Genomic DNA, 54,732 nt, shown 5'->3' with positions numbered 1-54,732 from the left:
CAGCAAATTAAACTAAGCGATAAACAAAGCCACAAACTTTACGGTAACAGCCTATTATTTTTTGCAGTTGATTAGTCTTTCTTAATATATGTCCAGCCCTCTTCCTGATAAATCCTGCCTTCCTTCATAAGCCGGCCCAAAGCCCTTTTAAAGGAAGCTTTGCTTAACTGAAAACGCTCCTGGATATCTTCCGGGGCACTTTTATCGCCATATGGCATCGCACCGCTTCGGCTTTCAAGATATGAGATGATTTTTTCGGAATCATCGTCAAGTGCTTCATGCTTTCTTGGAATAAGAGAAACATTCACTGTCCCATCTTCTTTCACATCAACTATGCGGCCTTCCACTTTCTCTCCAAGACGGGGCTCTCTTTTTCGCTGGGATTCATGGATAAAGCCTTTAAAGCCCTCATCTGTATAAATCCAGCTTCCAACCTTTGCGGTTCTATAAATATGTCCGTGAATATTCTTATTAAAGTCACTTTTGGTTGCTTTATTTGAAATATCAGTAATGACAGGATCAGTAGCCATTTTCACATAAATTCGGTTATTCTTATTTACCCGGAGTGTAATGTATAATCTATCTCCTTCAATCGGCCACACAGCTTCGTGGACAGGAAGATCCTCCTCCCCAAGGAGCATGTCCTTCTGAATGCCAATATTGATAAATACACCGATGCCGGGTTTTACATCGCTTACATGCGCCCATCCATATGTACCAGCCTGAACCTCTGGAATGACAGTTGTTGCTGCGATTCTTCCCTGTGAGTCCATATAAAGGAAAGCCTCAACCTCCTGCCCTTCTTCGAACTTTTCATCCGTCTCATTCTGATGAAGAAGAACATCCTCCTCTCCATCCGTTAAAAAATAGCCAAATGCCGCTTCCCTTGAAACGATCAGCTTAACAGCACGGCCCAAATTCTCTTCTATAGCCATCTTTTTTCCTCCTTCTCAGCAATAAACAGCAAATATTCATTATATTAAATCTTTCCCTAAAAAGATCACATAACTCCTAAAGTTGTTTGAACTGCTATATTTTACTATAATAAGGACTAGAAGTGAAACTTAAATTGTTATCGCCAAGGAGGCTGTCATGTCTAAAGAAAGCTCATTTGATATTGTATCCAAAGTCGACTTTTCTGAAGTAACCAATGCCATTAATATTGCCATGAAGGAAATTTCCACCCGCTATGACTTTAAAGGCAGCAAAAGTGATATAAAGCTGGATAAAGAGGAGCTTGTGCTTCTATCTGATGATGAATTTAAGCTTGACCAGCTTAAGGATGTTTTATTAGGCAAGTTAATCAAACGGGGCATTCCTGTAAAAAATCTTGATTACAGCAAGATTGAGGGAGCATCAGGCGGAACGGTCCGCCAAAGAGCAAAGCTTGTCCAGGGCATTGATAAAGAAAATGCAAAGAAGATTAATACCCTGATTAAAAACAGCGGATTGAAAGTGAAGAGCCAGGTTCAGGATGATCAGGTACGTGTAACCGGCAAAAACCGCGATGACCTGCAGAAGATTATTGCTGCTGTTAAAGAGGCAGATTTGACAGTTGATGTTCAATTCGTTAACTATCGCTAAAAAAAGCAAACGGAAAACTCCGTTTGCTTTTTTGTTTAGTTTATCCATTCATGCTACAGCTATTTAACAAATTTATACATCATTAGTTCATCTGCATAGGTCCCGTCTTTTCTTTTTATATGTCTGACTTTACGGCCTTCCTCCTGAAATCCGAATTGCCTGTACAGGTGGATAGCCCTCTGATTATACGCAAAAACCTCAAGGCATATTTTTTCCAGGCCAGGTTCTTCTTCCGCCCATTTCAGGAATTGTTTCATCATTTTTCTTCCCAGCCCCTGGTTGCAATGCTTCTCCTGTATGGTGATGCCGAAATAACCCAGATGGTTCACTTTTTTGCTTTTTGAACGCCGAAAGTTCAGCATTCCAACCACTTCGTTGTCAACTTCCGCTACTAAAGTAAGATCCCCAGATCTAATACTCCGTTCAATCCACGCTTCTTCTTCTTCAATTGATAAATTAAACTCATCCGCCTCGGTCATTAAAAAATCTGTTTCTCCAAAAGCCTTCCGGCAATGAGAGAGAATGGCTTCCGCATCACTTTTGGCAGCTGATCGAATGTGCAATTCATATTCCCCCACTCTTTTTAAATCCATTATATAAGAGCGATGCAAATAATTTCCATGTTTTTTTATCATAATAAAATGGAATTAAAAGAGTATTAATGATTTGGAGGGATTTAGTAATGTCTAATACTCAAAACAATCCACAGGAATTTCCGCCTCAGCATCAGGACCATCAGCCCGGGACAGAGGCGCCAATGCAGCCTGAGCCCCAAACGGTTGATCCAAATTATAAAGGGTCTGATAAGTTAAAAGGAAAAGTTGTATTAATAACAGGCGGAGACAGCGGCATCGGTAAATCAGCCGCCATTTATTTTGCCAAAGAGGGAGCCAGTGTCGCGATTGTCTACCTGGAAGAACATGAAGACGCAGAAAAGACTAAAGAGGCCATCCAGGCTGAGGGACAGGAATGCCTGCTGATCTCCGGTGATATCGGAAGCGAAACATTCTGTAAGGATGCAGTCAGCAAAACACTTGATAAATTTGGTCAAATCGATGTACTGGTGAATAATGCAGCCGAGCAGCATCCTCAAAAAAGCCTGCTTGATATCACTGCTGAACAGCTTGAAAAAACATTCCGAACCAACATCTTTTCATTTTTCCATCTGACAAAGGCAGTACTGCCACACCTGAAAAAAGGAAGCTCCATCATCAATACTGCATCAATAACCGCTTATGAAGGAAACGAACAGCTAATCGACTACTCTTCTACAAAAGGTGCGATAGTCTCCTTCACACGCTCATTGGCCAAATCGCTGGCTGGACAGGGAATTCGCGTAAATGGAGTGGCTCCGGGACCTATTTGGACACCGCTTATTCCATCTACATTCACTGCGGATAAGGTATCAAAATTCGGATCAAATACCCCAATAGGCAGAGCAGGACAGCCTTATGAATTGGCTCCTGCCTACGTCTATCTTGCCAGTGATGATTCTTCTTATGTGAGCGGCCAGATGATCCATGTCAACGGCGGAACAATTGTTAATGGGTAAGCAAAATGAAAGGGAAGCCTGCCGCAGGCTTCCCTATTTTATGATACTATCTCTGGATCTTCAGTTAGCGGACTGCTGCATGAACAGCGTTTTACAATTTTATGTGGAATAATAATCCGCTTTACAGGCTCCCTGGGATTTTCAATTCTGTATATGAGGCTTCTGGCAGATTCAAATCCCAAATCGAAAATGTTGATATCGACAGAAGTCAGCGGCGGTCTGGACATTTCAGCTAACAGCACGTTATTAAAGCTGATGATTGACATATCTTCCGGAACTTTAATTCCCAATTCATCCAATGTATTCAGGACGCCTAATGCCATTAAGTCGTCGGCAACCACAAGGGCGGTTGGAGGTTTATTAAGGGAGATGAGGCCTCTCACAGCCTCCTGGCCTCCTTCTTTTAAGAACTCCTCATGAACAATATATTCATTTACAAGTTCAATGCCAGCGTCCCTTAATGCTTTTTCATAGCCAAGCAGGCGTTCAACTGTAACGGTTAAATTCAAATTCCCTCCGACAAATGCAATTTGCTTATGGCCGAGCTTTATCAAGTATTCCGTTACTTCTTTGGCAGCGCGGAAATTATTATTATCCACGTAAGTGACTTCTTCTTCATCTGTAAAAGGCTTGCCTATAACCACAAACGGGAAATCTCTTTCCTTTAAAAAGGCGAGGACTTTATCCTCCACTTTTGAATAAAGCAAAATTACTCCATCTACCCGGCCGCCCTGTACCATCTGGATCACGCCTTCATAGATTTCATCATCCGTTTTTCCGGTTGTCATATGGAGGGCATAATGCCTTTCATGTGCACCCTCACTCAGACCTCTAAGGACAGTTGGAAAGAATGGGTTCTGAAATACAACATCTGTGGAGCTTGGCATTATCAGTCCAATTGCGCGGGTTGACTGACTTGCAAGACTGCGGGCAATAAAATTCGGATGGTAGCCTAATTGTTTCATGGCCTCTCTGACTTTTTGCTTGGTTTTCTCGCTGATGCGAGGATTGTTGGCAATAACCCTTGAAACAGTAGAAGGCGCAACTTTTGCCATCTTTGCTACATCTTTAATTGTGACTGCCAATAGAATCACCCTCTCCTTGAGGTCTCTGTTATTATTATTATAATCAAGCAGGTTTGATTTCTCTCCATTTTCAAACAGTAAACAGGATTAGGATGAAGGGGAGGCAATTAAAATTATTCGGTTATCTTCTTTTTTGACCGCTTCCATAAAAGATATAGAAAAATCATAAAAGCTGAATAAACTGCTGCAAGGGCTCCAATCAGCGGAATATTCAATCCTGATTTTTCTTCCAGAACGTATACTTCAGCTTCTTCCCGATCAATAATTAACTCATAATTATCGTCTTTGCTGCGGATGAGATCATCAGAAATCATGCCGCGCAGCTCTCTTCCTTCTTCCAGTTGAGAGGAATCAAGTACCGCTTTCTGTGTTTTTGATGAATTATTGATCGCAATCACTGTTGTTTCATCTTCGTAAGTCCGTTTATAAACGGCAAAACCATCCTTTTCCTCCAGCAGTTCCATATCGCCCCTGGTTAAGGATGGAAGCAATTGCCTAACTTCTCCAAGTTTTGCGATATAATCTATCAATTCTTTGTCTGTACGGAAATCCATTTGCCTTCGGTTGTCAGGATCCTCACCGCCATCCATAGCTATTTCACTTCCATAATAAACAATCGGAATCCCAGGTGAGGTATACATGTATGTTAATGCAAGTTTCCATCTTGGACCCGGATGATGATTTTTTGTGATAGCATCACGGGTGAACCTGACTGTATCGTGATTATCCATGAAGCTTCCCATTAGATAGGGGTTTTCATAAAAAGCTTTATTTCGGTCCCAGTTTGTAAAAAGCCAGCTTAACGGTTTATCAGGTTCTGCAAAGGCTGTTCTCAGATGATCATTTAAAGGATAATCGACAAAACCGTCAATTCCCGTTTTTTCATATTGGGCAATATATTTGGGATCATCCGACCATACTTCCCCAAGCAAATAAAAGTCTTCTTTGACTGATTTGACATTATTGGAGAAGTCGGTCCAGAAAGATTTTGGAACATGCTTAACGGTATCAAGGCGATAACCGTCAATATCCGTTTCTTCAATCCACCACTTAGCTGCATCCATTAAATAGTTTTTCACATCAGGGTTTTCCTGGTTTAAATCAGGGAGCCCATATATCCAGCCATTTTCAATTTCAGTCTGATTCGACCAGTTCGCGATATCCTTTTTTTCATGGAACCAATCTTTTTTTCCAGGGTCATTAACCCACTCGTGATTGTAGCCTACATGGTTCACTACGAAGTCCAATATCACTTTCATATCTCTTTTGTGGGCTTCCTTGACTAACTCTTTGAACTCATCCATTGTGCCAAAGTGTTCTTCCGTATTATAAAAATCTTTTATCCAGTAACCGTGATAGCCCTTCTCTTCATTATCAAAAACCGGAGTCAGCCAAATTGCTGTAAACCCCATATCCTTAATATAATCAAGGCGTTCTGTAATTCCCTTAAAATCTCCGCCATGATAAGCTTTTGGATCCTGAACATCAACTTTATAATCATTGTTTGGATCTCCATTGTTAAACCGGTCTACCATTAAAAAATAAATTGATTCATCTTGCCATTTACGCTCTTCTTTTTCAGCTGCTCCTGCCGGCAGGGCATAAAAAAGAAGAAACGGGATTAAGATGAAGGTTATGATTCCTTTTTTCATCGCCGCTCCTCCTTCATTTTTCAAGCCGCTGCGAAACTGCAATCAAGTTCGCAGCCTGCAGCGGCAAGTAAAGTTTCAGCCCTTTAAGATTAGCCTTTTGTTCCCCCTGCCGTCAAACCTGATACAAAGTATTTTTGGAACATAAGGAAAAGTGCAGCAATCGGAATTGCTATTAAGACCGAGCCGGCTGCAAACTTTGTAAATTCATTTCCGAATTGCTTGGCTACCATTTCATACAACCCTACTGCCATTGTGAACTTTTCATCTGTTCTTAATAGAATTCTGGCAAGGATGAAATCGCCAAAAGGTGCAATGAATGAAAATAGCGCAACTACTGCAATAATTGGTTTTGCAAGAGGCATAACAATTTGCCAGAATACACGCAGATGGCTTGCACCATCCATTTTCGCAGATTCATCAAGCTCTTTCGGAATCGTGTCGAGATAGCCTTTCATCAGCCATGTATTCATTGGGATCTGACCGCCGACATAAACCAGGATCAATCCAAGATGTGTATCAATTAAACCAGTTCTTGTCGCTAATACAAAAATGGCGATCAGTGCTGCAAAGTTAGGTATCATTTGCAGGATCAGGAAGGTTAATAAACCATTTTTCCTTCCGATGAAGCGGTAGCGTGAAAACGAATAGGCAGTCAAGGATACTGTAATAACCGTAAGTATCATTGTCAGCGTACTTATTTTCAATGAATTCCAGTACCATTTAACATAATTGGACTTCTCTAAATCGAATAGATATTTGTAATGTGCCAAGGTTGGATTTTCAGGAAACATGGTTGAACCAGACAAACTCTGGCCCGGATTTAATGATGAGCCAACTACCCACAAAAGCGGATAAATGACAATAAAGCTCATTAAGGCAATGATTAAATATGAAAGTGTCAGCCGGATCATTTTATTTTTCTTCATGCTCATATCTACATCAAATCCTCTTCTTGGAATGATTTTGTTCTTCTAAACTGCCATAATGCTACAGTGATGACGATAAGTGACAGAATCATAGTAACTGCAGCCGCTTTGCCATATTGGGCAGAAGTCATAGTCAGCTTATAAATCCAGGATATAAGAATATCCGAACCCCCGGCATTTTGACCTGGAAGAGCCGGTCCGCCGCCATTGAACAAGAAGATAACATTAAAGTTATTGAAGTTGAACGTATACTGAGTAATGATAATTGGTGCAGTGGCAAACAGAACCAACGGCAGAGTAATCTTTGTGAATTTCTGCAGGATCGTTGCACCATCAACTGTTGCAGCTTCATAAAGCTCATCCGGAATAGACTGCAGCACACCGGTTGTCATGGCAAAAATGAACGGGAATCCAAGCCAGGACTGGATGAAAATTAAAGCTAAACGTGTCCAATTTTCCTCAGTCATCCATGGAACGGCACCGATGCCAATTGCATCCAGGATCGTATTATTAACCACACCGAAAGTCTCATTGAACATGCCGGAGAAAATCAGGATTGATATAAATGACGGCACAGCCCATGGAAGAATGAAGACTGTTCGGATTAATGCTTTCCCTTTAAGATCCTTTTGGTTTACGAGAATTGCCAGGAAAATACCCAAGGCTACCTGCAAGGTGGTAGCAACGAAAGTCCAGACGATTGTCCAGCCCAGTACTCCAAAGAACGTTTTTCTCCACAAATCAAGCTTGAAGATATCGATAAAGTTCTGAATGCCTACCCAATCTACCAGCTTTGCAGGCGGAGAATGATATAAATCATAGTTAGTAAATGCAAGAAGAGCTACGAATAAGATGGGAAATATAACAACGAAAACCAAGAGAAAAAAACCTGGTGAGATCATTAAGTATGGGAAACCATTATCAAGTAGATTGTGGTACTGCTCTCTGACACTGTTTAATGCCAATCCCAAATCACGTTTTTTCCCGTTATTATAAGCATCATATATATTGAAGGCATAAATAATCAGCCCCAATGCTGTAACGATCAATGCAATAATTCCGTCGATCAGAAGAAAGATCGAATGGTCCAGAACTGGAATTTCCCCTAATGTGAAAAGTCCCCAGAATCCCCAATTCAGTGTGTCAAAGAATGCTGCAAAGAACGAAATGGTAAGAATTAAAAATATGGCACCTTTAAGGAACTGTTTATTATAAAACTGTCCAAATCCAGGCAGGATGGATAATAGAGCAGCGTTTCTTCCATGGTTGGATGTCATTTTTTTTGCGTCCATATGGCTATTGCCTCCCCTTTCTTATAGGAGAAAGTATTTTTCTATTATTATAATTCATTTATAAGAATATTAGCGATTGTTTTTGTGCAAACGGTTGCTCTTAAGAGGAACATGAAAGCGGCTTTCTGCCGCTTCTGCTTAAAGGTTCGAAAGTATTCATTTGAAGCAGAAGTCTGTCTGCTCAGGCACCTTGCTTTTTTTATCATTACATAAAAGTATGGGCAATACCTCCTCGGAGGTACCGCCCTTTTGTCTGTCAAGCTTTACTTGGCAGGGTGATTTGTTTCAATATTTGTTTTGATCGTTTTAACTGCATCATCAAGCGCTGCTTTTGGCTCCGCTTTACCTGTTGCAATTGTTTGAAGTGCAGAGGCCATTGGTCCCCAAACTTCAGCCATTTCAGGAATATTTGGCATTGGAACCGCGTATTGAGACTGCTCAGCAACAGCTTTTGCAGCTTCATTGTCTGCGATTACCGGATCTTCAATAAGAGATTTTACAGGAGGGATTTCCTGAGTTGTCTCAAAACGGATTTTTGCGTTTTCTTCATTTGTAATATGTTCAACTAACTTGGTTGCCCAGTAAGGGTTTTTAGTGAATGCAGTTACATTCCATCCCTTAACACCCATGAATGTTTTAACATGCTCACCGTTTGGAAGCTTAGGCATTACAGATACACCAACATCGATCCCTGCATCCTTCATTCCTTGAAGTGCCCATGGACCATTCATTACAGAAACAGCTTTTCCTTCATTGAATAGGCCATCCATTGCAGCTCCTCCGCTTTCCCCGATAATTCCTTTAGGGAATAAGCCTTCGCTGTACCATTTTTGAATAAATTCAGCACCTTCAACAGCGCCTTCGTTATTCAAACCAACATCTTCACGGTCTAATGCTCCGTCATTTTCATTGAAAACATATCCACCCATGCCAGCGATAGGGCCGTGAGCGAAATAGAAGTTATCGAATAAAGCCAGGAATCCATACTGTCCGCCAGTTGTTAATTCTTTAGCTTGAGTATAAAGCTCATCCATTGTTTCAGGAGCTTTATCCATTAATGCTTTATTATAGATGAAAACTGGTGTTTCAGTTGCTTTTGGAAGACCATATAGTTTTCCGTCATACATTTGAGCACTGATGGATGATTCTGTGAAAGTATCAAGAACGCTGTCATCAACTTTGATTTCCTGAAGAAGACCTTCTGTTACAACCTGGCCAATTTGGTCATGAGGAAGTGTAACAACGTCAGGTGCATTTCCTGCAGGTCCATCAAGTCTTAATTGGTCACGGATTTTATCAGCCATGCCTAATTCTTTGAATTCAACTTTAATTCCATATTCTTTTTCAAAAGACTCAATGGCAGGCTTTAATGCTACGCCTTTATCTGTGTCTTCCCAAACTACTAATTTTTCCGGTTTCGGCTCTTCAGCCTGGTTTTCACCTGTGCCGTTATCTTTATCTGTTTTTTCCGGCTGTGCCTCACGCTGAGGACCGCAAGCTGCCAGCATTCCTATTACCAATACCAGCATCATAAAGAAAGATAGTGACTTTTTCATGATATTGCCCCCTTAAATAGATCTGTTGCTTAATGTAAATAGTACAACCGTTTGCACAAATTTGTAAACGCTTTAGTCTATTTCTAAAAACAGCGTTCACTTAAACTATAATTCAATGAAACCGCTTAATGAAAACGATTGCACAATTTCTAATTTTTATTATACAAGGTTTTTGGGCTTTTACAACTACTTTTTTCTAAATTATTTTTGTTTGAAAAGATATATTTACAAACACTCGGATTTATACTATACATTTCACCTCCATTCCTATGGTATAATGCAAGCGATTGCACTTTGAAAGGGGAATTTTTAATGGAAAAGGCAGCCATCATACACTACCCTGCTGATCATTTTGTTTATCCTATCAGCAGGGAAACCTTACATATTAGACTGCAAACAAAGAAAGATGATATTTCTAAAGTTACTTTACTGCACGGTGATCAGTACTTATGGGCAGATGGTAAATGGCAGTATGAAAAAACAGATATGCAGAAATCAGGTTCTGATGGGATTCATGACTATTGGCATGCCTATATTAACCCGCCATTTAGAAGATCCCGGTACGGATTTCACTTAAAGTCCGGTGAAGAAGAATTAATTTTGACTGAAAAAGGCTTTTACGAGGAGGCTCCTGCTGATTCAGGTTATTATTTCAACTTTCCCTACCTGCACCCTGAAGAAGTATTTCAAGCCCCATCCTGGGTGAAGGATACGGTCTGGTATCAGATTTTCCCGGAAAGATTTGCTAACGGAAATCCTGACAATGACCCTAAAGGTGTTCTTCCCTGGGGAAGTGAGGAGCCTTCTACGAATAACTTTTTTGGCGGAGATTTTGAAGGTGTTATTGAACATCTGGACTATCTCGTGGAACTCGGCATTACCGGCATCTATTTCACACCTGTTTTTAAGGCATTTTCCAACCATAAATATGATACAATTGACTATCTGGAAATTGATCCCCAGTTTGGTTCGAAGGATACTTTAAAGAGACTTGTAAAAGAATGCCATGATCGGGATATTAAAGTCATGCTGGATGCCGTTTTCAACCATAGCGGATACTACTTCCCCCCATTTCAGGATGTGCTTGAGAAGGGAGAAGAATCACCTTATAAGGACTGGTTCCATCCGCATAGTTTCCCTCTGAGAGGCGGGGAGCACCCTAATTATGAGACCTTCGCTTTTGTAGAGCAGATGCCAAAACTGAATACAAAAAATCCAGATGTGAAAAAATATTTGCTCAAAGTAGCCAGATACTGGATTGAAGAGTTTGATATAGACGGCTGGCGGCTGGATGTGGCAAATGAAGTTGACCATCAGTTCTGGCGTGAATTCAGGCAGACTGTAAAAAACATCAAACCAGACCTCTATATATTAGGTGAAATCTGGCACAACTCTATGCCATGGCTGCGCGGAGACCAATTTGATGCTGTCATGAATTATCCTTTTACCACGAACCTGCTAAATTTAATTGCGAAGAAATCCATAAACGGCAGTGAGTTCGCCAATAATATGACCGCTGAAATTAACAGCTATCCTGCCAATGTCTATGAATCTGCATTCAATCTGGTTGGAAGCCATGATACACCGAGGATCTTAACGGAATGTGAAGTAAACAAAGACAGGGTAAAGCTAATTTACACACTATTATTCACCTTTATGGGTTCACCATGCCTATATTATGGAGATGAAATTGGACTAAGTGGTGTAATGGATCCCGGATGCAGAAAATGCATGGAATGGGATGTGGCAAAACAGGACCGTGAATTGTTTTCTCATATTCAAAAGCTTATCAAGGTTCGGAAGGAAGAAAAGCTGCTCGCAAATGAAGGTCATTTTGAATTTATCCAGACAGATCCTAATATAGTTGCATACCGAAAATACGATGATGAAAAAACCATTATAGTACTCGCCAACCCTGCGGATGAAAGTGCGGAATTTGTATTGCCTTATCCGCTTAAGGGTGTTAAGGTAACGAATATGCTTACAGACAAAGAATTTGCAGCTGAAGCGGAAAACCTTAAAGTTCAGCTTGATGGCTGGGGGTTTGAAATCCTGTCCTTCCCTGCAAGCTTCACTAAATAGGAAACCTGATTGAAATAAGGAAAAGTTTTTAAGGGCAAGACCTTAAGGCTTTTCTTTTTTCGTTTATATATTGTCGTGGGTCCCTCCTATTTACATGAGATTATTTACAAATAGGGAGAAAAACCATGACTAAGAACCAGAAAAAAATGACATTATTTGCTCTAACCTGGCCGATTTTCATTGAAATATTGCTTCATATGCTCATGGGGAATGCCGATACGCTTATGCTTTCGCAATATTCGGATGAATCTGTGGCTGCCGTCGGGGTGTCAAATCAGATCCTTTCGCTTGTAATCGTCATGTTTGGATTTGTAGCGACCGGGACATCCATCCTTATTGCCCAAAATCTTGGCGCGAAAAATGATAAAACGGCTGCTGAAATTTCGATTGTCTCCCTGGGGGCAAACCTGGTATTTGGGGTATTCCTCAGTATTATTTTATTCGTCTCAGGCAAACCGCTGCTCCGCATGATGGATTTGCCTGAGGAGCTATTGAGCCAGGCAAACGCCTACTTAGTCATTGTTGGCGGCTTTTCCTTTGTTCAGGCATTAATTATGACAATTGGAGCCATCATCAGAAGTTACGGATTTACAAGAGATGTTATGTACATTACTATCGGCATGAACATTTTAAATGTTATTGGCAATTACTTTTTTATTTTCGGCCCATTCGGTTTTCCTGTATTGGGTGTAGAAGGAGTGGCCATCTCTACTGTCGTCAGCAGATTGATTGGATTGGCAGCTGCAGTCGCCGTCCTGCTTAAAAGAACGGAAAAAGCACTTCCGTTCCGATTACTTTTCCGCTTTCCAAAGGAACATATCAAAGACCTTTTAAAAATCGGTATCCCTTCAGCGGGGGAGCATTTATCCTATAATGGATCGCAAATGGTGATTACTATATTCATCGCTGCTCTCGGAACAGAGGCATTAACTGCAAAGGTGTATACTCAGAATATCATGATGTTCATATTCCTTTTCAGTGTCGCCATCAGCCAGGGCACACAAATCCTGATAGGCCATATGGTAGGCGGTAGGGATTATGAGGCAGCCTATAAAAGATGTATGAAAAGCCTGCGCCTAGCCATCATTATTTCATTCGGGACTGCGGTTCTTTTCTCCCTGTTCTCAGAAAAATTGATGGGCATATTCACTTCTAATCCAGATATCATAAAGGTTGGCAGTGTTCTCATTCTTTTGACCATCCTCCTGGAGCCAGGCAGATCGTTTAATTTAGTCGTCATCAACTCCCTGCGTGCAGCCGGGGATGTAAAATTCCCCGTTTATATGGGGATCCTTTCCATGTGGGGCGTAAGCGTTACCCTTTCCTATGTTCTGGGAATTTATTTTGGACTGGGTCTTGCCGGCATTTGGATTGCCTTTATTGCCGATGAATGGCTTAGAGGATTGCTCATGTTATGGCGATGGAGATCCAGAGTATGGGTGAATAAGTCGTTCGTGTCTTCAAAAGCGGTGTAAATAAGAAAAGCGGCAGTCACGGTGCCGCTTCATTTTTCATTCTGCAATATTTATATTATAATCCTTGAACCACACATGAATCTGAGCAAGATGTGCTAACAGCTGGGGACCAGTCATGAGCTGCCCAAACCATGGTTCCCGGAATGAGTCACCTCCCGACTCAATAATATCCCTCAGCTGGCCGCTGTCAAAGAATTCATACAGTGCTGATGAGCGGTCCTCGAGGTATCCATTGAGCATTTTCTGGACTGCAGCTGTATATTCTGGATTATGCGTTTTGGGATAAGGGCTTTTCTTTCTGTATAACACTTCATTCGGCAGTATACCTTCAAGTGCTTTGCGAAGGATTCCTTTTTCGCGGTTTCCATGCATTTTGATCTCCCACGGAATATTCCACACATACTCCACAAGCCGATGATCGGCAAAAGGCACCCGTACTTCAAGGCTGGCCCCCATGCTCATTCTGTCTTTACGGTCCAATAAGGTCGTCATAAAGTAAATCATATTAATATAGAAAAGCTCTCTCCTGCTTGCGTCCTCCCTGTTCTCCCCGTCTAACGCAGGAGTTTCGGAGATTGCCTGAAGATACTTTTCCATAGCATAATCCTGAAGGTTCAGTTTCTTCCTCCAATTTTCTTTCAATAGGCCCTGCCTGGCTTCGAGTGACCTCATCCATGGGAATCCCTTCCTCTTTAAGTCTTCCTCTCTATGGAACCATGGATAGCCGCCAAATATTTCATCAGCACATTCCCCCGACAGACTGACAACAAAGTCCTTTTTTATTTCCCTGCAAAACCATAGCAGGGAGGAATCGACATCAGCCATACCCGGAAGATCCCTTACATGCACAGATTCGATTAAATCCTCTGCCAGCTGCTTCTGGGTGATTATACTGCTGTTATGTTTCGTATTAAAGGTCTGGGACATCTTCTGTATAAATGCTCCATCAGAATTAGGCTGAAACTCATTAGCCTTGAAAAACTCATCATTTCCCTCATAATCTATCGAATAAGTGGTGAGTTGGCCCTTACCGTCTTTTTCGTAAGCTTTTGCAGCGATAGCTGTAATCGCACTGGAATCCACTCCGCCGGAAAGGAACGTGCATAACGGTACATCCGAAACCAGCTGCCTTGTCACAGCATCCGTAAATAGTTCCCTGACTCGCTCAGCCGTCTCTTCAACATTATCCTCATGAGGGGCACTTTTCACATTCCAATAACGCCATGCCTTCAGCCCATTTCTCGAAAAGATCAGCGCATGAGCAGGCCTTAATTCATCAATGCCTCTGAAAACACCCGATCCCGGAGATCGTGATGGCCCCAGTCCAAAGATTTCAGCTAAACCTTCCCTGCCGACTTCCGCCTTAACTTCAGGGTGGGCTAAAATAGCTTTTAATTCAGATCCAAATAATATGCCATGTTTCGTTTCTTTATAAAATAATGGTTTTACCCCTAAACGATCCCTGCCAATAAATAATTGTTCTTTCTTTTCATCCCAAACTGCGAATGCATAGATGCCATTAAAATATTGAAGGCAATTTTCTCCCCATTCTATATAAGAAGTCAGCAAAACCTCAGTGTCAGAATGGCCTTCAAACGAATATCCTTTTATAAGGAGTTCTTTACGGAGATCTTCCGTATTATAAAGCTCTCCATTATAGCAAATCGTATAGCGGTTTTGATGTTTTTCCCTAGTCATTGGCTGTTTTCCGCCTGCCGGGTCTACAACGATTAACCTTTTATGGCCGAATCCAGCATGAACATCTGTCCATATGTTTGTTTCATCTGGACCCCGCTTTGCCAGTGTATCCGCCATTTTGCCAACTGCTGCAGATTCTTTTCTCAAATCCTTTTGGAAGTCAATCCAGCCGGTAATTCCACACACATTACATCATCCTTTCAAAGCGGAATCGCATGGGCACATTTTTCATGATGCTATTGTATGCTGGGCCTTAAAAAAAGTTAATTGTCCACATTCAAGCGGTTATAAAAATCGCCAAAACTGTCTAAAAAGAAGTTGAGGAAGTTAATGGAGGTTTTATATGAATAGACAGCAGCGAACAAAGCTTATCGAATATCAATCCCGTGCTTTTACAGAAGGCACTGTAGAGTATATCAATGATCAATGGGTATTTTTTGACCATGAAACAGATGAAGCATCCATACTGGACGAATTCCTCCATCAGGAAATGGAGGTGTTCCGCTTTAAACGCTGGAAGAAAGGCACTTTATTCGAGGATGGCAAGGTGGCTTTTGATGATGAAACATTTCACTTGAAGAACCAGGATTCGATTCGCATTCGTAAGCATCTGGTTTTCTCTCTCGAAAGATTATTGGAGGAAATGAATGATGACGCCTTCTACCAGTTCGTAACCACTCTAAATTCCATGCAATTTTCGGTCTATGACTGCATTTATTGCTATAACCAGCTCGCATTTTTTAATGATAAAGACAGGAAAAGCGGTGTTAACTTCATCGTTTTTGATAACCAGGATCATATTTGCAATGTGCAGCATCATTTTTGCTATTATGAAAAAATGAGTGACCGGTTTGAATTTACCTTAAACAGCGGAAAAAGAATGGTAATTGAGAAGATTTCTTCATAAAAAAAAGCGGAAAAGCGTCTGGGGCTGGACAATAATCTAACTTCAGAATGAATATAAAGAAACAGCAGCCTGCCTTTGGTGGCAGTGCTGCTGTTTCTTTATGGCGCTAGCTGTGCGTTTGAACGTATTTTGATAGACCTTCCTCAAAATCTCTGGTCATAAGCGGCTTATGTATATAAAAGCCCTGTGCATAATGGCATTTCAATTCCTTTAAAAGCTCAATCTGCTCCAGTGTTTCCACCCCTTCAGCCACCACCTTAACGGAGAGCCCATGTCCCATGGTGATGATGGCTTTTACAATGGCAACATCAGATGTATTTAGTCGAAGGTTATTGATAAACGACCGGTCGATTTTTAATGTATTGATTGGAAGGTCCTTTAAATAACTTAATGAAGAATATCCGGTTCCAAAATCATCAATGGATACCTTGACACCGATATCCTGCAGAGACTGCATAACTTGTATACTGTACTCAACATTTCTCAGCATCGTACTTTCCGTCAGCTCCAATGTTAAATATTGCGGCTCCATACCTGAAAGCTCCAATGCCGTCTTAACTTCCTGAAGAAAACCCGGCTGCTGGAATTGATAGGCTGACACATTCACAGAAATGGAAAGAGATTCATAGCCGAGCATTTGCCAGCGCCTATTTTGCTGGCAGGCCGACCTCAACACCCAGCCGCCAATATCCCCAATGAGACCAGTTTCTTCTGCAAGAGGAATAAATTCACCTGGTGAAACAAGTCCAAGTTTTGGATGATTCCAGCGGATCAGGGCTTCGCTTCCATATAAATTGCCAGTTTCAAGGTCGATTAATGGCTGATAGCATAAATAAAACTCATTTTTCTGCAATGCTTTTCTTAAGTAGCTTTCAAGCTCAAGTCTGACCATTGCCTGCTGATTCATTTCCATCGAGAAAAACGTGACCCTGTTTCCTCCCTGCAGCTTGGAGCGGTTCGTGGCAATATCCGCATTTTTCAGGAGTATGTGCTCGTCAGATCCATCGTCCGGATATAGGCTTACACCAATACTCGCAGTAACAATAAACTCCTGCTCCGACTGAAATAAAGGATGGGATATTTCATCTAATATCTTTTTGGAGGCTTTCATAACTTTTTCAATGGTTGCTTCTCTCGATAGTACCAGGGTAAACTTATCCCCGCTGAATCTTCCCAAATAAGAACCGGAAGGCAAAACCCTCTCAATTCTTTCGGAAATTTCCTTTAACACCATATCCCCTGCAAAGTGCCCAAGACTGTCATTTATGACTTTAAAGCGGTCAATATCAATAGAAAGAACGGCAATTTTCTTCTGTTTCTTCCTGGCTCTCTTTAATTGCATTTGCAATTGTTCTGTAAACTTCATTCTGTTTGGCAGCCCTGTATCCCGGTCAAAAAAAGCCAGTTCTGTTATCTTCTCTTCAATTTTTTTTTGTTCAGTAATATTTCTGCCGATTCCATAAATGCCTACACATTCCCCATTAACCGTAATCGGAATATTTTTCAGCTGAAAGAGATTCTTCTCGCCGGTTTTTGAATCAATATATACATTATAATATTGCTCTTTTCCTCTTAATGCCCGATAAAAGTGCATCCGGACCCTTTGTACATCCATATCGCTCACATAGGAAAGAGCTGTTTTTCCGATTATTTCTTCCCGGCTATACCCGAAGGTTTTCTCAAATGCCGGGTTGACACTTGTGAAATTCCCCTTCAGATCAGTTGAATAAACAAAGTCTGCATTATTATCAAATAGAGATTTATAATATTGTTCTGACATTTTAAGGCTGCTGTTTAATGATTTAATATCATCCTGAGAAGCGTGCATTAAATGAGTTAATGAAGTAATCGTATTAAATTGGGCGGTTTTTTCATAAACAAATTCATTCTGCTGTTCCTTCTTTGATTCAGCACTATTTTCTGATAGAGCAAGGTATGTAAGAGAATGTCCGACCATCTGCGGATGTCCGCCTTTACGGCAGGATATTTCTCCATAAGAGAAAAAGCCGTTAGACGGAGCTATTTTCTGAAACATTGCCAGTTCTTTTTCCGTAAAGTCTCTTGCAAATTGCTTCCTGGCCATGCAATTGTATATAAATATGCTTTCAGGAGAAACCTGGTCAAGCTGTTTTAATTCCTTTAAAGACCGGTCAATAATGTCCTCCAGATTTGCATAAGCAAACGTAAGTGTGTCTCCTGCCTCAACCCTTCTGTTTACTTTAATTGCACCATTTTCAAGTAATTTTATAATAAAAACAGATACTTTTTCTCCACGGTACTGTAAAAGGAACGGGAATTCAGTACCTGATTTGGGCAGTTCCTTAATAAAAGCCTCTCCCAAATAGCGCTTTAAAATAGTTAAAGGCCTCTTATCGTCCAGGGAGTAGATGATAGATCCTTCTGCCTTTGTGACAGTAAAGCTTTTTCCAATCTCCTGCCACTGATAATTTTCAAAATGACGCACTGACAAATGGCCGCTTTGAAGGGCAACTGCCGCAAGCCCATCGCTGGTGATTCCCTCTTGAGTAAAAGAAAAACCCTCCTGGAATAAACCATTATCTCCGGCAAGGCCGCCGGAAATCACCATGTTCGGCTGGGTTTCATTTATCCCTTCCAGGAGGTCAGTGGAATCAACATCAAATCCTGCAGGAAAGATAATTACAGCTTCGGTATTAAAGATAGCAAGTTCCCGTGCCAGGGCTTTGCCCATTTCATAACTGTCTTTAAAATCGCTCCTGTTTAACAGGAAAGATTTTAATTCCGTTTTTTCAAAAGTAGTAAAGCAAATGATTGTTTGTTTTTCCGTAATGCGCCCATCATGAATTTCACCGGAAGTTGAACAGCCTGCTATATGTGCAAAGGGAAGATTATTTTTCAGTTCCTTTTGAATTTCTGCGATAAATAGGCTTTCAGGAGTCCCTGTAAAGACCTGCACAAGCAGATTCGGGTATTCAGTCAATTCATTCAAGTCTATAAAACTATTAAGCCCGCTAATATTCTTATATAAACATGTAATCGTCTGTGCCATAAAAAACCCACCATCATAGTAAGATCATTAGACCCGCTGATAGGATTGCTCCCTTGTACAGCTGAGACTGCAGATTCAAATTTTTATCCTATAGTTAGCTATAGTTTTAAATTACCATATTTAGTGAAGTCATGACATGACAAAATTAGAAAAAGCTGCCTTTTTGGCAGCCTTTTCTATAAATATCCATATTTACGTCATAAAGTGAAACTTCAATAAGTGGGGTGTGCTTTTCTCCCCACTTATTGTTAGTTGAACCAATCGGGCCTTTACGGGCAGTTTGACTTCCACTTGTCCTCCTTTGATTTCTCGGAGTCTTGAAGTGGGGTCTTACTGCCCGTTAGACTGCGATAAAAGTTAATGGCAATTTAACAAATCCTAAATATAGAACCAGGATTAGAGCGACAATGAACTGTCCCCATAAAATAGAAGTCTTTTTCCCTTTGACAGTACGGATGATAATCATTTCAAACATAGCAATTACCCAAATGCCTACTAATGACTTCAACACATAAAGAAGGTCGATGCTGTTAAGGCTGCTTAAAATCCAAACTCCTGTTCCAATGATTAGCAGATAAAATAATCTCAAAATCATGTGAACCACTTTTAAACCTTTTTGTTTGCCGCTTTTATGCAGTATAAGGGCAATAATAAATAGAACAAGTGCTAATAACCATGTTGTTATATGGGCATGTATCATTCCAGTGCCTCCTAATGTAAATTCGATATCATCATACCATATTGACTTTGAAATTCCTAAAGTTAAGATGCAGAAAAAGATTATCTAAAGGCAAATTTGTGAACTATTTATGACAAAGTGTGATATATATCATTGACACTCTGAAATTATAAAATAAATTCTTAAAAGCCTGTGTTTTTACACAGGCCATCTTTCTTTTTATTTCTCTATAAAATTCGTCAGAGTTCCTATATTTTCCACTGTAATTTCCACTTTATCTCCCGGCTTAAGAAAGCGAGGAGGCTTAAAGCCCTTGCCTACCCCTGCGGGTGTTCCTGTTGCAATAATATCTCCAGGCTCAAGTGTCATGCCCTTTGACAGGACCGAAATGATTTCCTCGATTGGAAAGATAAAGTTTTCAGTATTTGAACTTTGTCGGAGCTCTCCGTTTACCTTTGTTTGAATGTCAAGCTGATTCGGGTTTTCAACAGCTGATTTATGGACAATCCATGGACCCATCGGGCATGTGGCATCCAGGCTTTTACCGATAAAAAATTGCTTATGGCGGGACTGCAGATCCCTTGCTGTCACATCATTAATGATCGTATAGCCAAAAATGTGTTCCAATGCTTTTTCCTTTGGAATCGCTCGTCCTTTTTTTCCGATTACTACGGCAAGCTCTCCCTCATAATCCAGCTCTGCAGTGACATTATTGTGATTCAAGACTGTTGCATCAGGTCCTATGACCGTTGTTGGCGATTTCGTAAAGACCATTATGTGCTCTGGAATATCTTCTTTGCTTCCCATCTCAATGGCATGCTCGGCATAATTCTTGCCTACACAAAAAATATTCTTATCCGGACGGGGAATCGGCGCTTCCAATGCATCGGAAGCTAGCGGGTGAAAGAGTTCTTCCCTTGCAGGATTATTGCTTAGCCAATCTGTTAAACTATGTACTTTATCAATGAACTTATCCCCTAAAGCAATACATTCCTTCAAAGTCGCCGGCAACTCACTTTTGCCTTCCATTTTTTCTAAAGCTGCTTTTAGCGGAAGCACCTTAGTCCCGGTCTCGTCCAGTAAACCAGTGCCGCTTCCTGTGCTATCCTTAAAAGTAACAAATTTCAATCCTATCACCTCATTCTATTTTTCACTTTTTTAGTATAATATAAATTTTCAGTTTTTTGGACAATTTTAACCTTTTCTCTTCCAATTAGGGATCTTCAAATAAGTGAAGCTCCTCCAGAGCCATTCGACCGGTCCATAATAATAGCGAGCAATCCAAAAGCGGCTGATGATGACCTGCATAGCGAAGATGATCATAACTAACAGTGTTCCTCCAAATGCAGAGACCTTCCCATAGAAGCCTAAACCATAACTGTAAAAAATAAAAGTCGAGATAATGGACTGGAAAAGATAATTTGAGAGCGACAGTTTCCCAACATACGAGAGCGACAGCAGGAATCCTGGTCCATGATTATTGTTTATCATCACTGCTATCCCTAAACCATAAGCAATAGCCAGCAGCGGACCTCCGAATATGTCCTGCATGTAATCCAGTCCCAGGTTGCTTTCCGTTATGTAAGGCAGTAATTTGAACAATAGCCCTGCAGCCAAAGAAATCAGCGTAATTCTCATGAGGAATGCCCGGTTTTTTACTGGCTCCTCAAGCCATCGCAGCTTGGCAGCACCTCCCCCTATTAAAAACAAAGGAAAAATAGATGCCAGCATGATAGGCAGTGAGGCAAGTTTATTAACACCTGACCAATCCTGGATACGCTGTGAGGTAACCTCGGAAAAGCTTCCATTTTGATAGGCCTGTAAAGAAGCTAATGCGGCTTCTTTGTCATAGATTGACAGATCTTCAGGCGGAACAAACAAAACTGTTGCAAATAACAATAGAACAAATAGCAGATTGGGAATGATATAAAGCAATATTCCGGTTAAAAGCATATTTTTTCCGGACATTTTTACAAACATTAAAAAGATAAAACCAAAGATTGCATAGTTTATTAAAATGTCCCCATGCCAAATAAGAAAAGCGTGAATGATGCCTATCAGCAGCAAAAGCGAAAATCTCCTTGCAGCCATTCCTCCGAAACCAAGGCCTTTGGCCATTGCCCTCTCCCTCAGAATGACTAACCCATAACCGAACAGCATAGAAAACAAAGGATAGAAGCTTGCCTGCACAAAGATATCGATAAACGCATAAGCCCCTTTATCTGCCGGACTGTCCCACCATTCAAAAGGATCAATGTACAGATATGGTGAATGGAAGGAAAGCATATTTACTAAAAAAATACCGAGAATGGCAAATCCTCTCATAATATCCAGCGAAATGATCCGATCCTTCTCCACAACCGGGCTGACTTGCCTGTCCATAAAGTGCCTCCTTTTTTGTAAAGAAAATCTACCTTAATGATAGAGAGCTGTATTCTGCTTGTCCAGAAAAGAAATGCTCCAGCGCATGCAACTAGGCGCTGGAGCTGGACACTTTGAAAAAATCCCACTTTTCATTTAATTAACATAACGGTCTGTTTTCCCTTTTGACTCCCAGTAGCTGTTCCGAAGGTGGATTTTTTGGATTTTCCCTGAAGCCGTTTTCGGCAGCTCATCGACAAAAGTCACTCCTGTTACAGCTTTGAAGTGGGCCAGCTTCTCCCTGGTAAAACTGATAATCTCCTGCTCAGTCAGTGTATTCCCATGTCGCACGACTATAAAGGCATGAGGTGTTTCCCCCCACTTTTCGTGGGGCACTGCTATGACAGCTGCTTCTGAGATGGCGGGGTGCTCGTATAAAACCCCTTCTACTTCGATGGATGAGATGTTTTCCCCGCCGCTGATAATAATATCTTTTTTCCGGTCAACAATTTCTAAATTGCCATTTTCATCTACATTTCCCATATCACCTGTGTAAAGCCAGCCGTCCCGAATAGCTTCCATTGTTGCCTCTTCGTTTTTCCAATAGCCTTTCATGACCCCGTTGCTGCGGACAACTACCTCACCGATTTCTTTGCCATTATGGGCAACTTCTTCACCGTGTTCATTGATTACCCGGACTTCACAGCCAATCATCTGATGTCCTGCCTTCGCTTTCATCCGGTACTGCTGGTTAAGCGGAAGTTCCTGAAGGTGAGAACGAATCGTCGATACTGTGCTTAGCGGAGATGATTCGGTCATGCCATATACCTGTATGAACTCCCACCCAAGCTCCTTTTCCACTCTTGTTACAAAAGCTGGCGGAGGGGCCGATCCAGCTATAACCACCCTGACATCCTGTTCAACAGAAGGAGCAAATTGTTCATAATGCTGCATCAGCGAATTCAGTACCGTGGGAGCCATATGCATGATTGATACTTTATGCTCCTGCAGGGTGTCAAATATCTTTTCCGGCGTGGCTTTTCTCATACACACCTGAGAAGCGCCATTTGCCGTGTAATAAAAAGGAGAACCCCATCCATTCACATGAAACATCGGCAGGACATGCAGCAATACATCCTGATCGCTGACTCTCAAATGATGCATAGTTGACAATGCATGCAGGTAATTATTGCGGTGGGTCAGCATGACACCTTTAGGATTGCCTGTTGTACCGCTTGTATATAAAAGGCTGCAAACGTCATTTTCGTCGAGGATCTCTCTTTGAAAAGGACTGCTGTCCTGGCTGCCTAGCCATAAATCATAATCGGTTTCTTCTGTATCTTCTTCTTTATAATGCACGATGATTTTTTCCACAGTTTTCAGCTGATCTTTTACAGGAAGTATTAGATGGTAAAGGTCCTGATCTACAAACAGAATTTTGGATTCGCTGTGATTCAATATAAACAGATAGTCTTCCGGCTTCAGCCTGATATTTAGCGGAACCATTATTCCACCCAGCTGAAAAACTCCATAAAACCCCTCCAGCATTTCAACTGAATTGGGTGCCAGGTAAGCAATACGGTCCCCTTTTTGAATACCTGAAGCTTCTAAACCATGAGAGAGCTGATTAACCCTTGTGTTCAATTCCTCATATGTAAAAGTTCGATCATCTGCAAAAATGGCTTTCTTGGAACCGTAAAGGGACACAGCACGGTCTAAAAACTGCGTAAGTATTAATGGAACATTCATTTTACGACACCTCACAGAAAATTTTGTTAATTTTATATTATCACAAAAATAAAAACAGTTTCAGCCTGTTTTTGTCTGTTATATAACATTTTAGCGTCGCCTTGAATTAACGTACCACTGAGATATTATTGGGCTGATTAATCACATTCAGCAATTAGGCACATACGATATACAAGAAATCATTTTAAAGGGTGTTATGTATGCCAGCTATTGTGGGAGTCGCACAGGTCATATCGATCGGGAGCAGTTCTGTCTTCAATATTGGGGACGTATATAAAATCATGCCAGTTTCTAACGCCAAGACCTTTTCAGGTGCCGGATCGTTTAACACTGGGAATGGCCTGAATGTTTATAATCACCGGAGCACAACAAACACTTATGATTGTGATGGCGTGGATCAGGGCAATTATTTCAATGCTTAAAATGGGTGATACTATGAATTTTTATATACAGCAATCCATTCATATTCAATTCATAAAGATCGGCGGGATCACAAACTCTTCCGTCATGCAGATTGGAAGTGCAGGCATTATAAAGCCGGCGTCTTATTTGTATAACACTGGCGGCTTTACCGAGCCAGCACCTGAAGCAGAAGGTCCGGCGCCTGCGGGACCAGCTGGGGGGAGTGTTTTTCTGTCACCTTCTGTACCTCTGACTGGTGCTCAGAAACGATAATATCATTTTTTTATAAGCGAGGTGGTGCGCTTGAATCAGCAATTAAATACCTATCTTCAGCAATTGCATGCTTTTGTAGAAGCACAGGAAAAGCAAATAAGGAGACTTGAAGCTGCGGTTAAAAAACTTCAGGAAGAAACTGAAGTTCTGAAAAGCCGTCCGCCAATGCAGGTCGATCGGATTGAGTATAAATTTGACCAGCTTAAGGTAGAGTCTCTTGAAGGTACTTTAAATATTGGCTTAAACCCTTCTGAGCTGCAGAACATTGAAGATTTTGCCGTAGACAACAAAAACATTAAAGCACCTGTTTCGCCTAAAACCCAGATGAAGAGAACGATGGAAATTGAAGACGCCATTTATCAGTATTTAGAACGGGAACTTCCAGAAATTACAGCTTCTGCCCAGAAAAAATTAAATGTCAATGTGGATGATTCGTATATTGCGTTTATCAAAGAAGATATCAAAAAGCAGCTGCCTAACCGGATTGACTTCTATATCCAGCAGCAGGCATCGAATCGCTCCGGGCAGGAAAATAACGAAGAGATTATCGAGCTGATAAAGAAGGAGATTCACAATGGGGTCTATGCCTTTATCTCGCATTTGCCGGAAAATATGAAGGGAATGAATAAAGAATGAATTATCAGGTATATAACAGAGATCTGTGCGTTGGCAGTATAAAAGTACTGGGTGTATCCAGTTCATCTGTTTTGATGGTGGGGGATACGCAAACGATCCAGCTGGCAGCCACTTTTGATACACCTCCTGAGTCACTTCTGGTAGGGCCATTTGTGCCTCTGACACCGGAGTAAGCTGCCTATGCTGCAAAGAACTTCATCTGTTGATAAAATCCATATTGACACCATCGCCTTTTCTTCTGTTTTTGAAATTGGTGACTCATGCTTTATTAAAGGATTCTCAAGGGCGATTGCTAACCAGCGTGAAGCTGAGTATTTTAATGCGAAGGAAGGGAATTTTTCAGTCTATCCTGTATTCAGTGAACCTATTCCTTTGATCCCTATTGAAGAAAACATAACGATGCAGACAACACAGCTCAATCCGATCATTCGGGTGCAGAACATTGATATTATCGGAGTTTCCTCCTCCTCTGTCATCCATATCGGGAACAGTGGAAACATTTCAATGGAAGCCCGGGTCAAGCATATCCGTCAGATTTATCCCAAAACAGCGGAACGCAAGGATGAAAATTTTTCATAAAGGATGTTTTACATGCCAGCTATAATCGGACCGGTACAAATTATTAATGTCAGCGGTGGAATAGTTCAATTCGGAGACTCCCTTTATATTTCTCCGAAAAACAATTCCAAATCAACAACCGGACAGGGTGCCGCTAACACAGGCGGCTTTATCATTACAAACAATGGCCTTAGCGCCAGTAACGTACTTGATACCAGTCTGGTTGATCAGCCAAATGTTGGCAATAACTAATCGAAAGAGAGTATTATGGACGATAGCACTTTCGTTATCGTCCTTTTGATTTCCGTTCATGACCCTTTTCAGCTGATGTTCATTATAAATACATCTCCTGCACATACTCAAAAGCCGGCAAGTCTCCTTGCCGGCTTTTCCTATAACTTAATTGTATGAGCACCATCAAAGAAAAACAGGTATCTTTCATTGACTTCCCGTTTTAAAATCTGTTCCAATGCTCTGGTGTACATATCAATTTGTACTTTGTACCTGTTTTCAAGAACGGGTTTGGCTTCAGCAAACCCTCCCTTATAACGGCCGCTGATTCCATCCGTTTTATAATCCAGGAGCACCAAACCTTGCTCATCTTCGAATACACAGTCCACAATCCCCTGGATGAGAACAGGTTCATCTTCACCCTGCCAATCTGAATAAATTTCCCGGGCAGGGAAAGATAAACTGAATGGGATTTCTCGGCGTACCGATATAGCCTGAATCATTCTTTGACCCAGTTCAGTTTCGAAAAATTGCAAGATCAGCTGCGGCTCAATGCTGGCACGCTGCTCTTCCGTGAGCAATTCTTTCCTGACCATCTCATCCATTTTGGAGGATATCGTTTCCACTGTTGCAGGCCGGCTGAAATCAATATGCTGCATGACAGCATGCATAGCAGTACCCCGTTCAGCTGGAGAAAGTGATTTTTCCTGCATAAAGCGAGGCCGGCTGAGCATCGGTTTACTGATTTTACGAATTAATTCAGTACCGCTGTCTTCTTCAGAAAAAATCTCCCGCTGCCTTTTCACTTCCGAAACCGATTGTTTAGATCTGGCTTGAGCTGCCTGCTTATAGGTATATTTCCAGGAAAGCTGTTCCTCAACTTTATCCTTAAAAGCCGATTCTGCCGGAACAGTTTTTCCTTCATAAACCAATTTCAGCAAATCCGTTTCGCCCTCATTGGCTTCTTCCGGAAGAACAGCAGCTTCTTCACTTTTAATTATGGTTATATTCCAGCAGGAAGGGTGTTCAAGTATATCACCCGGGACAAGAGGATCCACCTGAACTTCCGCTCTCAATGCCTCGCACTCCCGATGCCGGACAAGAGCCGGGCCAATCCAGTCCAGATAACTGTTTGCAGAAGCCCTGTCATACTCATTCAGGAGCCAGTCTTTATGTTCGGATACCTGCAGCCACTTATTTAATTTTTTATCTGCACTTTTGACAGACGATATCAGGTACAGCTTTTCCTTCGCCCTCGTTAAAGCAACATATAGAACCCGCATTTCTTCAGCCAGCATTTCCATTTTCTTTTTTCGTTTAAAAGCAATTTGCGGCAGAGAGGGGTACGAAATTCTCTTCTCGGCATTTACATATTTTGCAGCAAATCCAAATTCCTTATCAAGCATATATGGCTTTTTCAAGTCCATCGTATTAAAGTTGCGGGCAAGCCCTGCAATAAAAACAAAGGGAAATTCAAGACCTTTGCTGCTGTGGATCGTCATAAGACGGACAACATCTTCCTGCTCACCTAAAGCGCGGGCAGCACCAAGATCATCGCCTCTGTCACGCATTCGTTCAATAAACCTTAAAAAGCGGAATAATCCTCTGAATGAGGTTGCTTCATACTGTCTGGCTCTGTCGTACAATGCGCGAAGATTTGCCTGCCTCTGTTTTCCGCCTGGCATACCGCCGACAAAATCATAAAATCTGGTTTGTCTATAGAGATTCCAGATCAGCTCTGAAAGGGAACCCTGCCGCGCCATTACACGCCATTCTTCAAGAGCATCGAAAAATGGCCGGACCTTTTCATATAATTCTCCCGTTTCAAGGGTTGGGTGATTCCGGCAAAAAGAAGTTAATGCTTCATAGAATGAGCCCCTTTTATTCTGGATTCTTATATGTGCAAGCTCTTCTTCGGTCAGACCCAAAATAGGAGATCTCAGCACCGATGCCAGCGGAATATCCTGGTACGGATTATCTATCACTTTTAGAAGTGACATCATAATCGCTACTTCTGTTGCTTCAAAATAACCGCTGGAAAGATTGGCATAGACAGGGATTCCCTGCTGTTTGAATTCCTCCATAATCTGAGGAGCCCATGTCATGGAACGAAGCAGGATGACAATATCCCTGTACTTGGCAGGCCGTCCGGAATGAGTCTTTGTGTTGTAAACTTCTTTCCGATTCCCAATGATTTCTTTAATTTTAGAAGCCATATATCTGGCTTCGAGCTGTGACTGTGCTAAATCTTCGCTGTCAAAACCCTCATCCATGGATTCAGGGTCCGGTTCACTCTTTTCACTTCCTTCAAGGTCAATAATAGCAAGCTCAACAGGCTGCTCCTGATCCTCTGAATAGGGAGCTCCTTTAATAAGTTCAGCTGCCTGGTCATACTCTATTTCACCGACAGACGTCCCCATAATCTGCTTAAAGATATAGTTGGTCCCTTGCAGAACTTCTTTACGGCTTCTGAAATTTCGCGCCAGATCAATTCTGAGTCCTGCTCTTTCTCCATCCCGGTCAAACCGCGTGTACTTGCCCAGAAACAGATTAGGCTCTGCAAGGCGGAAACGGTAGATTGACTGCTTAACATCCCCTACCATGAATAAATTTCCGTTCTCTTCTGAATCTGCCGTTACCAGCTGCAAAATAGCTTCCTGAACCATGTTGGTATCCTGATACTCATCAACCAGAACTTCTTTGAACTGATTTCTGCAGACAAGAGCCGCTTCTGAAGGCAAAAGCCGTCCCTCCTCATCTGTTGATGAAAGAATGTCAAGGCAATAATGCTCAAGATCCGCAAAGTCAACAAGCCCTTTTTCAGTTTTAACCTGATCAAAGCGGATGGAAAATGCTTTAACCAACCTGACAAGCTCTTCAATATGGGGCTTCATTTCCGCCATATCACGCATGAAGCTCTCCTGTCTGCGGAAAAACAGTTCTTCCTGCAGGCCGGTTATGATTTTCTTGGCCTGATCCCTGAGTTTTTTTGCTTTTTCGACCAGTCCTTCATCATATTCATCGCCCTTACACGTTTTGGCTCTGCCAAAAGACCATGATTGCATCGCTTCATAGAGCATCGTCCATGAATCATTTTTCGCTTCAATTAGTGTATTTACAACATGCAGATCTGCGATAAAGTTCTCTGCTCTCGGAGCCGGTCCCCCTGGAAGCTTGGTCAGCTCAAGCCCATATTCAAGCAGCTGCTTGGCTCCTTTCAGCTGAAGATCAATATCCTCCAAAAGCGAACGGACAAATGGAAGCTGCTCGAGACTGCTGACGCCGTTCACATTGTACATCTCAACAATTGAATCAAGATATTGATCAGGCGAAGGGTTGGAACGGGCAAAATCGTATAAGTCCCTTATTATATCCTGAAGGGCAGTGTCACTTCTGTCATTTGTAAAAGTGTCAACAAGTGCAAAGAATCCTTCATTTCCCTCTTTGCCGTATTCATCTTCAAAAAGCTCTTCGAGTACTTCATCCCTCAAAAGCTGTGCTTCAGTTTCATCCGCAATCCGAAACGCCGGATCAATATCGGTCATGTAGTAATATTTGCGTATCATCTCTAAGCAAAATGAGTGCAAAGTCGAGATGGATGCCCTGTTTAGTAAGCTTACCTGCTTTCTGAGGTGAGCAGATCGCGGATTATCATTAATAGCTTTTTCAAGAGCCTCGCCGATTCTGTGCCTCATTTCTGCTGCGGAGGCATTTGTAAAGGTCACAACAAGCAGTTCATCGACATTAATAGGATCTTCATCTGCGATAATCTTATTGATAATCCTTTCAACCAAAACAGCGGTCTTCCCTGATCCGGCTGCTGCAGCCACCAGGATATCCTGACCCTTGGCCATGATCGCTTTCCATTGGTCATCGGTCCAGGTTGTACCTTCCGGCTTAGGAGGTATGGTCACTTTCATCTCCCTCCACCTCCTTCTTGATGATTTCAATCATGTCTTCTTTTGGTTTAGGGGTAAATAATCTGTAATCATTTGTTTCAAGAGATTCATCAAATTGGCATACAGATTTGTAGGCACAAAATGCACACGGTGTTTTTTCCTTCATTTTATATGGGGCAATTTCAACATTGCCCTCAGTAATTTTATTGCCTGTATTCCTATACATTTTTCTTACATAGCTGCGCAAATAATCGAACTCCTGCTTGCTTGCTACTTTAGACCTCTTAGAAAGGGTGCCGTCCTTTTTGAATCCCGCTGAGATAATGGATGAGTCGCCTGTCTCAATAGTCTGGTCCATTAACCTGATTACATTTTCTTCTCCGAGCAGGAGGCCATTCATTTTGAATTTCTTATAAAGTTCCTGCTCTATATCCTCCAATGTCAGCATTTTTGAAGTGCTGACGATCGGATTATGGACATGGAAGTAAAGAACTCCTGCCGGATCGGCTTTTGTTCCAATTAAAGAGCTGGAATGGGCAATTATGATGTCCAGATATGTCAGCATCTGCAGAGCAATGCCGTAGTAAACCTCACTTACATTCAGATCCTTGGAGCTGGATTTATAGTCAATTACCCGTAAAAATGTCCCGTTGGCATCCTGAGCCTTGTCTACTCTGTCAATTCTTCCGACAAGCTCCATTTTAGCCCCGTTTTTAAGAGGAAAAGCAAGCGAAGGAAGCTCTCCTTTAGGACCAAACCCCAGTTCAAGGCCCACCGGCGAGAATCCGCTTGATTTGGCATGCTCGCTGATGACATAGGAAGCTCTGCTGATAATTTGCTCAAGCTTTCTCTTAATATAGTGATGCCTGTTCGAGCTTAAGAGAATTTCATTTTGAAGTTTAGGAGCAAGCATTTCAACCGCTTCTTTTGCAAGGATCTCACACTGTTCCCTCGTCATATCTGTCCATGAAAGTTTCTGAGTCATAACTGTTTCTGCAATAAATTTTAAAGCAGCATGGAAAAGATCCCCGATATCCGGTGCCTCCAGGCGGTATACCTGTCTTTCCCGCAGCCTTAGTCCATGCTGTGCAAAATGGGAAAATGGACAGCTATGGAATAATTCCATTCTCGAAACACTCGCCTGAATATGGTCGCCATACAATTCCTTACTGACGTCTTCACCAAGCTGAAGTGTCCTGTTTTCATAATTAAGGCTGGAAAGCACTTTCAATGCAGGCCTTCTCCACTGCTCATTTTTAAGGTAATAGTTATAAACATCCCACCAGAGGTCATAGATTGGATAGCTGCGTTTTTTGAGCTGAAGCTGTGAAGTCAAATACGATAATGCTGTATTAAGGTTATCAGCATACTCCAGCTGCTCCGTTTCCTTAAGCTCTGCCGGATCAGACATGAAGGAATGATGCCTGCAATCAGGAAATAAATCTCCCAATCTCTTAATCAAAGGAGACGGCATAAGTGCTTTACCTTCTTCATTTGCCAATGGATAGCTTATAAATAGTTTTTCTGATGGAGTAACAAATGCTTTATAAGCTATAAATTCCTCATCAAGCAGACGTGTGCGGCTTCCAGGCGCCAGTTTCATTCCGTTCGTGTTCAGGGTTTCCCTGTCGTCATCCGCCAGCACACCATCCTCTGAGAATTTGGCAGGAAGTACTCCTTCATTCAGCCCAATAACAAAGGCAGCTTTAATATCAGTTAGCCTCGATCTTTCCAAATCGGCCGCCATAACCTGATCAATGGCAGGCGGAACAAGCGTAAAGCGAAGCGACTCCAGTCCGGCATCAAGAATGGATGCAAAACGCTTAAGGCTCACTTCTTCTTCACCAAGCATTTCCACATATTGATCCAGAAGCTCCATAATGGCATTCCATGCTTGTCCATGTTCCCTTGACTTAACAAGGTTCCCTTTATCCTCCTGAGCAGTTTTCCACTTCTCAATCTTCAGAGGAACATCCAATTCTTCCATGTATAGAAATAAAGCTTCACACAAGCTGCGGCCATCAGCAGCCTTTCTCAAGCGCCTGTGCAGCCTTAATATTGGGCCTGTAATCATTTCGCGCAGATCATTTAACTCATCTTCTACTTTTTTCTCGGCATCAGTCTGGGCAACTGCTTCAAACTCCAGCCCTCTGATTCTTCTGTATGTCCATCTCTTCTTTTTCGTCCATTTGTCTCCTTGAATGCCATAAGCAAGAACATAGTTCTCAAGTCTGTCCATTTGCTCACGAAGCTTTCCGGGGTTTAGCCTGGACGGAAAAATCAGCTCTGTTTTTATAGCTCTGAAAATCGGTTCATAGCGCCAATTCCCATTGATTATCTCAAGTGTTGACCGGATTAACTCAACGAGCGGGTGATTCAGCATTGTTCTTTTCTGATCAATAAAAAATGGGATGTCATAGTCACGGAACACTGTTTCAATCATGTCATGATAATCCTGGCCGTTTCTTGCCAGTACGGCAATATCACGGTAGCGATACCCATCAGTGCGAACAAGCTTATTAATTTCCCTGGCAACGCCCTCAATTTCGGCCCTCCTGCTGACAGCCTGTCCAATGTGAATGTCCGCTTCTCCTGTAAATGCCTCTGCAGGCCTGCTGTCAAAATGAGCCTCAAGATGCTTAAGTGAAGGCTTGATCCACCTTTTTTGCTCGGAAAGGAGCATCTCTTCCACATCCAGCCTGTTGCGGGAAGCCAATTCTTTGATTGTCTGATAGTTCTCTCCAGGCATTCTGAATAAATGAAGCTCATCAGAAGCATTATTCTTAAACGGCTGGTCAAGCGTTAGTGTGATGGTAACGTTTTTACACTGCTTCATCAGCTGTTCAACAATTGCATATTCCTGTGGTGTAAAGCTGTAAAAGCCATCTATATAAACCTCAGCATTTTTTAGATACTCTGAATGGGAGGCTTTTTCCGCAAGCAGGCGGAAATAATCCTCTGAATCTGTATATTTGCCAGAAAGGGATTCCTCGAAATTTTTATAGATTATCTCAAGATCATGCAGCTTGTCCTGGAGTGCCTTATTTGACTTCCCGCTTGCCGAGAGCTGATTTTGCCTTTCCGCCAGTTCGTCGGGAGCTACACAATATCGTTTGAATTCGGTCATTATTTGTTCTACTTGCTGAATAAAGCCATTTTTGTCTGCAGCCCTTTGAAAAAGCTTAAGATCATCCTTTTTATCTTCAATGATTTTGCGGATCAGCATGCTGATGCCTACACTATTAAGATGGTATCTGCTCATGCCTCCCGTTTCCTGAAGAATTCTCCATGCGAGACGCGTGAAAGAGTATACCTGGCTGCGGATCATTCCGCCCAGGCCAGGTGTTGTTATTAATTTATATTCTGAAAGGAACGTCATTTGTTCCGGCACTAAATAAATGATTGGATCTCCATCCGGATTAAACCGCAGTTCATCACGGATTTGGTTAAGGCAGTATTCCGTTTTACCACTCCCGGAACGGCCTATCAATAAACGTACGGTCATAATTTTCCTCCTTAAAAAAGCTCTCTCTCTATCATTATTTTATCATATAAGCTGTTCAAATTTTTGTATGGGGTTCTTCAAAATTGTGGAAATGACAACTTTCCTATTCGAGGTTTCGTGCATAAAGTATATCGGCAGGTGATAAGGATGATTTCAAAACAGGTCCTGATTGCAACTTCAGTCATTTTGACAGTCACAGGCATTTTTGTCGCCAGCAATATTTATACACTGATCCCAATTTACGGGGAAATCGCAGACTCATTTAAAGTAAATGAAAATCATATTGTGGCCGGGGGAAGTCTTTTTGCATTTTTTTATGCTGCTGGCCTGTTATTCTTTGGACCTGCTTCCGATACATTTGGCCGACGCAGAATTATTATTTCAGGTTTGTTTGCTTCTGCTTTGTCCACTTGTGCCGTCGGGCTCTCCCCTAATGTAGAAGCTCTCTATATAACCAGGTCGATTCAGGGGTTGACTCTTGGGAGCTTTGCTCCTGTTGCCTTCGCTTATTCCTTTGATCTTTTTCAGCCGAGGAGCCGCACCCTGCTGCTTGTTTTTATCAATACAGGATTCCTTGTCGCCGGCATCCTTGGACAGCTGATCAGTTCGACAATTACTTTTTATTTTAAATGGAACTATGCTTTTTATTTCTTTGCGTCTTGTTATTTAATTCTTTTCCTAGTATCGTATAAAATACTTCCAGGCACTTCTCCTCCTTCCAAATCAGGGGTTTCCGTTATTTCTATTATGAAAAAACTATTAATGAACGGAAGCCTGCTCCAAAGCTATGCTATTACCTTTACTTTGCTGTTTACCTTTGTAGCTTTTTACGATGCAATAGGAAGGAATTTCGAGGGAACCATGGAGGAGCTGTTCACATTAAGAGCTGTGGGACTAATCGGGGCGCTGCTGTCGCTCTTTACGGGAAAATTAATTGAGCGGATTGGTGCCCATTTGACATTAAAGCTTGGTTTACTTATAGGAATCTTCAGCATCATTAATATGTTTTTCTTCAGCAGCACCATTGCATTAATGGCTATTTCAATAATGTTCGTGGCCTCTATATCTCTTCTTGTACCCACAGTTATCACACTGATTGGCATGATTGCAGGAGCTGATCGTGCAAAAGCGCTTTCTCTCTATTCTTTTTTTCTATTAACCGGTGCAAGCCTTGCGCCGCCGGCGGTTATGATTCTGGAATATCATGATGTACTGTTTCTGCTTCTTGCCTTTTTTCTTACGAATATCGTTCTAAGCTATTTCTTGTCAAAAGAAATTACTTTTGTCAGTCAACCAGAATAAATCTTGTAAAGCGCGGAATCATTCCGCGCTTCTTCACTCTTTCCACTCCTTTCTCAGCAGCCCGTATAAATACATATCATGCCGTTTTCCATCGCGTTCCAGAAACTCTCTGTAGCAGCCTTCTATTCGAAATCCAAGGCTTTCATAAAGAGTCTTGGCTCTGGTATTATACGAAAATACTGTAAGCTGCAGCCTATACAGATTCAGTTCCCTGAAAGCATAGCGGATCAGGCATTGCATTGCTTCTTTTCCATATCCCTTTCCCCATTTGGTTTCATCTGCTATGGCTATGGTAACCCAGCCTGTTCTGTGCGGCCATAAAATACCGTTTATCTCTGCATAGCCAATTATTTCATTTCCTTCTTTTAACCTGAGCGAAAACCTGAAGGTGTCTTGCGGGCACTCATCAAGCCACTTCTTAATTTCTGTTTCCTTTTTAGGTTTTACCGGAAGAGCATCCAGATTTCTCATGATTTTTTCGTGCGCATGCCACTCGGTTATTTTTCTGATATCTTCGTCAATAAATGACCCGAGAATAATATTTTCCCCTGATAATACCGTTTTGCTTAACACTTTATTCACTCCCTTTAAAGAAATTATTCAGGAGATGGAATCCACTGGATAAATAAAGAGCTCCCGAAGGAACTCTTTATTCGTACGTTTCCACAAATACTGTGGCTCCCATTCCGCCTCCGACACATAAAGAAGCTATTCCTTTATGGCCTCCTCTTCTCTTTAACTCATGAACAAGACTCACGACAAGACGGGCACCTGTACATCCAATAGGGTGTCCAAGGCTGATTCCGCTTCCATTAACATTTACTTTTTCCCGGTTTAAGCCAAGTTCTCGCTCAACCGCCAAATATTGGGCCGCAAAGGCCTCATTAACTTCAATCAAATCAGCTTCTTCAAGCGACCAATTAACACTGGCAAGAGCATTTTTAACTGCCGGAACAGGTCCTCTTCCCATTAATTTCGGATCCACTCCCGCAACAGAGAAGCCAGCAATCTTTGCCAGCGGCTTCAGTCCTCTTTCGAGAGCCAGCTCTTCCGGCATGAGGACCAGTGCTGCTCCGCCGTCATTCAGGCTGGATGAGTTTCCTGCCGTTACCGTTCCGCCCTTTCTAAAGACCGGCTTCAAGCTGCTCAGCTTTTCAGCTGTTAAGTCCGCACGCGGGTTTTCATCTTTTGCCACGGTTACTTCTCCTTTCCGGGTCTTCACAGTAATGGGAACGATCTGCGAATCAAAGTAACCGTTTTCAATTGCATGCAGGGCTCTATTATGGCTAAGCAATGCCACTTCATCTTGCTCTTCTCTTGTGATCGAATGAATTTCTGCCAGGTTTTCTGCTGTTTCCCCCATCATGATATGATGGATTGGATCTTCGAGAATCTCCCATACTGTGTCGGTTACCTGTCCATGCTGCATGCGGGCGCCCCAGCGATGCTGTTTTAATACATAAGGACTGGAGCTCATGGCTTCTACTCCTCCGGCAATCACGATATCTGACATGCCTGATGCAATCTGCAGGGCAGCGGAAATAATGGCCTGCATACCGGATGCACACTGTCTCTGGACTGTGAACCCTGTTGTTGTATCGTCAAAGCCTGCAAGCAATGCTGCAGTCCTTGCTGTGTTCGGTTCATCTGTACGCTGAATGCAGTGTCCCAAAATTACTTCATTCACGTCACTGCTCTTTAAGGCGCTTCTTCGGCAGCCTCTTTTAGTACTGGAACAATCAAATCTGTCGGCAGAAGATTCTTAAAGGCTCCTCCAAAGGTCCCGACTGGTGTTCTTACTGCTGATGTTATTACAACATTTCTCATACTTTCCCACCCCTTTTACTATTAATATCTGATAAATGAGCACTCGCTCGGAATCAGGTTATTACATCATAATACCGCCATCTACATGCAGGACCGTGCCGTTCACATAATCAGATTCATCCGAAGCCAGAAACAGATATGCATTCGCAATATCTTCCGGTTTTCCCAGCCTGCCCAGCGGAACCATGCCCTGCATTTGGTCTATCACCTTTTCCGGCACTTTTGCGGTCATGCCTGTAGAGATAAATCCTGGGGCCACGGCATTAACGTTAATTCCTTTTCGGCCGAGTTCTTTTGCCCATGTTTTGGTCATTCCCACCACACCCGCTTTGGCTGCAGCGTAGTTTGTCTGTCCGACATTCCCATAAATTCCGGAAACAGAAGATGTATTGATAATTTTTCCCCTTCCCTGCTCCAGCATGAATGGAAGCACTGCTTGTGTACAATGGAAAACACCTGACAGATTCACATCCATAACGGCCTGAAAATCATCCGGGGATAACTTTGAAAGCATCCCGTCCCTGGTTATTCCGGCATTATTGATAAGGATGTCAATTTTCCCAAATTCCGCTTTTACAGCTTCCGCCATACTGTCTATGCTTTGCCTGTCAGCCACATTAACCTGAAAGAACTGTACATTTAATCCTTTTTCCTTGAGCTCTTGAGCCCTGGTTATTCCCATGTCCGCGTCATAATCTGCCATGGCTACTGCAGCTCCTTCACCTGCAAACCTTTCTGCTGCAGCGAGACCAATCCCATTGGCTGCACCTGTAATAATGGCGACTTTATCCTTAAGTCTCATTAATCGCACCCCCACAATATGTTCGAAAATTCCGACATTAAAAACTAAAATAATTCGGTAAGATGTACACCAGCTTTTATTCGACAAAGCCCGCAGATTCTCCTGTATCCCCTGCAATTATTCTTAAACGACGATTCCAGTCTTTCAAGGGAACTGTTGGGAATTACTTGAATCGGTTTAACCGCAGCCAAAAAAGGCTAAGAAATATAAAACAATAGACAGCAAATTGGAAAGGGGCATTTATCATGAAAGTTGTTTATGGATTGATGGCACAAAACGGAGACGCCCAGGAGCTGTTGTGGGACTTGGGATTTTGGGAAAGTGAAGAATCCGCAAAGGAATACTTAAAAGCCGAAATGGCCAATTCACGCGGAATTACCGTAGAGCCTATCAATATCAATGACGCTATCCCCGTTCACCCGGAAGAACTGGAAGAAGAAAGTATGGTTACCTGTTCTCTTTGCGGAATTGAATATAATCGTGAAGATGTGAATATGACTGATTATGATGAAAACGTGTGTGTAAACTGCGAACCTGAATATAGGGATAATCCTAATTTGCATGTTATTTAAGATTAGCTCTTTCTGCAAAAATAAGGGACTCGAATATTCGAGTCCCTTATACTATAAGATCTGTTAGAATGACGCATCCATTTCATCAAGCGGCCAATAGCGCAGGTTTACTTTTCCTACAACCTGGCCGGCTGAAATAAAACCAAAATGCCTGCTGTCCCAGCTTCCGAGGCGATTATCTCCCATAACAAAAAGTTTGCCCTCCGGGACAGTTTCTGTGCCCGTCATCTCCAGCAGTGTAAAGTCACCTGTCAATTTGCCTCCTGAGATTTCTTTCCGGTACTTATCCAAATAAGGCTCATCCACTTTCCTGCCATTAATAAATAATTCATCATTACGGTATGCAATTTCATCCCCAGGCATTCCAATTATTCTTTTTACAAAATCCTCTTCATCATTATGATGGAAAACAATTACGTCAAAGCGTTCTAAATCGCTGACCTGATAGCCGATTTTATTGACAATCAGCTTATTTCCATCCTGAAGGGTAGGCATCATGGATTCACCTTCGACAACGTAATTGGAGAAGAAAAAAGTCCGTATAAAAGCAAAGATGATAATGCCTATTGCAAAAGCCTTCAGCCATTCCGCTCCTTCTTTTCTCAATCCTTCCTTCACCATTCATCTCCCCTAGTACTTATGCATTCAATGCTTTTTATTCCCGCGTTCTTTTTCTACGCTCATATTCATCTTTATTTCAATAATTTTGCCGACATACCAAAGAATGAAAATGACCAGGGCAACAATAGCAGTCCGAATTGGCTGTGTTATTAATGATCTGATATCATATCCGACAAAGCTTATTGTAAAAATCATCACTATTTTTCCGGTCAGGACTGCCAGCATATATTGAGCGATACTGATATTCGAAAGACCAGCTACAATATTGACAACCGCTGAAGGTGTAAACGGAAAACAAAGCAGGATGAACAATGGTCCAAACCCATGCTTTTCAACCCATTTCATAAGCTTCTGTACCTGCTTATTTTTTTTCAAAAAACGGAGTATTCGTTTCTGGCCATATTTTCTGACCAGCAGGAAAACAATCAGTGCTCCTGCGACCGCTCCGACCCAGGAGTATAAAAATCCCAGCCAGAGACCAAATGCACTCGCATTTGCCATAACAAACAAAAACAAAGGCAGAAAGGGCAAAAATGCTTCTAGCATTGGAAGCAGAATACCCGGAAGAGGTCCAAATGAACGATACTCCCGGATTAAATCCATTATATTCTCTAATGTAAACCAATCTTTGAGCAGTTCAAAATCCATTAGTATCTCCTTGTCCACTATGCAGCAATACCTTAGTCGACTCGTTTTGGTAAATAAGTTTCCCCTAGTTTTACCATTTCCCTTTTTATTGTACACCTAATCCGGCAAAAACAGTGTTTCTAACTTTTTTATTTAGAAAGAAATTCATGGATTGCCGCTTTATTCGCCTCTTTATCTATGCCCAGAACCGCAGCACCATTAATTCTCTCGTTCTCAAATGTTCCATCAACAGGAACACGAAGAGTCTCTACATTCCTGTTATCCTTTGATAAGAAATCTTTTCCGATATACAGAATATCTCCCGTGTTCATATTGGTATTTACAAAAGGAGTTACCACCCCGATGAGTTTTGGAAGCTTCGTAATCGTCTGAAGGCTTGTAAACTGGCTTGCTACTTCTTTCATTACCTTCTGCTGGCGTTCTACTCTTCCAAAGTCCCCTACTGCATCTTGCCTGAACCTGACGTACCCAAGGAGATGCTCTCCATCAAGCCGCTGCAGGCCAGGTTCGAGTGTTACACCGATATTGGCAGACATTCTTTTTTCCACATCAATTTCTACTCCTCTGGGAAAAGCTTCATCAATTAAATGTACAAAGCCTTCAAAGTCAACAATGGAGTAATATTTGATATCTATATCGAAATTCTCTTTGAGCGTCTGCCTCAATAACTCAGGGCCTCCATAAGCAAGAGCAGAATTTATTCTGTTTTGCCCATGGCCAGGTATGTCCACATACATGTCTCTCATAAAAGAAATCAGCTTATATGTGCCCTTTTCAGGATGATACTGTGCAACCATTATGGTATCAGCCCTTGATTTCTCCTCTCCCCTTGCATCACTTCCAAGAATCAGGATATTTGTTCCGCCATATTTATCTTTTTCGCCGTTGAATTCAAACTCTTCTGTCTGTATGTTTGCTTCTCCTTCTGTCTGGGAAACACCTTGCTTAAACTGAAAATACGAATAGCCAAGGGTTCCTGCAATCAAGAGTAGCAGAATTAGGAGGACAGATCTCCACTTTCCTTTCTTTTTCTTCTTTTCATATCTATCTGATCTCATAAGTATAAGTCCTTTCTTTAAAGCTAATTATGGAGGGGTGTTAACACCTTCACCTATATTTGACTGCATAGTTCATTAAAAAGTTTCGATAGTTATGCTGGTATATCCTGTATACCTTATATTTTGCAGATGAATTGGATTCTTTGCAATTTATTTTAAATAGTTTCTTGCATAAAAAATGACATCATTGTTATATCGGCAAATTTTGTGTCCCTTTACAGCCTTATGAAAAAACCGCAAACCCGAAGGTCTGCGGTTTTACCTCAAAGATATTCATCAAACCAGCCGGCTATATAGTTTAGGCGGCTGATTCGCAAATTTGGTTTTCCGCTTCTTGAAAGCTCATGATTGGCTTCAGGGAACCGGACAAATTTTGCTGTTTTCTTCCTATGCTTTAAAGAAATGAATAGTTGCTCTGCCTGTTCGATTGGACAGCGATAGTCTTTTTCACTGTGCAGAATCAGGAGTGGTGTATTTATGTCATTCACATAAGCAAGCGGAGAGTGTTTCCATAGTTTTTCTATATCATTCATGTCACTCTTGATTTGCCAATCAGTAAAATAGTAGCCGATATCACTTACTCCATAAAAGCTGATCCAGTTGGAAATGGAGCGCTGAGTGACAGCTGCCTTGAACCTGCTGGTGTGTCCAATAATCCAGTTGGTCATAAAGCCTCCATAGCTTCCTCCCGTTACGCCCAGCCGTTCTTTATCGATGAAATCGAAGTTTTCGAGCGCGTAATCGACCGCATCCATAATATCCTCATAATCCTTGCCTCCGTAATCTCCTCTGACAGCGTCTACAAAATGCTGGCCGTATCCATGGCTTCCCCGTGGATTGATAAACAGAACCGCATAGCCTTTTGCGGCGAGGCATTGGAATTCATGGAAATAAGAATTGGCATACATAGCATGAGGTCCGCCATGGATCTCAAGCACAAGCGGTGCTTTTTGGCCTTCTTTCAAATGGACTGGTTTCATGATCCAGCCATGGAGGTCCCACTCATCCGAAGATTTAAACTGAATGGGCTCTGCATCTGCCAGCTCCACTCCGCTCAGGAACTCTTCATTGACTTTTGTCAGCTGTTTTAATTCTCCTGTCGGAACATCAAGTAAAAATAATTCCCCTGGAGATGACGGCCTGCTGATGGCTACAACCGCTTTATTGATAGTTCCACCCGTGGTCAGTCCATATACATGCTGCTGATCCAGCAGGGCAGGATACAATTCCCCATCTAAAGAGCCATAATAAACAACTGTATTCCCATGATCAGTTGCCAGGAAATAAAAGCTTCTGCTGTCCTCTGCCCAAAGAACTCCCGGTGTTACTGCACCCTGCTGGAAATCTCCAATGGCATAATCACCAGCCAATATGTCCAATTCTGCAGTCAGGCACTGCAAATGCTCAGATTTGAGGTTATACACCCATACTTTGGTATGCGTAGCATTTTCGTATTCCCTTTCATGCCCGAACAATCCTATGTGTTTTCCGTCAGGGGACCATGCAGCGCTTCCGAAATATCCATTACCATTTGTAATCTTTTTCATGTCTTTTGTTTCAAGATGGATGATATACACATCGCTTAGAAAAGAAAAATCCTTATCTTCACTCAAATCTGCCGTAACAGCAACCCATTCCCCATCTGGGGACCAGTCCTGCAATTGGAAATCATGTTCTCCGGTTGTCAGCTGCTCCATCTCGCCAGTTTCTATATCTATTAAGGCAACCTGGCTGTACCTTCCGTTCCAAAAACCCTGAGCGTCAGATTTGTGCTTCATTTTATCTATCTCAATCGGTACTGGCTTTTCTTCCCTTTTTTCCTGATTTTCCAGTGTTTCTGCGGCTTCACCCTGTTTTAATGAAAGATTGAAGGCAAGTTTCTTTCCATCAGGGGACCAGACAGGATTTGAAGCACCATTTGCACAATGTGTCACCTGTCTGGCTTCTCCGCCTGCTTTGCTCATTATATAAATCTGTGACTTCCCGCCTCTGTCTGATACAAATGCAATTAACTCCCCATCTGGAGACCAGCGGGGTGAATGATTGCGGTGTTTGCCGTAAGTCCACTGAACAGGCTTATTGCTTTTTGCAGTATTTATGTAAAAAACATTTGAACTATATGTATTTTCTTCTTCAAGCATTCTGGTCTCGACAAAAGCCAAATCATATCCATTCCTGGAAAGCTGCGGATCAGCTGCAGATTTTAAATGATAAAGGTCTTCTGGTTTAATTGGTCTTTTTTTCGTCATTTATTTCATCCTTCCTAACTGTGTGTTCTACTTATTTCGACATCAGAAATAAAATCCCTTCCCAATTAGCTTTAGGCTGAAACTTTTTTTCATTATTGGAAATGATGAAGTATAACAGTATTTCGACAAATATAGGCTCTTGCAAGATAAAACATTCCTTTGTAAAATTGGATAAGAACATATGTTCTTTAACAAGGCAGGATACTATTATTTAAGGGGAGCAGAACAATATGACCAGAATTCCTGAGGAAGACCGTAATATCATGGAACAGGCTATTTATCTGCCAATGGTGCTGACGGTTTTAAATCGTGACTCCATTGTCATTAATAAAAGCCCGTTTAAACTAAAACAGCCTTATCTTGATTTGGTTGAAGAAACAATGAAGGTCATTCAAAGTGAACTCTCTGAGGTAAAACGCTATATGAATAAAAACCAGCTAAAGGTACAGGAAGTAAAGAGGGATGAGGCATTTACTATGTTTATGTTCCTGTATAAGGGATATGAGGAACACCATAATTACTTTAATCCCCGAATCCGCAATAAAGTTCAGGAGCTAATGACCTATTATCTTATTAAAAAACCTTTGCCGGGACCAGGGAAAAGCCGGAAAGCCAATTAAAATTTGCAATAAGAAAGCCTGCAGCTAATAAGGCAATATACTACGGAAAATAGAAGCATGAAACTCCGCATGCTTCTTGGTTGTCCTTCAATTCCAGCCCTTCTCTATTGGTAGGCTCCTTTTCTCTCCGAAGCATTCATTATTTTGGAACCATTCGCATAGTAATGTGACTTTCTCTCTGAATCTTCTATCCTTTTTGTCAATGTCGTTTTCAGCAGTGCTGTTCTGAGCACCTGGTTATTAAGGGTTGTATACGAGGCTGGAATTATAAAGCTTTGCTTGTTCTTAAACACTACTTGGGTTTGTGCATTCTCCGCCCGCTTGAAGTAATTGATGTGATCCAATGCAATCCACATACATTCCGGATTGCTTGGAGAAGCTGTCGGGAAAAAATAAATGAAATTCGTGGGGTCAATCGTTATCGGAGCTTTATGGGTGAAGCCGGTTAATTGGCGTGTACCCTCTTTTCTTCCTTCATAGCTTGAACCAAAATATTTGCAGCTGCTTTTAATTATTTCAATCGGCTTAAAGGGAGAAGTTACTTCATCATCAAGCTCCCAGATTTGCGAATAAACTTTTATCCCATAAGAGAGAGGTTTAATAATCATCGTATTTGGATTGATTTCATATTCTTCGATTATTTGAATATTTTGGGTCATACGTTTTCATCTCCTTTTCTTTTTCGTTCTCACTTTTTCCATATTAACACCAATTTATCAAAAAATTACAAATTTGTTCAATAGTTTTGAAATTGTTCACATTTTCGACATTCCGAAAATATTTTCTAAAAATTTAAAAAATTTAGTTGAATATTCAAAGGTAATTCCATATAATATTAAAAAGCTCAGGGGTGATTTCCATGAAGGAAAAATCATACACCGACTTAATGAAAACGAGTGGATCGAAGCGGAAAAACCTTAAGGAATCTTTTGTACTGGATCTTTACCTTGAAATGCTTATTTCAGAGATCCTGCTCAATAATGAAAGAGAAAAGCTGATGAAAAAAGTAGACGCGGCGATTGATGAAGGAAATAAACCGGCATTTATGCATTTTTCGAAGCAATACAAAGAACTTTCCAAGCGTTTTGGCACTTAAAAATCAGTTTGCCCCCGCCAACCAGCGGGGTATTTTATTTTTAGTCAGGAAGGCGGGGAATAATGAACAGCAGGCATTTATTTTTAATGGGCGGAAGCCCTCCATTCGGGCAAAGGTTAGGAAAAATGTTTACAGAGCTTGCCTGCGGCTCGGATGGCAAAATAGCAATACTCTTTTTGGAAAGGGATGGCTGGGAGATGTATATGAATAAGTATACTTCTGCCTTAGTTCCTAATGGAGCCAGGAATTTCTGCTATCTCCCGCTTTCCTCTGGCCCAGCAGAATCTTATCTTCAAGAATTAATGTCCTGTTCCGGCATCATTATTGGAGGCGGTGACACAGAAAATTACAGAAAATTCATTGTGGATAGTGAAACCGGAGAATGCATTAGAAAGATGTATATGAATGGTATTCCAGTAGCAGGCTTTTCGGCAGGCGCCCTGATCATTCCGGAACATTGCATCATTCCCCCTATTGATAACCTTAAAAGACAGCACCTCTTTTTGAAAGGGCTCGGGTTAATCAGGAATTGCGCCATCAGTGTCCATTTTACCAAGTGGAATGAACGGGAAAATCTCAAGGCAGCGGCAGGAAAAGTCAATGCAGCGATCGGTTATGGAATTGACGATGATGCAGGCGTCTATTTTCACAATGAAATTCAGGCTGACGATGAAGGAAACATACATATTTATAAAAATGAAACTTAAAAAAGCAAGCCGTTTGGCCTGCTTTTTTAGTTATAATGAGCAAATCATTCCTCTGCCTGCTTCCGTTCTTTCTGCCTCTGTTCCATTTCAAATTCTTCCAGCATGGAAATCCGCTCAAGCATCGTTGGATGCCCATACCGGAATACTTTCACAAAAAGCGGCGGATTTACCTGGCTTAAGCCAGCCCGGGTCAGCTCCTGAAATGTTTCTATTGCGGCTTTTGAATCCTTTGTCATTTCAATGGCATAGCGGTCTGCTCTTGTTTCCTGATACCGTGAAACAAGATTGGAAAGAGGGCTTGAAATAAAGAGCAGCATGGAAAGGATCATCAAAAACAGCGGGAGGGAACGTATATCATTTACTGCAGGAATTTTTAGCGCCCTTCCCCATTTATCTACTGCTTTTTCCATTAGTTTAGCTGTCAAATACAGCCCCAGCAGAGAAAGCAGCAAGTATCCTCCAATTCCGATGTAAATATGCTTCTCCACATAGTGGGCCATTTCATGTGCCATTATAAACAGAATTTGATCTTCAGTTAATTTATTCAGAGTTGTGTCCCAAAGAACAATTCTTGAATTTGAGCCGATCCCTGTTACATATGCATTCAACGCATTCGTTTTCTCGGCCATATCGACCTCAAAGACATGTTCAGCCGGTATTTTAGCCTGATTGGCCAAATTAAGAATTTTCGTTTCAAGTTCCTTATCTTTTAAAGGATAAAAATCATTATAAAGAGGGTCAATGACAACCGGCTGCAGAAACATCATAAATAAGGTAAATGGAACTGATAATAGCCATGCGTAAAGCCACCATCTTTTCCTGCTCTTATTAATCAACCAGTAAAGAACAGACACGATAAGAAGCATCATTCCATAATTAACCCAAAAATCAATGAGTTCATCCTTCATCCACCCACTGAAGCTCTGAGTGGAGATATTATACGTTTTTGAAAGCGAAAAGCTGATATAGCTTAATGGCATCGTGGCAATAAAGGCGAAAAAAGAAAGCCAAATCAAATAGATTGCCGTTTGCAGGAATTTAAATGGCGCAGTCTGTTCCGCCCACTTTTTGAAAGCCTTTGATAAGCCAAATAAAAGAATAAATAAATAAAATATCCATTCAAAAGGTGTAGAAATAAAAAACAGCAGGTTTCTTATTTTAGAATATTCCTCACTGAGCATCAGTTCCCTGCCGTTCAGGAAAGTTGCCGGATCTGCCCGTGACCCTTCATACTCAAAGGGCAGACTGGTGTCAGCAAAATAGAATAGATACCAATAAAAAAATAAACCGTATACGAAAAAGGCCAGGGCCCCATAAAAACCTAATTTCCGCGCCATCCAATTCCCCTCCTATGGTACAACCTTTCTATATTTAGTTTAGTATAAAAATCTGTAAATAGAACTCATTTGATGGGACAATCATTTCTTTCTATTCCAGCAGTTCTATTGAAAAAGCCGGTTCAAGAAGGAACCGGCTAAAGAACATCCATCATTATCTTTTCTAAAACAAGAAAGAATATACAGATAACACAGCGATCGATCCCAGCACAACGACAATTACATTTGCTCCTAAAAAGGCTGCCAGAAAAGCAGCAGCTGCACCGAGCAGACCAAACCAAATATCTTCATTTATAAACAGAATACCCGGAAAAATGAGTGCCCCTAATGTCGCATAAGGCACATTCTTTAATATCCCCTGAACAAAGCCGGGAAGCTCCTTCCCTTTAAAAAGCACAAAAGGCAGCAGCCTTGGGATATAAGTAACTGCTGCCATTCCAACAATCATCCACACAATATGGCTACTCATGCTCCTGCCCCCTGCTCCTGTTTTTTACACTTTCAATCCATTCCACTATTACAGCCGATAAAAGCGTGGCCACTACAATTGCCCAGCCTGTCGATAGCGTATTAGTCAAAGTGAAAATTGTGTTAAAACACGCTGCAAGTGCGGCAAGAAAAACAACTTTTAAACTCTTTTTCATAGACGGAACGAGAAGGCCGACAAACATGGCATAAAGAGCAACAGACATGCTTTCCTGCAAGGTCTGTGGAAGGCTCGCCCCAATAAGATGCCCAAGCCCCGAACAAATGACCCAGCTTGCATAGGAAACTGATATGAGCCCAAGCATATACCCGCTTGTTACCTTTTCTTCACGCACAGCGGCAACTGAAAAGGTTTCATCTGTAATCCCAAATGCTAAAATCACCTTGTTGGCTGCCTGTTCATCTTCCCACTTTTCATTAAGAGAGGTAGACATCAAAAAGTGCCTGATATTCACTATAAAAGTTGTTAGGACAATTTCAAATATGCCTGTCCCAAGTGTAAGCAGGCTCAGGGATATGTACTGTGCTGCCCCGGCAAATACCAGTAAACTCATTAAAACTGTTTCCCCTATTGTAAGGCCGGTTGTTTTGGCAAGCAGCCCAAATGTTAAAGCAATGGGTGCATATCCTATCGCGATACTGATTCCCGCCTGCACCCCTTTTCTAATTTCACCGGAAGGCTTGCCGACTGCAAGTTCTGCCATGATGCTCACCGCCTAAAAAATATAATAAAAGGTTCTAAAAATTATACTATAATAGACTTAAAATTAGAAGAATATGTTATTGGATTAATGCCGCTTGAACAAAAAATCCGAACAAGGCAAAAACCTTGTCCGGTCCACACGTCTAAATAAGAATCGCCTTGTCGCTGTTCATTTTCTCTCCGCGGATTTTCTGGAATTCCTCCAGCAGTTTTTCCACTGTCAAATCTTTCTTCTCTTCCTCATTTGTTTCAAAAATGATCTGGCCTTTATCCATCATGATCAGCCTATTTCCCAGGTCAAGAGCCTGCTGCATATTGTGGGTTACCATTAATGTGGTAAGATTATATTTTTCCACAATCTCTTTCGTGAGGCTGGTAATTAATTCTGCACGAGCCGGGTCCAAGGCAGCGGTATGTTCGTCCAAAAGTAATATTTTAGGCTCTGTGAATGTCGCCATCAGAAGGGAGAGCGCCTGCCGTTCTCCACCTGACAGCAATCCAACTTTTGCTGAAAGTCTATTTTCCAATCCCAGATGAAGCATTTCCAGATGACTCTGGAAAAAGTCACGCCGTTTCCTGGAAACCCCTTTGCGAAGTCCGCGCGCCGCAGTTCTCGCATAAGCAATGGCCAGATTTTCCTCTATCGTCATAGCAGGGGCTGTTCCAGCCATCGGATCCTGGAAAACACGTCCAATCAGCCTGGATCTTTTATGTTCCTTAACGAGAGTGACATCCTTTCCATCAACCAGCACTTCTCCCATATCAGGAACCAATTTGCCAGAAATCATATTCATAAGAGTGGATTTTCCCGCTCCATTACTGCCGATAACCGTCATGAAGTCCCCTGGTTTCAGGTGAAGATGGATTTTGTGGAGAGCTGTTTTTTCATCTGGTGTTCCTTCATTAAACACTTTATGAATCTGATTTAATTGCAGCAAATTGTTCACCACTTTTCCCATAAGCATTCGTTTTTTTCGCTTCTGCCAATCTCCTGCGCTTTCTCTGCTTCTCCTTCTGCTGCTGAAAAAGCTTGGGCAGAATCAGCGCACCAATCACGATTACTGCAGTGATCAGCTTCATATCTCCTGTTTCAAGGAATTCCACTCTCAATGCAAGAGTTACGATAATCCGATATAGAATGGCTCCTCCGATGACAGCCAGTGTAGCTCTGACAATTGTTTTTGCACCGAAAATTGCTTCTCCGATGATTACGGATGCAAGCCCGATGATGATCATCCCGATTCCCATTCCGACATCACTGAATCCGTTATACTGTGCCACTAAGGCTCCTGAAAATGCCACCAGTGCGTTTGAAATACCCAAGCCGGCTATCTTCAGGAGGTCTGTGTCAGCAGAAAAGCTGCGGATCATCGTCTCATTGTCTCCTGTCGCCCGTATAGCCAATCCAATATCTGTCTTTAAAAACAGATCAATCAGTACCTTAACAGCAAATGCCAAAACCAGCATAAGAAATAGAATCCCCCAGGTTTTAGGAACAAAACTCATTCCCAGTGCCCCAAACAGGCTTTGGATAGCCTGATCAATCCCAAGCCCCTGCCAGAATGCTGTAAGCTTTGTGATGGCCGTTTCCTCAGACAGCAGAGGAACATTTGACTTGCCCATAATCCGGAGATTGATAGAATATAATGCAATCATCATTAAAATACCTGACAGCAGGGCATTTATCTTGCCTTTTGTATGGAGCAGCCCAGTGAAGCAGCCGGCGACAAAGCCTGCAAGCATAGCTGCCATTGTTGCCAAAAAAGGATTGTATCCTCCTACTATCATGACAGCTGCTACAGATGCGCCCGTTACAAAGCTTCCATCCACCGTCAGATCGGGGAAATCTAAAATTCTGAATGAGAGGTAAACGCCCAGCGCCATTAAGGCATATATCGCACCTGCTTCAATGGAGCCAAAGATGGCAGTTGGCATAGTAATCTTCCTTTCTTTTAGAAAAAGCTCTAATAATTTACTGACACTACTCCACAAACTCAGCTAGCCCGTTCCAACCCTCTTTTAAGTCAATACCCATTTCTTCTGCAGCCTTTTTATTGATTACCAGCTTTAGATTCTGAGGATATTGGACAGGCAGTTCGGATGGCTTCTTGCCTTCTTTTAGGATTTTTGCCGCCATTTCCCCGGCTTCATATCCAATATCTTCATAGTCAAATCCGTAAGCAGCAAAGCCCCCGCGTTTAACAGAATCCAGCTCTCCCACGAAAAGCGGGATATCATTGTCGTTTGAAACCTGAATAACGGATTCCAAAGCGGAAACGACTGTATTATCCGTAATAATATAGATGGCATCTGCTTTTCCGACAAGTGATTCAGCAGCCTGCTTCACTTCGGAAGAATTAGATACGGTAGCTTCGGCCAATTTCATATCTGTACCTGACAGGGCTTCCTTCACCTTTTCAATCTGCACCTCTGAATTTTGTTCTCCGGAATTGTAAATAACACCCACCGTTTCGGCCTCAAACTGTTCATCTATAAATTTAACCATGTTGGGTATCGCATCAGGATGCGCATCTGTTGTTCCAGTTATATTTCCTTCTGGAGATTCTATTGATTTTACTAATTGTGCTCCCACTGGATCAGTTACTGAAGTAAATACAATTGGTATATCCTTCGTTGCATTGAGTGCACTTAATGCACTGGGGGTAGAGTTGGCAAAGATCAGGTCTACTCCATCTCCGGCAAAATTATTGGCAATGGATTGATTATTATTCTGGTCCCCCTGCGCAATCTGGACATCATAGCTTGCTTCAATGCCTGAATCCTCTAATGCCTTTTTAAAACCTTCCAGTGCCGCATCTAACGAAGGATGCTCGACAATCTGAGTAACTCCTATATTGATTGACTCTCCCTTTTCTTTATCCGCAGAGCCGTCTTCCCCATTTGTACTTTCACTTCCGCAGCCGCTTAGCAGTAAAGTTCCTATAAGACCTGCCGCAGCTATAGCTTTAAATGTTTTTACTCTCTCTAACATACTGGTTGAGCCCCCTTTTATCTCTATCCTTTCACTTTATTACTTTTATGCTTTTATGCTTTTATTCACTAAATTATATAGTCAATAGCTGTACGATTCAAGAGATTTTTTAACAATTTTCAAAAAATTAATTATATTAATAAAAAAACACCGCCAAAAATGCTGCGGTGTCTCATAATGCTTATTTATTTTATTTCCCTTTAAACTCAGGTTTTCTTTTTTCGGCAAAAGCTGAAAGTGCTTCAACTCTATCTTCCGTCGGGATAATAACTTCGTATGCCTTTCTTTCAATCTGCAGCCCGGTCTGCAAATCAACGCCCATGCCATGCTTTACAGCAAATTTAGCCTGCTGAAGGGCAAGTGGTCCATTGTTAAGCATTTGTCCGGCAAATTCAAAACAATCATTTAAGAGATTATCCTTTTCAGCCACTTTAGTAAGGATGCCGTAAGCAAGTGCTTCTTCAGAAGTTAGCCTTTTTGCAGTCAAAATTAATTCAAGGGCTTTAGCCTGGCCAATCAGTCTTGGCAGCCTCTGTGTGCCGCCTGCACCAGGTATGATGGCTAAGCTTGTTTCTGTGAGTCCCATGGAAGTGCCGGAAACTGCAATGCGGAAGTCGCAGGATAGTGCCAATTCCATCCCGCCACCGAACGCAAAACCGTTTATAGCAGCGATAGTAGGCTGCGGAAGCTGATCAACCAGGGAGAATACCTCACCTATTTTATATACATTTCTGCGTACTTCCACGTCAGTTAGTGTCCTGCGCTCTTTAAGATCCGCTCCGACGCTGAAAGCTTTTTCTCCAGCCCCTGTAAAAATAACAACACGAACATCAGGACTGGTGCGCAGTTTTTCAACTGATTCCTGGAGCTCCGACAAAGTTTCATAATTAAAAGCATTCATTGCATCAGGGCGGTTAATCGTCACTACCGCAATATGACCTTTTTTTTCAACTGCAATAGAACTCATATGTATCTCTCCTCTTTCTTTTGCTATCTAATAATTCGATAAATTTCGCGAAAACCCTTTCAGATTTAGCTATTCAAATGAAGAATAGAAAAGGACAGACAAATGCCATGCCTGCCCTTAAAAGCCTATTTAGCCTGAAGAACCTGATTCTTCAATGCCCTTCGTAAGATTTTGCCAGTTGTATTCTTTGGAAGCTCCTCTAAAAATTCGATCGATGAAGGCACTTTATATCTGGCCAGATGCTCTGCACAGTATGCAAGCAGCAATTCTTCTGTCAGCTGGGGATTATTTGTTACTACATAACACTTTACCGCTTCACCCAGATTCGGGTCAGGCACGCCCAATACAGCAGCTTCTACAACCTGCCCGTGATTATAAAGCACCTCTTCTACTTCCCGCGGATACACATTATAGCCGCCGACTAAAATAAGATCCTTTTTACGGTCAACGATATAAAAATAGCCTTCCTCATCCCTTTTTGCAAGGTCCCCTGTATAAAGCCAGCCATCACGGATTGTGGCGGCGGTTTCTTCCGGCAGCTTGTAGTACCCCTTCATTACGTTTGGCCCGCGTACGATCAATTCACCAACTTCGCCTACAGAAACTTCCTCGCCCAATTCATTTACGACTTTATTCTCAACGTTCATAATGGATTGTCCGATCGATCCTGCTTTACGCGGTTTATCAAGCGGATTGAAGCATGTAACCGGAGAAGCTTCTGAAAGACCGTATCCTTCCGAAACAATAACATTGAATTTCTTCTCAAAACCATGGAGAAGCGCAACCGGCATGGCAGCACCACCTGATATGCACAGCCTTAATGATTTCAGATCTTCCGGATTGCCATCTTCATATTGAAGAAGGAAATTGTACATAGTCGGAACCCCGGCAAAAACAGTAGGTTCATATTTTTTGGCTAGCCTGAAAATCTCTTTCGGGCTGAATTTTGGATCTATTAAAATGGTAGCCCCATTCATCAGAGGTGCATTGAGAGCAACCGTTAAACAGAACACATGGAACATAGGCAGAGTAGTAATAACCCGGTCATTCTCATTCATGTGTAAATAGTCACTGACATCCTTTGCATTGCTGTAGAGGTTTTTATGTGTAAGCATGGCACCTTTTGGCTTTCCTGTCGTACCGGATGTATATAGGATAACGGCTGTTTCATCTTCTTCGAGTTCAGGGCCTTTAAACCCAATATCTCCTGAAGCAATTAATTGTGTAAACGATTTCATTTTTGAAAAAGCAGATAATGCAGCCAGATTCTGTTCTGAAGCTTGTCCCTGGGGTGTTTCACAAATAATATAGTTTTCCACCTTTGGAAGCGCCTGATGCATCTTCTCAATTAACGGCACTAATAGATCAAGCGTGACAACCGCTTTTACATCACCATTATTTACAATGTAGCCGATTTCATCAGGTGTATAAATTGGGTTGATCGGTATAACAGTTGCTCCAAGCCGCAATGCTCCATGCAGGCCGATGACAAAATGCGGTGAATTCCCCAGTAAAAGAGCAATATGATCTCCTTTTTTCACTCCCAGCTTTGAAAGCCCATCCGCAAATTTGGTTACAGCACCATCAAGCTCCGCGTACGTACTGGACTGATCCATAAAATAATAGGCAGTCTTATCGCCCATCTTAATCGCCGTTTCATGCAGCTGCTCTGTTAAATTCATTTACACTCCCCCTATAATGAATGAATAGTCATTCATTTTTATTAAATAAATTTTCTAAATATATTATATTGAAAGAAATTTTTGTATTCAAGTAGGAAAGCGAATCTTTCACAATTTCTTTTTTCAGAGTGACTGGCTCGCAAGACCTTATATAAGAATAAGAAAAGCCGGCATTATGCCAGCTCTCTCTTATTAATACACCAGGTTGACAAATTCTTCTTTCGTCACATTTCCGAAATAATGCTTAATTTCCACTTCTTCGAGAGCCTTTTCAATCTCTGACTTTTCATAGCGAATTCCTGTCAGCTTGTTTTCTATTTCACTAACATCGCCAACCCCAAAGAAGTCCCCGTATATTTTGCATCCCTCAATTTTTCCTTTTGTGACATTAAGTCTGATGTCAATTTGACCAACAGGGAAGCGATGAGAATGCTGAAGATCAAATTTAGGTGATCTTCCATAGTTCCAATCCCAGTTTTGATAACGCTCCCTGGACAGCTGGTGAATTCGTTCCCAGTCCTCATCCGTAAGCTTGTACTCCGGAATTTCATCTAAATCTCCAAAAATATTTTTTAGAAGCAAAGTGCGAAATTCTTCAATCGTGATTTTTTCACCCAGGAACTCCGAGATATTAGCAACCCGGCTTCGAATTGATTTAATGCCCTTTGATTCAATTTTATCTTTTTTTACCTTAAGCGCTGAAACAACACTTTCAATTTCGGAATCAAACAAGAGGGTGCCATGGCTAAACATTCTCCCTTTGGTGGAAAACTGGGCATTCCCGGATATTTTTCTTCCTTCTGCCATCAGATCATTCCGGCCGCTTAATTCAGCATTCACACCAAGCTTCTGCAAAGCTTCTGTAACTGGTTCGGTAAACTTTTGGAAGTTGTGAAAGCTATCACCATCATCTTTTGTAATAAAACTGAAGTTGAGATTGCCTAAATCATGATAAACGGCCCCACCTCCAGATAGCCTTCTGACAACATGTATGCCATTATCCTCAACGTATTCCGTATTAATCTCTTCCACCGTATTCTGGTTTTTTCCGATAATAATGGAAGGTTCATTAATATAAAACAGCAAATAGGTTTCTTCAATATCAAGATTCTTTAGTGCATATTCCTCAATAGCAAGGTTAATTCTGGGATCTGTGATTCCCTGGTTGTCGATAAATAGCATCAGTTTTCCTCCTTAAAAAATATGAGACCATTGGTAATCGGCTATAGAAATAGGACCGGCATATTTAGTCGCTGCCTCCTCCTTCAGCTTTCGAAGTTCACCATAATGAGGCAAATGTGTCAGCAGCAGATTATTCACCTTTGCAATGCTTGCCAATGTTCCAGCATCCAGGCTTGTCATATGCCCTGCATTTTTCCCGTTCTGATGACCATAAAAATTACACTCGCAAACTAATAGATCAGCATTTTCGCTAAATGCCACCAGCTCTTCTTTATAAGAAGTATCTGCCGTGTAAACAAGTGATTTGCCGTCTGCTTCAATTCTCATTGCATAACATGGCACAGGATGATTGGTTTTCATAAAGCGGATTTGAAATGGCCCTGCTGTGAGAGTGCCTTCAGGATCATAGGCAACTCCTTTTGTAATATCCTTATATGTAAGTTTGGCAAATTCAGGCTGGTCGAAAGAATGTCCATAAATCGGGAGTGCAGCTGTTTTCTTGCCCAGGAAGCCCTGAATGAGCCTTGCATGCTGCAGCACTCCTATATCCGCAATATGATCTGGATGGTAATGCGAGATAATCAGCCCATCTAAGTCTTCTGGCTGAAAAAAATTCTGCATTTTTGAAAGCACGCCGCTTCCGCAGTCGACCAGCAAATGAAATCCTTCATGCTCAAGCAAATACCCGGAACTGGCCCCATTTGCTTTAGGATATCCGCCCCAGCTGCCGATTACAGTTAACTTCATCACA

General features: G+C 41.8%; 48 protein-coding genes and 1 pseudogene. 16 read left to right on the top strand and 33 right to left on the bottom strand.

The window, feature by feature from the left end; translation table 11 throughout:
- Window positions 1-71 precede the first annotated feature (71 nt).
- Window positions 72-935, bottom strand: a complete 864-nt coding sequence (locus CHI10_RS08470) for a CvfB family protein (RefSeq protein ID WP_095243882.1) — start codon at window positions 933-935, stop codon at window positions 72-74.
- A 157-nt stretch (window positions 936-1,092) separates the two neighbouring features.
- Here CHI10_RS08470 and CHI10_RS08465 point away from each other — a divergent pair, with 157 nt between their 5' ends.
- Complete coding sequence (locus CHI10_RS08465) at window positions 1,093-1,584, top strand: YajQ family cyclic di-GMP-binding protein (RefSeq protein WP_035327116.1); 492 nt, start codon at window positions 1,093-1,095, stop codon at window positions 1,582-1,584.
- 59 nt (window positions 1,585-1,643) lie between these two features.
- On the opposite strand, the gene CHI10_RS08460 is transcribed toward CHI10_RS08465, so the two are convergent.
- Window positions 1,644-2,147 (bottom strand): GNAT family N-acetyltransferase, encoded by a 504-nt coding sequence (locus tag CHI10_RS08460; protein ID WP_095243881.1) that lies wholly within the window; start codon window positions 2,145-2,147, stop codon window positions 1,644-1,646.
- A gap of 119 nt (window positions 2,148-2,266) precedes the next feature.
- Here CHI10_RS08460 and CHI10_RS08455 point away from each other — a divergent pair, with 119 nt between their 5' ends.
- A complete protein-coding gene (locus CHI10_RS08455; protein ID WP_095243880.1) occupies window positions 2,267-3,136 on the top strand; it encodes an SDR family oxidoreductase in 870 nt (289 codons plus the stop codon).
- 38 nt (window positions 3,137-3,174) lie between these two features.
- On the opposite strand, the gene CHI10_RS08450 is transcribed toward CHI10_RS08455, so the two are convergent.
- The 5 genes from CHI10_RS08450 to CHI10_RS08430 all read right to left on the bottom strand — a co-directional run bounded on the left by CHI10_RS08450 (window position 3,175) and on the right by CHI10_RS08430 (window position 9,647).
- A complete protein-coding gene (locus CHI10_RS08450; protein ID WP_095243879.1) occupies window positions 3,175-4,221 on the bottom strand; it encodes a LacI family DNA-binding transcriptional regulator in 1,047 nt (348 codons plus the stop codon).
- Window positions 4,222-4,334: 113 nt separating this feature from the next.
- Entirely contained in the window at window positions 4,335-5,873 is a 1,539-nt protein-coding gene (locus CHI10_RS08445; protein WP_095243878.1) for an alpha-amylase family glycosyl hydrolase, read from the bottom strand.
- 89 nt (window positions 5,874-5,962) lie between these two features.
- Entirely contained in the window at window positions 5,963-6,805 is an 843-nt protein-coding gene (locus tag CHI10_RS08440) for a sugar ABC transporter permease (RefSeq protein ID WP_095243877.1), read from the bottom strand.
- A gap of 2 nt (window positions 6,806-6,807) precedes the next feature.
- Window positions 6,808-8,091, bottom strand: a complete 1,284-nt coding sequence (locus CHI10_RS08435) for a carbohydrate ABC transporter permease (RefSeq protein WP_095243876.1) — start codon at window positions 8,089-8,091, stop codon at window positions 6,808-6,810.
- 263 nt (window positions 8,092-8,354) lie between these two features.
- On the bottom strand, window positions 8,355-9,647 hold the full coding sequence (locus CHI10_RS08430; RefSeq protein WP_095243875.1) for an extracellular solute-binding protein: 1,293 nt from the start codon (window positions 9,645-9,647) through the stop codon (window positions 8,355-8,357).
- Window positions 9,648-9,959: 312 nt separating this feature from the next.
- On the opposite strand from CHI10_RS08430, the gene CHI10_RS08425 reads away from it, so the two are divergent.
- Entirely contained in the window at window positions 9,960-11,729 is a 1,770-nt protein-coding gene (locus CHI10_RS08425) for an alpha-glycosidase (RefSeq protein WP_095243874.1), read from the top strand.
- 125 nt (window positions 11,730-11,854) lie between these two features.
- A complete protein-coding gene (locus CHI10_RS08420) occupies window positions 11,855-13,204 on the top strand; it encodes an MATE family efflux transporter (protein WP_095243873.1) in 1,350 nt (449 codons plus the stop codon).
- Window positions 13,205-13,240: 36 nt separating this feature from the next.
- Here CHI10_RS08420 and asnB read toward each other — a convergent pair whose 3' ends face one another.
- Window positions 13,241-15,088: an asparagine synthase (glutamine-hydrolyzing) gene (gene asnB, locus CHI10_RS08415; RefSeq protein ID WP_095243872.1), complete on the bottom strand. Its 1,848-nt coding sequence runs from the start codon at window positions 15,086-15,088 to the stop codon at window positions 13,241-13,243.
- Window positions 15,089-15,245: 157 nt separating this feature from the next.
- Between asnB and CHI10_RS08410 the strand changes: the two genes are divergently transcribed.
- Window positions 15,246-15,809 carry a DUF2777 domain-containing protein gene (locus CHI10_RS08410; protein WP_095243871.1) on the top strand — a complete coding sequence of 188 codons (564 nt, stop codon included), beginning with the start codon at window positions 15,246-15,248 and terminating at the stop codon, window positions 15,807-15,809.
- Between the two features lie 106 nt (window positions 15,810-15,915).
- Here the strand turns inward: CHI10_RS08410 and CHI10_RS08405 are convergent, their stop codons facing one another.
- From CHI10_RS08405 to CHI10_RS08385, 5 genes are all read right to left on the bottom strand, one after another.
- The gene (locus CHI10_RS08405; protein WP_095243870.1) at window positions 15,916-18,837 is read right to left on the bottom strand and encodes an EAL domain-containing protein; all 2,922 of its coding nucleotides are present in this window, start codon (window positions 18,835-18,837) and stop codon (window positions 15,916-15,918) included.
- Window positions 18,838-19,177: 340 nt separating this feature from the next.
- Complete coding sequence (locus CHI10_RS08400; protein WP_095243869.1) at window positions 19,178-19,537, bottom strand: YisL family protein; 360 nt, start codon at window positions 19,535-19,537, stop codon at window positions 19,178-19,180.
- Between the two features lie 198 nt (window positions 19,538-19,735).
- On the bottom strand, window positions 19,736-20,644 hold the full coding sequence (locus CHI10_RS08395) for a fumarylacetoacetate hydrolase family protein (RefSeq protein WP_095243868.1): 909 nt from the start codon (window positions 20,642-20,644) through the stop codon (window positions 19,736-19,738).
- A gap of 66 nt (window positions 20,645-20,710) precedes the next feature.
- Entirely contained in the window at window positions 20,711-21,898 is a 1,188-nt protein-coding gene (locus CHI10_RS08390; RefSeq protein WP_095243867.1) for a DUF418 domain-containing protein, read from the bottom strand.
- Window positions 21,899-22,033: 135 nt separating this feature from the next.
- Window positions 22,034-23,626 carry a long-chain-fatty-acid--CoA ligase gene (locus CHI10_RS08385; protein WP_095243866.1) on the bottom strand — a complete coding sequence of 531 codons (1,593 nt, stop codon included), beginning with the start codon at window positions 23,624-23,626 and terminating at the stop codon, window positions 22,034-22,036.
- A gap of 200 nt (window positions 23,627-23,826) precedes the next feature.
- Between CHI10_RS08385 and CHI10_RS08380 the strand changes: the two genes are divergently transcribed.
- Genes CHI10_RS08380 through CHI10_RS08355 form a run of 6 tightly spaced genes read left to right on the top strand, consistent with a single transcriptional unit; the run spans window position 23,827 to window position 25,747 of the window.
- Window positions 23,827-24,048, top strand: a complete 222-nt coding sequence (locus CHI10_RS08380; RefSeq protein ID WP_095243865.1) for a spore germination protein — start codon at window positions 23,827-23,829, stop codon at window positions 24,046-24,048.
- 13 nt (window positions 24,049-24,061) lie between these two features.
- Complete coding sequence (locus CHI10_RS08375; protein ID WP_095243885.1) at window positions 24,062-24,301, top strand: spore germination protein GerPB; 240 nt, start codon at window positions 24,062-24,064, stop codon at window positions 24,299-24,301.
- A 30-nt stretch (window positions 24,302-24,331) separates the two neighbouring features.
- On the top strand, window positions 24,332-24,937 hold the full coding sequence (gene gerPC, locus CHI10_RS08370; protein ID WP_095243864.1) for a spore germination protein GerPC: 606 nt from the start codon (window positions 24,332-24,334) through the stop codon (window positions 24,935-24,937).
- Window positions 24,934-25,110, top strand: coding sequence for a spore gernimation protein GerPD (locus tag CHI10_RS08365; RefSeq protein WP_095243863.1), 177 nt, complete (start codon window positions 24,934-24,936; stop codon window positions 25,108-25,110). Before gerPC ends, CHI10_RS08365 begins: the two co-directional genes overlap by 4 nt.
- A 7-nt stretch (window positions 25,111-25,117) precedes the next feature.
- Window positions 25,118-25,516, top strand: coding sequence for a spore germination protein GerPE (locus tag CHI10_RS08360; RefSeq protein ID WP_095243862.1), 399 nt, complete (start codon window positions 25,118-25,120; stop codon window positions 25,514-25,516).
- Window positions 25,517-25,528: 12 nt separating this feature from the next.
- A complete protein-coding gene (locus CHI10_RS08355) occupies window positions 25,529-25,747 on the top strand; it encodes a spore germination protein (RefSeq protein WP_095243861.1) in 219 nt (72 codons plus the stop codon).
- Between the two features lie 140 nt (window positions 25,748-25,887).
- Here the strand turns inward: CHI10_RS08355 and addA are convergent, their stop codons facing one another.
- A complete protein-coding gene (addA, locus tag CHI10_RS08350) occupies window positions 25,888-29,646 on the bottom strand; it encodes a helicase-exonuclease AddAB subunit AddA (RefSeq protein ID WP_095243860.1) in 3,759 nt (1,252 codons plus the stop codon).
- Window positions 29,624-33,130 carry a helicase-exonuclease AddAB subunit AddB gene (gene addB / locus CHI10_RS08345; protein ID WP_095243859.1) on the bottom strand — a complete coding sequence of 1,169 codons (3,507 nt, stop codon included), beginning with the start codon at window positions 33,128-33,130 and terminating at the stop codon, window positions 29,624-29,626. The genes addA and addB overlap by 23 nt, the downstream gene beginning before the upstream one ends.
- A 147-nt stretch (window positions 33,131-33,277) precedes the next feature.
- Between addB and CHI10_RS08340 the strand changes: the two genes are divergently transcribed.
- The gene (locus tag CHI10_RS08340; protein WP_095243858.1) at window positions 33,278-34,432 is read left to right on the top strand and encodes an MFS transporter; all 1,155 of its coding nucleotides are present in this window, start codon (window positions 33,278-33,280) and stop codon (window positions 34,430-34,432) included.
- A gap of 33 nt (window positions 34,433-34,465) precedes the next feature.
- Here the strand turns inward: CHI10_RS08340 and CHI10_RS08335 are convergent, their stop codons facing one another.
- From CHI10_RS08335 to fabG, 3 genes and pseudogenes are all read right to left on the bottom strand, one after another.
- Window positions 34,466-35,005, bottom strand: coding sequence for a GNAT family N-acetyltransferase (locus CHI10_RS08335; protein ID WP_095243857.1), 540 nt, complete (start codon window positions 35,003-35,005; stop codon window positions 34,466-34,468).
- 76 nt (window positions 35,006-35,081) lie between these two features.
- Window positions 35,082-36,259, bottom strand: a pseudogene (locus CHI10_RS08330) (thiolase family protein).
- Between the two features lie 61 nt (window positions 36,260-36,320).
- Entirely contained in the window at window positions 36,321-37,061 is a 741-nt protein-coding gene (gene fabG, locus CHI10_RS08325) for a 3-oxoacyl-ACP reductase FabG (RefSeq protein ID WP_095243856.1), read from the bottom strand.
- 245 nt (window positions 37,062-37,306) lie between these two features.
- On the opposite strand from fabG, the gene CHI10_RS08320 reads away from it, so the two are divergent.
- Window positions 37,307-37,633, top strand: a complete 327-nt coding sequence (locus CHI10_RS08320) for a hypothetical protein (protein ID WP_095243855.1) — start codon at window positions 37,307-37,309, stop codon at window positions 37,631-37,633.
- A gap of 63 nt (window positions 37,634-37,696) precedes the next feature.
- Here CHI10_RS08320 and lepB read toward each other — a convergent pair whose 3' ends face one another.
- The 4 genes from lepB to CHI10_RS08300 all read right to left on the bottom strand — a co-directional run bounded on the left by lepB (window position 37,697) and on the right by CHI10_RS08300 (window position 42,209).
- Window positions 37,697-38,251: a signal peptidase I gene (gene lepB, locus CHI10_RS08315; RefSeq protein ID WP_095243884.1), complete on the bottom strand. Its 555-nt coding sequence runs from the start codon at window positions 38,249-38,251 to the stop codon at window positions 37,697-37,699.
- Window positions 38,252-38,278: 27 nt separating this feature from the next.
- Window positions 38,279-38,902 carry a TVP38/TMEM64 family protein gene (locus CHI10_RS08310; protein WP_095243854.1) on the bottom strand — a complete coding sequence of 208 codons (624 nt, stop codon included), beginning with the start codon at window positions 38,900-38,902 and terminating at the stop codon, window positions 38,279-38,281.
- A 128-nt stretch (window positions 38,903-39,030) separates the two neighbouring features.
- The gene (locus CHI10_RS08305) at window positions 39,031-39,960 is read right to left on the bottom strand and encodes an LCP family protein (protein WP_179288978.1); all 930 of its coding nucleotides are present in this window, start codon (window positions 39,958-39,960) and stop codon (window positions 39,031-39,033) included.
- A gap of 263 nt (window positions 39,961-40,223) precedes the next feature.
- Complete coding sequence (locus CHI10_RS08300; RefSeq protein WP_095243852.1) at window positions 40,224-42,209, bottom strand: S9 family peptidase; 1,986 nt, start codon at window positions 42,207-42,209, stop codon at window positions 40,224-40,226.
- A 230-nt stretch (window positions 42,210-42,439) separates the two neighbouring features.
- Here CHI10_RS08300 and CHI10_RS08295 point away from each other — a divergent pair, with 230 nt between their 5' ends.
- Window positions 42,440-42,829, top strand: a complete 390-nt coding sequence (locus tag CHI10_RS08295; protein WP_095243851.1) for a YhjD family protein — start codon at window positions 42,440-42,442, stop codon at window positions 42,827-42,829.
- Between the two features lie 104 nt (window positions 42,830-42,933).
- Here CHI10_RS08295 and CHI10_RS08290 read toward each other — a convergent pair whose 3' ends face one another.
- Window positions 42,934-43,488: a competence protein ComK gene (locus CHI10_RS08290; protein ID WP_095243850.1), complete on the bottom strand. Its 555-nt coding sequence runs from the start codon at window positions 43,486-43,488 to the stop codon at window positions 42,934-42,936.
- A gap of 200 nt (window positions 43,489-43,688) precedes the next feature.
- Here CHI10_RS08290 and CHI10_RS08285 point away from each other — a divergent pair, with 200 nt between their 5' ends.
- Together CHI10_RS08285 and CHI10_RS08280 are read left to right on the top strand one after the other, a co-directional pair.
- Window positions 43,689-43,925 carry an IDEAL domain-containing protein gene (locus tag CHI10_RS08285; RefSeq protein ID WP_095243849.1) on the top strand — a complete coding sequence of 79 codons (237 nt, stop codon included), beginning with the start codon at window positions 43,689-43,691 and terminating at the stop codon, window positions 43,923-43,925.
- 62 nt (window positions 43,926-43,987) lie between these two features.
- Entirely contained in the window at window positions 43,988-44,632 is a 645-nt protein-coding gene (locus tag CHI10_RS08280; protein WP_095243848.1) for a Type 1 glutamine amidotransferase-like domain-containing protein, read from the top strand.
- A gap of 44 nt (window positions 44,633-44,676) precedes the next feature.
- On the opposite strand, the gene CHI10_RS08275 is transcribed toward CHI10_RS08280, so the two are convergent.
- The 10 genes from CHI10_RS08275 to CHI10_RS08230 form a co-directional block, all read right to left on the bottom strand.
- Entirely contained in the window at window positions 44,677-45,969 is a 1,293-nt protein-coding gene (locus tag CHI10_RS08275) for a M48 family metallopeptidase (RefSeq protein ID WP_095243847.1), read from the bottom strand.
- A 163-nt stretch (window positions 45,970-46,132) separates the two neighbouring features.
- Window positions 46,133-46,438 (bottom strand): AzlD domain-containing protein, encoded by a 306-nt coding sequence (locus tag CHI10_RS08270; protein WP_009331384.1) that lies wholly within the window; start codon window positions 46,436-46,438, stop codon window positions 46,133-46,135.
- Complete coding sequence (locus CHI10_RS08265; RefSeq protein WP_095243846.1) at window positions 46,431-47,159, bottom strand: AzlC family ABC transporter permease; 729 nt, start codon at window positions 47,157-47,159, stop codon at window positions 46,431-46,433. The genes CHI10_RS08270 and CHI10_RS08265 overlap by 8 nt, the downstream gene beginning before the upstream one ends.
- Before the next feature lie 142 nt (window positions 47,160-47,301).
- Entirely contained in the window at window positions 47,302-48,096 is a 795-nt protein-coding gene (locus CHI10_RS08260) for an ABC transporter ATP-binding protein (protein WP_095243883.1), read from the bottom strand.
- Complete coding sequence (locus CHI10_RS08255) at window positions 48,071-49,093, bottom strand: ABC transporter permease (protein WP_095243845.1); 1,023 nt, start codon at window positions 49,091-49,093, stop codon at window positions 48,071-48,073. Before CHI10_RS08255 ends, CHI10_RS08260 begins: the two co-directional genes overlap by 26 nt.
- A 46-nt stretch (window positions 49,094-49,139) precedes the next feature.
- Window positions 49,140-50,150 carry an ABC transporter substrate-binding protein gene (locus CHI10_RS08250; RefSeq protein WP_095243844.1) on the bottom strand — a complete coding sequence of 337 codons (1,011 nt, stop codon included), beginning with the start codon at window positions 50,148-50,150 and terminating at the stop codon, window positions 49,140-49,142.
- A gap of 190 nt (window positions 50,151-50,340) precedes the next feature.
- Window positions 50,341-51,117, bottom strand: coding sequence for an enoyl-CoA hydratase-related protein (locus CHI10_RS08245; protein WP_095243843.1), 777 nt, complete (start codon window positions 51,115-51,117; stop codon window positions 50,341-50,343).
- Between the two features lie 125 nt (window positions 51,118-51,242).
- On the bottom strand, window positions 51,243-52,799 hold the full coding sequence (locus CHI10_RS08240) for a fatty acid--CoA ligase family protein (protein WP_095243842.1): 1,557 nt from the start codon (window positions 52,797-52,799) through the stop codon (window positions 51,243-51,245).
- A gap of 192 nt (window positions 52,800-52,991) precedes the next feature.
- Window positions 52,992-53,981 carry a lipoate--protein ligase gene (lplA, locus tag CHI10_RS08235; protein WP_095243841.1) on the bottom strand — a complete coding sequence of 330 codons (990 nt, stop codon included), beginning with the start codon at window positions 53,979-53,981 and terminating at the stop codon, window positions 52,992-52,994.
- A gap of 12 nt (window positions 53,982-53,993) precedes the next feature.
- The gene (locus tag CHI10_RS08230) at window positions 53,994-54,728 is read right to left on the bottom strand and encodes an MBL fold metallo-hydrolase (RefSeq protein ID WP_095243840.1); all 735 of its coding nucleotides are present in this window, start codon (window positions 54,726-54,728) and stop codon (window positions 53,994-53,996) included.
- Window positions 54,729-54,732: the final 4 nt, after the last annotated feature.

It is taken from the genome of Bacillus sp. 7894-2 (assembly GCF_002272225.1).
GTDB lineage: Bacteria > Bacillota > Bacilli > Bacillales > Cytobacillaceae > Cytobacillus.
Note: the sequence above shows the minus strand (reverse complement) of the source record. Positions and strands in the feature narration are given on the sequence as shown.

Coding starts and splice junctions, on each gene's coding strand:
- lplA (WP_095243841.1), bottom strand. CDS start 53,981: ATGCTATTTATCGACAACCAGGGAATCACAGATCCCAGAATTAACCTT.
- CHI10_RS08405 (WP_095243870.1), bottom strand. CDS start 18,837: ATGGCACAGACGATTACATGTTTATATAAGAATATTAGCGGGCTTAAT.
- CHI10_RS08255 (WP_095243845.1), bottom strand. CDS start 49,093: ATGCCAACTGCCATCTTTGGCTCCATTGAAGCAGGTGCGATATATGCC.
- CHI10_RS08435 (WP_095243876.1), bottom strand. CDS start 8,091: ATGGACGCAAAAAAAATGACATCCAACCATGGAAGAAACGCTGCTCTA.
- CHI10_RS08265 (WP_095243846.1), bottom strand. CDS start 47,159: ATGGCAGAACTTGCAGTCGGCAAGCCTTCCGGTGAAATTAGAAAAGGG.
- CHI10_RS08355 (WP_095243861.1), top strand. CDS start 25,529: ATGCCAGCTATAATCGGACCGGTACAAATTATTAATGTCAGCGGTGGA.
- CHI10_RS08310 (WP_095243854.1), bottom strand. CDS start 38,902: ATGGATTTTGAACTGCTCAAAGATTGGTTTACATTAGAGAATATAATG.
- CHI10_RS08250 (WP_095243844.1), bottom strand. CDS start 50,150: ATGTTAGAGAGAGTAAAAACATTTAAAGCTATAGCTGCGGCAGGTCTT.
- fabG (WP_095243856.1), bottom strand. CDS start 37,061: ATGAGACTTAAGGATAAAGTCGCCATTATTACAGGTGCAGCCAATGGG.
- CHI10_RS08360 (WP_095243862.1), top strand. CDS start 25,118: ATGCTGCAAAGAACTTCATCTGTTGATAAAATCCATATTGACACCATC.
- CHI10_RS08420 (WP_095243873.1), top strand. CDS start 11,855: ATGACTAAGAACCAGAAAAAAATGACATTATTTGCTCTAACCTGGCCG.
- CHI10_RS08445 (WP_095243878.1), bottom strand. CDS start 5,873: ATGAAAAAAGGAATCATAACCTTCATCTTAATCCCGTTTCTTCTTTTT.
- CHI10_RS08365 (WP_095243863.1), top strand. CDS start 24,934: ATGAATTATCAGGTATATAACAGAGATCTGTGCGTTGGCAGTATAAAA.
- CHI10_RS08320 (WP_095243855.1), top strand. CDS start 37,307: ATGAAAGTTGTTTATGGATTGATGGCACAAAACGGAGACGCCCAGGAG.
- CHI10_RS08230 (WP_095243840.1), bottom strand. CDS start 54,728: ATGAAGTTAACTGTAATCGGCAGCTGGGGCGGATATCCTAAAGCAAAT.
- addB (WP_095243859.1), bottom strand. CDS start 33,130: ATGACCGTACGTTTATTGATAGGCCGTTCCGGGAGTGGTAAAACGGAA.
- CHI10_RS08285 (WP_095243849.1), top strand. CDS start 43,689: ATGAAGGAAAAATCATACACCGACTTAATGAAAACGAGTGGATCGAAG.
- CHI10_RS08240 (WP_095243842.1), bottom strand. CDS start 52,799: ATGAATTTAACAGAGCAGCTGCATGAAACGGCGATTAAGATGGGCGAT.
- CHI10_RS08290 (WP_095243850.1), bottom strand. CDS start 43,488: ATGACCCAAAATATTCAAATAATCGAAGAATATGAAATCAATCCAAAT.
- CHI10_RS08300 (WP_095243852.1), bottom strand. CDS start 42,209: ATGACGAAAAAAAGACCAATTAAACCAGAAGACCTTTATCATTTAAAA.
- CHI10_RS08425 (WP_095243874.1), top strand. CDS start 9,960: ATGGAAAAGGCAGCCATCATACACTACCCTGCTGATCATTTTGTTTAT.
- CHI10_RS08465 (WP_035327116.1), top strand. CDS start 1,093: ATGTCTAAAGAAAGCTCATTTGATATTGTATCCAAAGTCGACTTTTCT.
- CHI10_RS08385 (WP_095243866.1), bottom strand. CDS start 23,626: ATGAATGTTCCATTAATACTTACGCAGTTTTTAGACCGTGCTGTGTCC.
- CHI10_RS08275 (WP_095243847.1), bottom strand. CDS start 45,969: ATGGCGCGGAAATTAGGTTTTTATGGGGCCCTGGCCTTTTTCGTATAC.
- CHI10_RS08455 (WP_095243880.1), top strand. CDS start 2,267: ATGTCTAATACTCAAAACAATCCACAGGAATTTCCGCCTCAGCATCAG.
- CHI10_RS08380 (WP_095243865.1), top strand. CDS start 23,827: ATGCCAGCTATTGTGGGAGTCGCACAGGTCATATCGATCGGGAGCAGT.
- CHI10_RS08400 (WP_095243869.1), bottom strand. CDS start 19,537: ATGATACATGCCCATATAACAACATGGTTATTAGCACTTGTTCTATTT.
- CHI10_RS08440 (WP_095243877.1), bottom strand. CDS start 6,805: ATGAGCATGAAGAAAAATAAAATGATCCGGCTGACACTTTCATATTTA.
- addA (WP_095243860.1), bottom strand. CDS start 29,646: ATGAAAGTGACCATACCTCCTAAGCCGGAAGGTACAACCTGGACCGAT.
- CHI10_RS08390 (WP_095243867.1), bottom strand. CDS start 21,898: ATGGACAGGCAAGTCAGCCCGGTTGTGGAGAAGGATCGGATCATTTCG.
- CHI10_RS08340 (WP_095243858.1), top strand. CDS start 33,278: ATGATTTCAAAACAGGTCCTGATTGCAACTTCAGTCATTTTGACAGTC.
- CHI10_RS08375 (WP_095243885.1), top strand. CDS start 24,062: ATGAATTTTTATATACAGCAATCCATTCATATTCAATTCATAAAGATC.
- CHI10_RS08295 (WP_095243851.1), top strand. CDS start 42,440: ATGACCAGAATTCCTGAGGAAGACCGTAATATCATGGAACAGGCTATT.
- CHI10_RS08305 (WP_179288978.1), bottom strand. CDS start 39,960: ATGAGATCAGATAGATATGAAAAGAAGAAAAAGAAAGGAAAGTGGAGA.
- CHI10_RS08270 (WP_009331384.1), bottom strand. CDS start 46,438: ATGAGTAGCCATATTGTGTGGATGATTGTTGGAATGGCAGCAGTTACT.
- CHI10_RS08280 (WP_095243848.1), top strand. CDS start 43,988: ATGAACAGCAGGCATTTATTTTTAATGGGCGGAAGCCCTCCATTCGGG.
- CHI10_RS08245 (WP_095243843.1), bottom strand. CDS start 51,117: ATGAGTTCTATTGCAGTTGAAAAAAAAGGTCATATTGCGGTAGTGACG.
- CHI10_RS08430 (WP_095243875.1), bottom strand. CDS start 9,647: ATGAAAAAGTCACTATCTTTCTTTATGATGCTGGTATTGGTAATAGGA.
- CHI10_RS08470 (WP_095243882.1), bottom strand. CDS start 935: ATGGCTATAGAAGAGAATTTGGGCCGTGCTGTTAAGCTGATCGTTTCA.
- CHI10_RS08410 (WP_095243871.1), top strand. CDS start 15,246: ATGAATAGACAGCAGCGAACAAAGCTTATCGAATATCAATCCCGTGCT.